This is a genomic window from Opacimonas viscosa (genome assembly GCF_024199005.1).
Classification (GTDB): Bacteria; Pseudomonadota; Gammaproteobacteria; order Enterobacterales; family Alteromonadaceae; genus Opacimonas; species Opacimonas viscosa.
Genome location: NZ_JANATA010000005.1, coordinates 57,672 through 115,342, shown reverse-complemented (window position 1 = coordinate 115,342; position 57,671 = coordinate 57,672). Strand labels below are relative to the sequence as shown.

General features: G+C 42.3%; 53 protein-coding genes and 1 tRNA gene (1 of these 54 only partly in view). 27 read left to right on the top strand and 27 right to left on the bottom strand.

Going from position 1 to position 57,671, the window contains the following annotated elements:
• Together NLF92_RS04640 and uvrD are read left to right on the top strand one after the other, a co-directional pair.
• A protein-coding gene (locus tag NLF92_RS04640) for an HAD-IA family hydrolase (protein ID WP_254099346.1) crosses the window boundary here: on the top strand, positions 1-63 show its 3' end. Its footprint begins 654 nt before the window's first position; only the last 63 of its 717 coding nucleotides appear in the window; the start codon falls outside the window, past its left edge; the stop codon is at positions 61-63.
• Between the two features lie 97 nt (positions 64-160).
• Complete coding sequence (uvrD, locus tag NLF92_RS04635) at positions 161-2,329, top strand: DNA helicase II (RefSeq protein WP_254099344.1); 2,169 nt, start codon at positions 161-163, stop codon at positions 2,327-2,329.
• Here uvrD and rarD read toward each other — a convergent pair whose 3' ends face one another.
• On the bottom strand, positions 2,330-3,250 hold the full coding sequence (gene rarD, locus NLF92_RS04630; protein ID WP_432420206.1) for an EamA family transporter RarD: 921 nt from the start codon (positions 3,248-3,250) through the stop codon (positions 2,330-2,332).
• 257 nt (positions 3,251-3,507) lie between these two features.
• On the opposite strand from rarD, the gene recQ reads away from it, so the two are divergent.
• Positions 3,508-5,343: a DNA helicase RecQ gene (gene recQ, locus NLF92_RS04625; RefSeq protein ID WP_432420205.1), complete on the top strand. Its 1,836-nt coding sequence runs from the start codon at positions 3,508-3,510 to the stop codon at positions 5,341-5,343.
• Positions 5,344-5,353: 10 nt separating this feature from the next.
• On the opposite strand, the gene NLF92_RS04620 is transcribed toward recQ, so the two are convergent.
• Positions 5,354-6,094, bottom strand: a complete 741-nt coding sequence (locus NLF92_RS04620) for a glutathione S-transferase N-terminal domain-containing protein (RefSeq protein WP_254099342.1) — start codon at positions 6,092-6,094, stop codon at positions 5,354-5,356.
• A 119-nt stretch (positions 6,095-6,213) separates the two neighbouring features.
• On the opposite strand from NLF92_RS04620, the gene NLF92_RS04615 reads away from it, so the two are divergent.
• From NLF92_RS04615 to ribA, 3 genes are all read left to right on the top strand, one after another.
• A complete protein-coding gene (locus tag NLF92_RS04615; RefSeq protein WP_254099341.1) occupies positions 6,214-6,441 on the top strand; it encodes a hypothetical protein in 228 nt (75 codons plus the stop codon).
• A complete protein-coding gene (locus NLF92_RS04610) occupies positions 6,417-7,829 on the top strand; it encodes a protein adenylyltransferase SelO (RefSeq protein WP_254099340.1) in 1,413 nt (470 codons plus the stop codon). The genes NLF92_RS04615 and NLF92_RS04610 overlap by 25 nt, the downstream gene beginning before the upstream one ends.
• 84 nt (positions 7,830-7,913) lie before the next feature.
• Positions 7,914-8,519 carry a GTP cyclohydrolase II gene (gene ribA, locus NLF92_RS04605; RefSeq protein ID WP_254099339.1) on the top strand — a complete coding sequence of 202 codons (606 nt, stop codon included), beginning with the start codon at positions 7,914-7,916 and terminating at the stop codon, positions 8,517-8,519.
• Here the strand turns inward: ribA and NLF92_RS04600 are convergent.
• Complete coding sequence (locus tag NLF92_RS04600; protein ID WP_349293219.1) at positions 8,504-9,466, bottom strand: ATP-grasp domain-containing protein; 963 nt, start codon at positions 9,464-9,466, stop codon at positions 8,504-8,506. The two genes, ribA and NLF92_RS04600, sit on opposite strands and share 16 nt — an antisense overlap.
• Positions 9,467-9,683: 217 nt before the next feature.
• Between NLF92_RS04600 and NLF92_RS04595 the strand changes: the two genes are divergently transcribed.
• Positions 9,684-10,898, top strand: coding sequence for an ammonium transporter (locus tag NLF92_RS04595; protein ID WP_254099338.1), 1,215 nt, complete (start codon positions 9,684-9,686; stop codon positions 10,896-10,898).
• Positions 10,899-11,176: 278 nt separating this feature from the next.
• Positions 11,177-12,067, top strand: a complete 891-nt coding sequence (locus NLF92_RS04590) for a response regulator (protein WP_254099337.1) — start codon at positions 11,177-11,179, stop codon at positions 12,065-12,067.
• Positions 12,068-12,115: 48 nt separating this feature from the next.
• Here NLF92_RS04590 and mobA read toward each other — a convergent pair whose 3' ends face one another.
• Positions 12,116-12,682 (bottom strand): molybdenum cofactor guanylyltransferase, encoded by a 567-nt coding sequence (gene mobA, locus NLF92_RS04585; RefSeq protein ID WP_254099336.1) that lies wholly within the window; start codon positions 12,680-12,682, stop codon positions 12,116-12,118.
• A gap of 48 nt (positions 12,683-12,730) precedes the next feature.
• Entirely contained in the window at positions 12,731-13,702 is a 972-nt protein-coding gene (gene moaA, locus NLF92_RS04580; RefSeq protein ID WP_254099335.1) for a GTP 3',8-cyclase MoaA, read from the bottom strand.
• 321 nt (positions 13,703-14,023) lie between these two features.
• Here moaA and NLF92_RS04575 point away from each other — a divergent pair, with 321 nt between their 5' ends.
• From NLF92_RS04575 to NLF92_RS04565, 3 genes are read left to right on the top strand one after another with little or no spacing between them, the layout of a single operon-like run.
• Positions 14,024-14,674, top strand: coding sequence for an ANTAR domain-containing response regulator (locus tag NLF92_RS04575; protein ID WP_254099333.1), 651 nt, complete (start codon positions 14,024-14,026; stop codon positions 14,672-14,674).
• Positions 14,671-17,430 (top strand): nitrate reductase, encoded by a 2,760-nt coding sequence (locus tag NLF92_RS04570; protein WP_254099331.1) that lies wholly within the window; start codon positions 14,671-14,673, stop codon positions 17,428-17,430. Before NLF92_RS04575 ends, NLF92_RS04570 begins: the two co-directional genes overlap by 4 nt.
• 3 nt (positions 17,431-17,433) lie before the next feature.
• The gene (locus NLF92_RS04565) at positions 17,434-18,447 is read left to right on the top strand and encodes a glycosyl transferase family protein (protein ID WP_254099329.1); all 1,014 of its coding nucleotides are present in this window, start codon (positions 17,434-17,436) and stop codon (positions 18,445-18,447) included.
• Between the two features lie 17 nt (positions 18,448-18,464).
• On the opposite strand, the gene NLF92_RS04560 is transcribed toward NLF92_RS04565, so the two are convergent.
• The 13 genes from NLF92_RS04560 to NLF92_RS04500 all read right to left on the bottom strand — a co-directional run bounded on the left by NLF92_RS04560 (position 18,465) and on the right by NLF92_RS04500 (position 30,961).
• Entirely contained in the window at positions 18,465-18,872 is a 408-nt protein-coding gene (locus NLF92_RS04560) for a molybdenum cofactor biosynthesis protein MoaE (RefSeq protein WP_432420207.1), read from the bottom strand.
• A 13-nt stretch (positions 18,873-18,885) separates the two neighbouring features.
• Positions 18,886-19,134, bottom strand: coding sequence for a MoaD/ThiS family protein (locus NLF92_RS04555; protein ID WP_254099326.1), 249 nt, complete (start codon positions 19,132-19,134; stop codon positions 18,886-18,888).
• Positions 19,135-19,151: 17 nt separating this feature from the next.
• Entirely contained in the window at positions 19,152-19,634 is a 483-nt protein-coding gene (gene moaC / locus NLF92_RS04550; protein WP_254099323.1) for a cyclic pyranopterin monophosphate synthase MoaC, read from the bottom strand.
• Between the two features lie 3 nt (positions 19,635-19,637).
• A complete protein-coding gene (moaB, locus tag NLF92_RS04545) occupies positions 19,638-20,180 on the bottom strand; it encodes a molybdenum cofactor biosynthesis protein B (protein WP_254099321.1) in 543 nt (180 codons plus the stop codon).
• A 24-nt stretch (positions 20,181-20,204) separates the two neighbouring features.
• Positions 20,205-21,290, bottom strand: a complete 1,086-nt coding sequence (locus NLF92_RS04540; protein ID WP_254099319.1) for an ATP-binding cassette domain-containing protein — start codon at positions 21,288-21,290, stop codon at positions 20,205-20,207.
• A gap of 9 nt (positions 21,291-21,299) precedes the next feature.
• Complete coding sequence (gene modB / locus NLF92_RS04535; protein WP_254099400.1) at positions 21,300-21,977, bottom strand: molybdate ABC transporter permease subunit; 678 nt, start codon at positions 21,975-21,977, stop codon at positions 21,300-21,302.
• A gap of 6 nt (positions 21,978-21,983) precedes the next feature.
• Complete coding sequence (gene modA, locus NLF92_RS04530) at positions 21,984-22,718, bottom strand: molybdate ABC transporter substrate-binding protein (protein WP_284700359.1); 735 nt, start codon at positions 22,716-22,718, stop codon at positions 21,984-21,986.
• Positions 22,699-23,511, bottom strand: a complete 813-nt coding sequence (locus NLF92_RS04525; protein ID WP_254099398.1) for an ABC transporter ATP-binding protein — start codon at positions 23,509-23,511, stop codon at positions 22,699-22,701. Before NLF92_RS04525 ends, modA begins: the two co-directional genes overlap by 20 nt.
• A 46-nt stretch (positions 23,512-23,557) precedes the next feature.
• Positions 23,558-24,496 (bottom strand): ABC transporter permease, encoded by a 939-nt coding sequence (locus NLF92_RS04520; protein ID WP_254099396.1) that lies wholly within the window; start codon positions 24,494-24,496, stop codon positions 23,558-23,560.
• 138 nt (positions 24,497-24,634) lie between these two features.
• Positions 24,635-26,023 (bottom strand): CmpA/NrtA family ABC transporter substrate-binding protein, encoded by a 1,389-nt coding sequence (locus tag NLF92_RS04515; protein WP_254099315.1) that lies wholly within the window; start codon positions 26,021-26,023, stop codon positions 24,635-24,637.
• Positions 26,024-26,391: 368 nt separating this feature from the next.
• Positions 26,392-26,736 carry a nitrite reductase small subunit NirD gene (gene nirD / locus NLF92_RS04510; protein WP_254099314.1) on the bottom strand — a complete coding sequence of 115 codons (345 nt, stop codon included), beginning with the start codon at positions 26,734-26,736 and terminating at the stop codon, positions 26,392-26,394.
• 23 nt (positions 26,737-26,759) lie between these two features.
• A complete protein-coding gene (nirB, locus tag NLF92_RS04505; protein ID WP_254099313.1) occupies positions 26,760-29,321 on the bottom strand; it encodes a nitrite reductase large subunit NirB in 2,562 nt (853 codons plus the stop codon).
• A gap of 452 nt (positions 29,322-29,773) precedes the next feature.
• Positions 29,774-30,961, bottom strand: coding sequence for an alginate export family protein (locus tag NLF92_RS04500; protein ID WP_254099312.1), 1,188 nt, complete (start codon positions 30,959-30,961; stop codon positions 29,774-29,776).
• A 397-nt stretch (positions 30,962-31,358) separates the two neighbouring features.
• On the opposite strand from NLF92_RS04500, the gene moeA reads away from it, so the two are divergent.
• Positions 31,359-32,606, top strand: coding sequence for a molybdopterin molybdotransferase MoeA (moeA, locus tag NLF92_RS04495; protein WP_254099311.1), 1,248 nt, complete (start codon positions 31,359-31,361; stop codon positions 32,604-32,606).
• 12 nt (positions 32,607-32,618) lie between these two features.
• Positions 32,619-33,326: a HesA/MoeB/ThiF family protein gene (locus NLF92_RS04490; RefSeq protein ID WP_254099310.1), complete on the top strand. Its 708-nt coding sequence runs from the start codon at positions 32,619-32,621 to the stop codon at positions 33,324-33,326.
• Between the two features lie 32 nt (positions 33,327-33,358).
• Here the strand turns inward: NLF92_RS04490 and NLF92_RS04485 are convergent, their stop codons facing one another.
• The 5 genes from NLF92_RS04485 to trmB form a co-directional block, all read right to left on the bottom strand.
• Complete coding sequence (locus tag NLF92_RS04485) at positions 33,359-34,540, bottom strand: BaiN/RdsA family NAD(P)/FAD-dependent oxidoreductase (RefSeq protein ID WP_254099309.1); 1,182 nt, start codon at positions 34,538-34,540, stop codon at positions 33,359-33,361.
• 73 nt (positions 34,541-34,613) lie between these two features.
• Positions 34,614-35,321 carry a two-component system response regulator ArcA gene (gene arcA / locus NLF92_RS04480; protein ID WP_254099307.1) on the bottom strand — a complete coding sequence of 236 codons (708 nt, stop codon included), beginning with the start codon at positions 35,319-35,321 and terminating at the stop codon, positions 34,614-34,616.
• 104 nt (positions 35,322-35,425) lie between these two features.
• On the bottom strand, positions 35,426-36,862 hold the full coding sequence (gene glgA / locus NLF92_RS04475) for a glycogen synthase GlgA (protein ID WP_254099305.1): 1,437 nt from the start codon (positions 36,860-36,862) through the stop codon (positions 35,426-35,428).
• Positions 36,863-36,889: 27 nt separating this feature from the next.
• Positions 36,890-37,906 (bottom strand): methyltransferase, encoded by a 1,017-nt coding sequence (locus NLF92_RS04470; protein WP_254099303.1) that lies wholly within the window; start codon positions 37,904-37,906, stop codon positions 36,890-36,892.
• The gene (gene trmB / locus NLF92_RS04465; protein ID WP_254099300.1) at positions 37,903-38,625 is read right to left on the bottom strand and encodes a tRNA (guanosine(46)-N7)-methyltransferase TrmB; all 723 of its coding nucleotides are present in this window, start codon (positions 38,623-38,625) and stop codon (positions 37,903-37,905) included. The genes NLF92_RS04470 and trmB overlap by 4 nt, the downstream gene beginning before the upstream one ends.
• A 167-nt stretch (positions 38,626-38,792) precedes the next feature.
• On the opposite strand from trmB, the gene mutY reads away from it, so the two are divergent.
• The 4 genes from mutY (at position 38,793) to NLF92_RS04445 (ending at position 41,077) form a co-directional block, all read left to right on the top strand.
• Positions 38,793-39,965, top strand: coding sequence for an A/G-specific adenine glycosylase (mutY, locus tag NLF92_RS04460; protein ID WP_254099298.1), 1,173 nt, complete (start codon positions 38,793-38,795; stop codon positions 39,963-39,965).
• A gap of 12 nt (positions 39,966-39,977) precedes the next feature.
• Positions 39,978-40,250, top strand: a complete 273-nt coding sequence (locus NLF92_RS04455; protein ID WP_254099296.1) for an oxidative damage protection protein — start codon at positions 39,978-39,980, stop codon at positions 40,248-40,250.
• A gap of 152 nt (positions 40,251-40,402) precedes the next feature.
• A tRNA-Phe gene (locus NLF92_RS04450) sits at positions 40,403-40,478 on the top strand.
• 257 nt (positions 40,479-40,735) lie between these two features.
• Positions 40,736-41,077, top strand: a complete 342-nt coding sequence (locus NLF92_RS04445; RefSeq protein ID WP_254099295.1) for a hypothetical protein — start codon at positions 40,736-40,738, stop codon at positions 41,075-41,077.
• 137 nt (positions 41,078-41,214) lie between these two features.
• On the opposite strand, the gene NLF92_RS04440 is transcribed toward NLF92_RS04445, so the two are convergent.
• Positions 41,215-45,177 (bottom strand): hybrid sensor histidine kinase/response regulator transcription factor, encoded by a 3,963-nt coding sequence (locus tag NLF92_RS04440; RefSeq protein ID WP_254099293.1) that lies wholly within the window; start codon positions 45,175-45,177, stop codon positions 41,215-41,217.
• A gap of 601 nt (positions 45,178-45,778) precedes the next feature.
• Between NLF92_RS04440 and NLF92_RS04435 the strand changes: the two genes are divergently transcribed.
• From NLF92_RS04435 to dnaB, 8 genes are all read left to right on the top strand, one after another.
• Entirely contained in the window at positions 45,779-48,097 is a 2,319-nt protein-coding gene (locus tag NLF92_RS04435) for a carbohydrate binding family 9 domain-containing protein (RefSeq protein ID WP_254099291.1), read from the top strand.
• 118 nt (positions 48,098-48,215) lie between these two features.
• Positions 48,216-48,611: a 30S ribosomal protein S6 gene (rpsF, locus tag NLF92_RS04430; RefSeq protein ID WP_254099289.1), complete on the top strand. Its 396-nt coding sequence runs from the start codon at positions 48,216-48,218 to the stop codon at positions 48,609-48,611.
• Between the two features lie 11 nt (positions 48,612-48,622).
• Positions 48,623-48,850: a 30S ribosomal protein S18 gene (rpsR, locus tag NLF92_RS04425; protein ID WP_254099287.1), complete on the top strand. Its 228-nt coding sequence runs from the start codon at positions 48,623-48,625 to the stop codon at positions 48,848-48,850.
• Between the two features lie 14 nt (positions 48,851-48,864).
• Complete coding sequence (rplI, locus tag NLF92_RS04420; protein WP_254099285.1) at positions 48,865-49,317, top strand: 50S ribosomal protein L9; 453 nt, start codon at positions 48,865-48,867, stop codon at positions 49,315-49,317.
• Between the two features lie 142 nt (positions 49,318-49,459).
• Complete coding sequence (locus NLF92_RS04415) at positions 49,460-50,017, top strand: RNA polymerase sigma factor (protein ID WP_254099283.1); 558 nt, start codon at positions 49,460-49,462, stop codon at positions 50,015-50,017.
• Positions 50,004-50,531: a hypothetical protein gene (locus NLF92_RS04410; protein WP_254099281.1), complete on the top strand. Its 528-nt coding sequence runs from the start codon at positions 50,004-50,006 to the stop codon at positions 50,529-50,531. Before NLF92_RS04415 ends, NLF92_RS04410 begins: the two co-directional genes overlap by 14 nt.
• Positions 50,516-51,526 carry a DUF4097 family beta strand repeat-containing protein gene (locus NLF92_RS04405; RefSeq protein WP_254099279.1) on the top strand — a complete coding sequence of 337 codons (1,011 nt, stop codon included), beginning with the start codon at positions 50,516-50,518 and terminating at the stop codon, positions 51,524-51,526. The genes NLF92_RS04410 and NLF92_RS04405 overlap by 16 nt, the downstream gene beginning before the upstream one ends.
• A gap of 111 nt (positions 51,527-51,637) precedes the next feature.
• Positions 51,638-53,050 carry a replicative DNA helicase gene (dnaB, locus tag NLF92_RS04400; RefSeq protein ID WP_254099394.1) on the top strand — a complete coding sequence of 471 codons (1,413 nt, stop codon included), beginning with the start codon at positions 51,638-51,640 and terminating at the stop codon, positions 53,048-53,050.
• Between the two features lie 166 nt (positions 53,051-53,216).
• On the opposite strand, the gene NLF92_RS04395 is transcribed toward dnaB, so the two are convergent.
• The 3 genes from NLF92_RS04395 to NLF92_RS04385 all read right to left on the bottom strand — a co-directional run bounded on the left by NLF92_RS04395 (position 53,217) and on the right by NLF92_RS04385 (position 55,465).
• The gene (locus tag NLF92_RS04395) at positions 53,217-54,422 is read right to left on the bottom strand and encodes an OmpA family protein (protein ID WP_254099277.1); all 1,206 of its coding nucleotides are present in this window, start codon (positions 54,420-54,422) and stop codon (positions 53,217-53,219) included.
• Between the two features lie 123 nt (positions 54,423-54,545).
• Complete coding sequence (locus tag NLF92_RS04390; RefSeq protein WP_254099276.1) at positions 54,546-55,010, bottom strand: chemotaxis protein CheX; 465 nt, start codon at positions 55,008-55,010, stop codon at positions 54,546-54,548.
• A 29-nt stretch (positions 55,011-55,039) separates the two neighbouring features.
• The gene (locus NLF92_RS04385) at positions 55,040-55,465 is read right to left on the bottom strand and encodes a transcriptional repressor (RefSeq protein ID WP_254099274.1); all 426 of its coding nucleotides are present in this window, start codon (positions 55,463-55,465) and stop codon (positions 55,040-55,042) included.
• A 158-nt stretch (positions 55,466-55,623) separates the two neighbouring features.
• Between NLF92_RS04385 and nudC the strand changes: the two genes are divergently transcribed.
• Both nudC and hemE read left to right on the top strand, forming a co-directional pair.
• A complete protein-coding gene (gene nudC, locus NLF92_RS04380) occupies positions 55,624-56,445 on the top strand; it encodes an NAD(+) diphosphatase (RefSeq protein ID WP_254099272.1) in 822 nt (273 codons plus the stop codon).
• A 154-nt stretch (positions 56,446-56,599) separates the two neighbouring features.
• Positions 56,600-57,664, top strand: coding sequence for a uroporphyrinogen decarboxylase (gene hemE / locus NLF92_RS04375; protein WP_254099270.1), 1,065 nt, complete (start codon positions 56,600-56,602; stop codon positions 57,662-57,664).
• Positions 57,665-57,671 lie beyond the last annotated feature (7 nt).

Here is a 57,671-nt window from a genome sequence, read left to right as displayed (position 1 = left end):
AAGTTCAGAGTTTTACCTTCTGTCCAATTAACGAATTTACATGAGTTAGTCGATTTAATATAAGTATCTAAGGTGTATCACTATCTGATTTTATACTGTATATATTCACAGCTTACGTTATAATTCCAAAAAAATATCAATGTACAAGGTCAGCACAACGATGGATGTTTCTCAATTACTCGATGGTTTAAATGATAAGCAAAGAGATGCAGTAGCGGCACCTGCCCAAGATTGTCTCGTGCTTGCGGGTGCTGGGAGTGGTAAAACACGCGTCCTTATTCATCGTATATCATGGTTAATGGCTGTAGAGAATATCGCGCCGTTTTCTATCTTAGCAGTGACCTTCACCAATAAAGCGGCTCGAGAAATGCGTGGTCGTTTGGAGCATTTACAAGGTCGTTCGTTACATTCTATGTGGATTGGGACCTTTCATGGTTTAGCCCATCGTTTATTGAGAGCTCATTATAGTGAGGCAAACCTACCAGAGCAATTTACGATTCTCGATTCAGATGATCAGCATCGCCTGATTCGTCGCATTATCAAGTCGATGAACTTAGATGAAAAACATTGGCCAGCAAAATCTATCCAGTGGTATATAAATGGCAATAAGGATGAAGGCTTACGACCTAATGATATAGAAACACATGGGGATGCTAATCAACAAAAAATGCGTGAGATTTATCATGCTTATCAACAAACCTGTGACCGTTCTGGGTTAGTCGATTTTGCTGAATTATTACTTCGTGCATATGAGTTGTGGCGTGATAATCCAAGGGTACTAAAGCATTATCAAGACCGCTTCCGTGCAGTGTTGGTCGACGAGTTCCAAGACACGAATAATATTCAATATGCATGGCTTAAACTGCTGTCTGCAGATCACAATAACATGATGATTGTGGGTGACGACGATCAGTCAATTTATGGTTGGCGTGGTGCTAACGTTGAAAATATCTCCCATTTCCTAAAAGATTTTCCAGGTTCAAAAACGATTCGTTTAGAACAAAATTACCGTTCAACGGGTAACATTCTAAAATCGGCAAATGCAGTTATTGATAATAATCAAGGTCGTTTAGGTAAAGAGCTGTGGACCCAAGATGCCGAAGGCGAAAAGATTGGAATTTATGCAGGATTTAATGAATTAGATGAAGCTCGTTTCATTGTAGGTCGTATCAAAGAATGGCTGGATGGTGGCAATGCCTTGAGTGATTGCGCTATTTTGTACCGCAACAACGCCCAGTCACGAGTCTTGGAAGAAGCTTTGTTGCATGAAGCGTTACCGTACCGTATTTACGGCGGGTTACGTTTTTTCGAACGCCAAGAAATCAAAGATGCGTTGAGCTATCTCCGCTTGATTAATCATCATCAGGATGACGCTGCATTTGAGCGGATTGTTAATACACCGACGCGCGGTATGGGTGATAAAACCCTACAAAATATTCGTGAGTTTGCGCGAGATCATGAATTATCCATGTGGGCAGCCTCTGTGTTAATGCTCAAAGAAAAAAGGCTGTCAGGTCGTGCGGGGAATGCATTACAAGCCTTTGTCGATTTGGTACAACAACTCTCTGCCGATATCGCAGAAAATGCATTGGAGCAACAAGCCGATCACGTGATTAAGCATTCCGGTTTGTTAGCCATGTATCAAGCGGAAAAAGGTGAAAAAGCGAAGGCTCGGGTTGAAAACTTAGAAGAGTTAGTCACCGCTTGCAAACAATTTGAGGTGCCAGAAGAGGCCGATGATATGACGCCATTGTCAGCGTTTTTAGCTCATGCGTCTTTGGAGTCTGGCGAAAATCAGGCCGACGCACATCAAGATGCGGTACAAATGATGACAATCCATACAGCAAAAGGGTTGGAATACCCATTAGTTTTTATGGGCGGGGTTGAGGAAGGCATGTTCCCTTCGGCGATGAGTAATGACGAACCAGGTCGTTTAGAGGAAGAGCGTCGTTTGTGTTATGTTGGTATGACGCGAGCGATGCAAAAACTCTATATGACTTATGCAGAATGTCGTCGGGTCTATGGCCAAGATAAGTTTCATACCGCCTCTCGTTTTATTCGTGAAATTCCTGCTGAGTGTATGGAGGAAATCCGTTTACGTCAGACCGTTTCACAGCCTGTGCATAATCGTTTTAGTCCTACCACGTCACATGAAGCATTTAATGAGAGTGGATTTAATCTAGGTATGCGTGTGGAACATGCTAAGTTTGGTGAAGGCACCGTACTAAATTATGAAGGGTCGGGTGAAAGTGCTCGAGTGCAAGTTCAGTTTGATGACTTTGGTGCCAAATGGCTGGTGCTCGCTTATGCGAAATTACAGCCGCTTTAATCAAAGCTTGTTTTTCTTATGGTGCTGATAAGCATCAAAAGTGAAAATAGCTAAACCCGCCCAAACAAAGCCAAAGGTGATTAAACGCTCTAGTGTAAAGGGTTCTTTGTATAGCAATACAGCCAAGACAAACATCAGTGTTGGACCGATGTATTGAAAGAACCCGAGTGTTGAATAAAGGATCCTGCGAGCGGCAGCAGTAAAGCACAGTAGAGGTGCGGTGGTAATAATGCCTGCAAAAATTAATAGAGCATTCAGTGTGGCTGTATTGTGAGCAAAGTTACTTGTTGGGCTATCAGTCCATAACCAATACGCCAGAGCCAAAGGTAACATCATAAGTGTTTCTATTAATAAACCAGGGATAGAGTCTACCGAGACTTGTTTCCGTAATAATCCGTATAAGCTAAAACTCAATGCCAGCGTTAACGCAATCACGGGAACCTCGCCAAAGGTAATTAGCAAAATTAAAACGCCAGAAAAAGCTAAGCCTACTGCCACTTTTTGTAAACGGCGAAAACGTTCGCCTAAGAAGATAAACCCAAATAGCACATTAAATAAGGGGTTAATATAGTAACCCAAACTCGCTTCTAGCAAATGATCGTTGTTGATTGCCCAGATAAATAATAACCAATTCCCTCCTAACAAAATGCCAGAGGCCAGTAACATCAACATGACTTTGGAAGATTGCAGTGCAGCTTTGACTTTAGCTATCTGACGCAGGGCAAAAATAAGACCGACCAAAACGACTGCAGACCAAACTATCCGATGCATTAAAATTTCTACGGCAGGGATATCTTGTAACTGTTTAAAATAAATCGGGGCTAAACCCCACATAAAATAAGCAGCTATGGCTAATAAAACACCTGCTTTTTGGTCTGACATAGGTGTCGTATTTGGAGTAGCAGGAGGCATCTTGGACATGAGTTCTGTAGGAAAATTCGAGGATACAGGAATTGTTGTCTAATCATCGTCAGTTAGCAAGAGATTTATTTCTTTAAGACAGTAACCATTTAGCCAAAAACAGCGTAAAATTAAATAACTGAATTCTTTGGTTAGAGTGATGAAGCTCAGCAAAATTCGAGACTTCTTTACCTACATCACCCAATAAATTGCTTTGCACGGTAGAGTTACAAGATTAATGAACTAAGCAGTTTATGAAGCTATAAAAGAGAACATCCTTGTCAGTAGATTATACAGCCTCAGTAAATCATGTCGCAGAAGCTACAGCGCAGCATAATAAATTGACCAAGATCCTAGCAGATACTTTTGGGTATTCGACTTTCCGCGTCGGCCAAGAAATCGTCATTGAACAAGCTTTGGCCAAAAAAGATACGCTGGTGTTGATGCCAACGGGTGGCGGAAAATCGCTATGCTATCAAATTCCAGCTTTGGCCCAAGATGGTCTAGTTTTGGTGGTTTCTCCGCTTATTTCATTGATGCAAGACCAAGTAGAACAATGCCGAGCGGTTGGCATAAATGCGGGACTAGTAAACTCAGCTTTAACTCCAGAGCAAATACAAGCTGTATTCGGTCAAATGCATCGTCATGAGTTGGATATTTTATTTGTAGCACCCGAGCGTTTATTACAGCTGAATTTTATGGAGCGCCTCCAAGAACTCAATATCGGGTTGATTGCGGTAGATGAAGCGCATTGTGTTTCGCATTGGGGGCATGATTTCAGACAAGATTATCGTATGCTAGGCAAGGTACGTGAGCACTTACCATACGTACCAATAATGGCACTTACCGCCACAGCTGATCTCGCGACACGTGAGGATATTACGCATCAGTTGAGTTTGGATAATGCGTTTGTACATCTGGCTAGTTTTGACCGACCGAACATTCAATATACGGTCGCTAGTAAATACAAGCCCCTTGATCAAATTGTAGAATTTATTAAACAGCGCGATGGCAGCGGGATTATTTATTGTAATAGTCGGAAAAAAGTAGACGAGATAGCGACAAAGCTGAATCAGCGTGGTTATCGTTGTGGTGCTTATCATGCAGGTTTAACCACCGATGAAAGGGCCCAAGCTCAGCGTGATTTTCAAGTTGATAACCTTGAACTTATGGTTGCGACTGTCGCTTTTGGCATGGGCATCAACAAGTCTAATGTACGTTTCGTGATTCACCATGATTTGCCACGTAGTATTGAAGCTTATTATCAAGAGACAGGTCGAGCAGGACGTGATGGTTTACCGGCAGAAGCGTTATTATTGTTTGCCGAACGTGACGCCGCTAGGATCCAAGAATGGATTGAAACAGGTGAGGGAGCAAGGACCGAGGTTGAGTTAGAAAAGTTTGCAGCTATGCAAAAATTTGCAGAAGCCCAAACCTGTCGTCGCCAAGTTTTATTAAATTATTTTGCTCAATACAGTGATACTCAATGCGGAAATTGTGATGTTTGCTTGGATCCACCTCAGCATTTTAGTGCGCTAGAGATTGCGCAAAAAGTATTGTCTTGTGTATATCGAATGCGTCAACAAGGCACAGCTAACCAAGTAGTCGAGGTGTTGAAAGGTCGAAAGCCCGCCAAAATTATTGAGTTTGGTTTTGATAAAATCTCGACATTTGGGATTGGTAAGAATAAACCTGATGAGTATTGGTTTAATATTATTAATCAACTTGTGCACCAAGGATTCTTGCGTATTGATATTACACGGTATGGTGCGCTGAGTTTAACCGAGGCTGCCAAGGACGTTCTACGCGGTACATTTGAATTGCAACTTGCCGTGCCTCGTTTAACCGTAGTGAGTACTCGCAAAGCGACAAGTGCGGCTAAAAACTATGACAAAGCGTTGTTTGCTAAATTAAAACACCTGCGTAAACAACTTGCAGATCAGCAAGATATCCCACCTTTTGTCGTGTTTTCCGATGCCAGTTTGATGGATATGGCTGACCAATTACCACAAACCCAATATGATTTTTTACAGATCAGTGGTGTTGGTCAGGTCAAATTAGAAAAGTACGGGAATGATTTTATCGCAGCGATTACTGCACACTGTATGGCATAAACGACATCGCTTATTTAGGTCCGAAATCGTAATCCCCACCTTTTGCTAAGGCGGCTAGATAGGCTTTGCGAGATTGCATTGCAGAAACATATTTGTGAATAACAGCATCGATCTTCTTACCTTGGGTAGCCACTAAAGCCTCCAATGGAAACAGCATCATAATATCAACAGCACTCAGTGCTTTTCCAACAAAGAAAGGCGAGCCGTTGGCTTGTTGCTGAGCAAGATGGCTCTTCACAAACTCTAAGTTAGCTTCGTGATTTGGAGTGTAGTATGCATCTAAAATAGCGTCGATGACTTTATTAGCAATAGTGCTTACAAAAATGGGTTTTTTCTTCGCTTTTGCTTTACCTAAAACTAGATTAGCAATAAGTGGGGGCATCATCGTCCCTTCGGCAAAATGATACCAAAAGGAATATTGTTGGAATAAGGGGGCACTCGGGGGAATAATCAAGGACTGTTCTAAATGAGTCGCCTGGGCAGAGTATTTGTGGGCAAGATACTCTACTATTGCACCACTCTCCGATAAAACAATAGGCGTGTTGTCATGACTCTCGTCTGCATTATTCTGTGTAGATATTGTTACGACGGGAAATCTACCAAGAGGAAATATATCCCGCATGGACTGAGGCGCTAGTCCCGTTTTAGCATCACGGTGATGCGCTTGGGTGGTATATTCCAAACCCAGTTCTTCGAGCAACCAGAGAATGCGCTGAGAGCGTGAATTGTTTAAATGATGCAAAGTAATCATGTGTTGTACCTTTTTTTATTATTCTTTTAATACCATCGTAGCGATGATTCGGATTACAGCAAACTCTTAAAAGTTATGCGCATTGTATGATTAAATGCACACTTTTTAAACGCATTACAATGACGTTAAAACAAAATAGACATCCTGATGTTAATATTTTATCCGTCGAGGCTAAACTTAACTGTTGGTTAAACCGTAAAATAGCGATATCTTACGATTTATATAGCAAAGAAAACTGGAGCTCGTCATTTCTTCTAACGGCCAATCGCTACCCCAAAAAACAACCACACGTTGTGGCTTTACGTATAGCTATGCAAATGAGTTGGCAGAGTGTGCTACCCAAATAATACCAACACCTTTGTATTCACCCAAACTAGTCACGGTCAATCATGAATTATGGCAAGGGCTTGGTTTGCCTGAAGCCTGGTTAGACGAGGATAACTTAGTCAGACAGTTATTTTCTGCTGACACGCCATTAACCAAATTATCGATTGCTCAAAAATACGGTGGACATCAATTCGGCCAATGGAACCCGATGCTCGGGGATGGTCGAGGTTTGTTACTGGCAGAAGTGATTGGAGCTGATGGCGCGAAACACGACTTGCATTTAAAGGGGGCAGGGCCAACACCTTATTCCCGCCATGCTGACGGACGTGCGGTATTGCGATCTACCATCAGGGAGTATTTAGCGAGTGAGGCGATGCATCATTTAGGCATTCCAACATCCAGAGCATTATGTTTGTTTACAACAGACGAGCCAGTATATCGAGAACAACAAGAACGAGCGGCAATGATGATCAGGACAGCACCGAGTCATCTAAGGTTTGGTCATTTTGAATATTATCACCACAGTAATGAACCAGAAAAATTAGATAAGTTGTTTGCTTATGCCTTTAAGCATCATTTTCCGCAAGCGCGCCAAGCAGAAAATCCACACTTAGCGATGTTACAAGAAATTACATCATCTACGGCAAAGATGATCGCTAAATGGCAAGCTTATGGTTTCAATCACGGTGTCATGAATACCGATAATATGTCAATTCACGGTATTACGTTTGATTATGGGCCATATGCATTTTTAGATGATTTTGAACCACATTACATTTGTAATCGCAGTGATCACCAGGGACGTTATCGTTTTTCAGCCCAACCCAGCATTGGTCTGTGGAATTTGAACGCATTGGGTCAAGCGTTTAGACGTTACGCAGATATCCCAAGTATCACTGGGGTATTAGAAAGTTTTGAGGAGACGTTGATTGCTCATTATCATGAACTGATGTTACGACGTTTGGGGTTTTCCGAAAAAACCACAGAAGCTTTGGCGTGTATTACTGAGTTTACCTTGTTACTACAAACGACCAAACATGATTATCATTTGGCTTTTCGAGAGTTATGCGGTCATCAATCGTGGGCACAGATGCATGAGGTACGTGACTTACATCTTGATATTGAAAGCTTTGATAAATGGTTTACAAACTACCAATCGGCTATTAACGCACAAAACATTTCGTTTGTTGATTTACAATCACGTTTGACTAAAGAAAACCCTGCGGTAGTGTTGCGTAATCATCATGCGCAAAACGTCATAGAAGCAGCTGAAGCAGGTGATTTTGAGCCATTTAATGCCTATTTGGCAGCATTATCGACGCCTTTTTCCGAACCTGTTAGTGCCCCACGCTTTGCCACAGCACCAGACGCTGACGTTAAAGGAATTGCATTGTCATGTTCAAGTTAGCTCTAACGACTAAATCTTACTGCTTGAAATCGAAAAAAACGTTACAATATATTGCTTATATAAAATCAAAGGCCTTCTCCAATCATGTCTAGATACGAATTTGTTAGTGCTGCTAAATTACCAACTCGATTTGGTGAGTTTACCATTCACGGTTTTGTAGATGTTACCACTAACCAAGAGCATGTTGCGCTAACCTTTGGCAAATGGCAGCGCGAAGATACTGTGCCGATTCGTATACACTCTGAGTGTTTAACGGGTGACTCGTTGTTCTCAACACGGTGTGACTGTGGTTTTCAGCTAGAAAAAGCATTACAAAACATTACGGAGAATAAGGTTGGGGTGTTGTTGTATTTGCGCCAGGAAGGACGGGGGATTGGTTTATTAAATAAAATCCGTGCTTATGCCTTGCAAGATACAGGTATGGACACGGTAGAAGCGAATGAGCATTTAGGGTTCGACGCAGATTTACGTGAGTATGATATTTGTCAATTTATGCTGGGGCACCTTGGTGTACAAAATGTCAGTTTAATGACTAACAACCCGAAAAAAATCGCAGCACTTACTGAGATGGGGATAAATGTCGTTTCTAGAAAACCCATTGATCATGGCATGACAGCCGATAACAAAGGTTATCTTAAAACGAAAACAGAAAAACTTGGACACGAGTTCGACCCTCACTTGTTCAAATAATCCAAGCTCGCGGCGACAAATTTAGCAGGTGAATGTTTATCCATATTAAAGTACAACGATGGCTCTATGAGTTCGACTTCCATGAGTTGCCATTGTTGTTCATTAAATACCAAATCGACTCTTGCATAGAGAGCTTCTTCTGGTAGTTTCGCTAATACTTTCTTCGCAGCAATCATCTGTTCCATATCTGGGGTAATGGTGTAAAGCTGCCCACCATGCTCTTCTTGAACTCTGAAATCCCCCTGTTTAGGAACCTTTTTGATAGCGTGTGAGTATTGCCCATTAAAATAGAAGAGTGAGTACTCACCATCGGTAATGATGCTTTTTAGAAAGGGTTGTACCATGCAGTCTAATTCATTGAAAACAGTATTTAATGTGTCAGCTTGGGCTACCAATGATTCTGGAGTGAGTCTAAATGTATTGTCTGAGTTGGCACTGATTAAAGGCTTAATTACTATTTCTGCAGAAGCAAACTCTTGGAAATGTAAGGCTATTTCTTCAGTATTTATTCCTTTGTAAAATCGGGACGGAATAATAGTTACCCCATCACTGGCTAAGTCTTGTAGGTACCACTTAGAAATATTCCACTGCATCAGTGCGTAGGGATTGGCAAGTACTGTTGCACTGGCTTCTATTCTGGCGAGTACTGCAGTAAAAGCCTTGGGATCATCCTGATAATCCCAGGTACTGCGGACAATGACTAATTCATAATTAGACCAATCTACATCAGGTGCATGCCAAGATATAACATCGACTGTGTAACCTTTAGCCGCAAAATGAGGGATTAATAAATCATCCCAAACATAAAAGTCTTCAAGATTATCAGTAGAGAGAAAACAGATTTTTTGCATATGGGTGCGATTATTTGATGTTATATAATATAAATTATCACTGATACTCAGTGGAATAGCCATTTTTTTGTTTAACCCGCTGCGGTAAAACTGCATAGGGTTTCATTACTATCAATATAACTGCACTGTGTCTGTGCGAAACGCCCCAGAATAATGCATTGGACTATACGGAATACGACCAATATTGCCTCAATTTACGATGAAACCTTGTCAATCAAGCACTATAAATTAGTGGAATGTTCTTTGCTACTAAGCTTTACTTGTAAAACAGATGCCTCATTTTGAGGCAAATCAATCAAAGTGTGAGAGTCTAATGGATACAGTGAATAGTGCAGTAGAAACATTACTGCAAAGTGCGAATACGTTATTTGTATTGCTTGGTGCCGTGATGGTGTTTGCGATGCATGCCGGTTTTGCTTTTTTAGAAGTAGGGACTGTGCGTCATAAAAACCAAGTGAATGCTTTAGTAAAAATCATGACTGATTTTGGTGTATCTTGTGTTTGTTATTTCTTTATTGGTTATTTTATTGCATATGACACAACTTTCTTGGCCTCTGCAGCAGATTTAAGTGCAAATAGCGGCTATGAACTGGTCAAGTTCTTCTTCTTGATGACATTTGCCGCAGCTATTCCCGCGATAGTATCTGGTGGTATAGCTGAACGCGCCCAATTTTATCCTTTCCTAATAGCATCTGGCTTAATTGTTGGTTTTGTATATCCTTTCTTTGAAGGCATCATTTGGAATGGTAATTACGGTTTCCAAGCTTGGCTAGAAGCGTCTTTTGGTGCAAGTTTTCATGATTTTGCCGGCTCAGTCGTAGTACATGGTGTTGGTGGTTGGTTAGCTTTAGTTGCCGTTATATTGCTAGGTTCGCGTAATGGACGCTATAAAAATGGTAAGCTAAATGCATTTGCACCTTCTAATATCCCATTTTTAGCCTTGGGTGCTTGGATACTTTGTATCGGTTGGTTTGGTTTTAATGTGATGTCAGCGCAAGCGCTAGATGGCATTAGTGGATTGGTCGCTGTGAACTCTCTTATGGCGATGGTTGGTGGTATTTTAACTACAATGTGGTTTGGTAAAAACGACCCTGGTTTTATTCATAACGGTCCATTAGCAGGATTAGTTGCGGTTTGTGCTGGTTCTGATGTCATGCATCCAGTGGGGTCTTTATTTGTTGGTGGTGTTGCTGGCTGGTTGTTTGTATGGTTATTTACCATTATGCAAAACAAAATCAAAGTAGATGATGTTTTAGGTGTCTGGCCTTTACACGGTGTGTGTGGAGCGTGGGGTGGTATTGCTGCTGGTATTTTTGGTTTAGAAGCTTTAGGCGGTCTAGGTGGTGTAGCGTTTATGTCACAAGTGGTTGGTACTATTGCTGGTATTTCGGTTGCACTTATTGGTGGATTAATTGTTTACGGTGGTGTGAAGCAATTAATGGGCTTGCGTTTATCGGAAGAAGACGAGTACAAAGGTGCTGATTTAGCCATTCATCGCATCGGTTCGACTAATTCAGATAATGGATAAACGTTCATTAAATACAGAATGAACGTTTAGTAGTAATGTAAAAAAAGGGTCTATATAATTTATAGCTCTTTTTTTGTGCCCAGTTGTGCAGTATGTGGTCTGTCATTTTCTTAAAGTAAGCACTAGAATGTTTACTTTGAATCACGTCAATAGAAAATATTTTTCTGGTATATTTGAGATTTAGATGTATAGTAACAGAGAGCTAGCATAAGGATTTACTGGTTAAACTTTTTGCTTGTTTATCAATCGTAGGACGATGATAGGCATGGTGTAGTCTAGTGAACTTTAATAAACCTAAAATACTGGTTATCGATGCTAATATGCACTTTGCTGAAGTATTGCCTGAGACATATAAATACTTTGATATTGAAGTTGTACAAAAACCAAGTGAAGGTTTGCAAGTCGCTTACCAAGGTGATGTTGACGTCATTCTCCTGGATCTAGACACCGAGCTTCACAACCCTTTTGAACTTAGCATGCAGTTCAAGCAATCCATGATTACCCGTGATATCCCAATTATTGTCATATCGAATGATGAATCACTTCAAATGAGGATTAACACGTTCAGGTTTGGTGGTGTGGATTACCTCAGCAAAGACAGCTCCACTGCTCAATTTGTTAGTAAAATTACACATCATGTGAATGCTTACAAGCGCGCCAAAGACTATCAGTATTTAGACGCCCAAAAAAATATTACCCCCGAATACCAATTGGATCTGCGTTTAAAAAAATTGAAACGTCGCAATGTTGAAAATGAGCAACTTAGTTTATTATTATTTGATGTTGATACCTCACAAGTGACTATTTCTCTTGCTGATGCCTGTGATATTTCTAAAGAAATGTGTAGTGAGACGCTGCAGAGTATCATAAACCGTATTATTAAACGCGAAAACGACTCAGTGGTTAAACTATCTGATACTAAGTTTGCAGTTGTTTTACCAAATACAGATTTACAAGGCGCGTTAAGTGTTGCCGACCGGATTAATGAGACTTTCTTTTTTACGACAAACAGCCCAACATCTAAAATAAATTTTCCTAGTAATGCTCTCAAAGTAGGGATCACTACAGTCAATCATTTATTCAATAACTCTCATCAAAGCATTCTGGAAAGTGCGGAAGCTGCACTAGAAGAAGCCAAACGTTCAAATGAGTTCTTTTGTATCAACTGAGTATCTTGTTTCAGGTACATAGAAGGTATGTCAGCACTTTGTTAGCCTTTAACCACTAATTTTTTCTAAAGCTCGTTCCCATTGGTCGGGAGTATTGGTGTTGGTCCATGCATCATCTACATCTAGCGTGATTAGATCAGCGCCATGTGCTTGCACAAATTGTTGAACACCGAGTCCTTGCGCAGAGGTAACACGTTCAGTGAGATCCATAAAAATGGAGTCTGTACATGGGACAAAGAGCGGTAGAGGGTGATTGGCTACGTGGACAAAACGGCGAGTTCGCTTACCCTGATTGAGTAAATTTTGTAACCATTGTACTTGCATGCATGGCATATCAATAGGCATACACAATAGTGCATCGGTTTGACCGATATATGTGTGCATAGCAGCATGGATCCCAGCAAGCGGTCCACAATCAGGATGGATATCGGCAATACGCTGGTAATGTAATGGATGTGGTTGATTAGTGTTAATGACAACTCGGTCGATGCCGGTTGCTGTAAGCAATGCGACAGTAAAATCTAGCATGGATTGGTCAAAGCGTTGTAAGTATGCTTTGTTTTGCCCCATACGCTGACTTTTCCCACCGGCTAAGACAACTCCTGTGATATGCATCATTTCTCCATTTTCTCATGTTTAACAACAAGCATAACAAACCAAGCACTACCCGCCTAACATGGCTAAGTGCGAGGTGCTACCAGAGTTGGCTTGGTGTAACCCATGTGTTGCTGTTTTATGTTGCAACTGCCCTTGTAACCAAGTCTCAAGTTGTGGAATGTCTGAATCGTTTTGTAATAGGTGTCTTAAAGACTGCCCTTCTTCGGCAAATAAACAGGCGTGTAGCGCACCACGTGCGGTGATCCGAAGACGGTTACAACTAGCACAAAAATCATCGCTATAAGGTAAGATAAAGCCAAGGTTACCTTGGTATTCTGGATGAGCTAGCTCTAGTGCTGGGCCTGCGGTTGCACTGCGTGGACTAAGTTGCCAACCACGTTTTTGTAGATGTCCTAAAAATTGCTCTCCGCGGACGTGATTATCAGCAAAGAAAGTAGCATTATCACCTGTTTGCATTAACTCAATGAAACGCAGACTGATAGGCGTGTCTTTGACCCAAGCCAAAAATTGATACCACTGATGCAGGTTGTATTGTTTCAGTAATACAGTATTGACTTTGGTGGGGAGTCCTCGTGCCAGTGCTCGATAAATACCATCGAGAATCGCTTGGTGTTTATTGCTGCCTGTAATCAGTGCAAATTGGTTGGGATCTAAACTGTCAATAGAGACATTAAGTTGTGTGAGGCCGGCTGCATGCCAAGCGTCGATATTTTGCAGTAAATTAAAACCATTGGTTGTTAATGCAACCTCTTCAATACCTGGGGTTTGGGCGACGAGGCTGATGATCTCAGTGAGGTCTTTGCGCAGTGCTGGTTCACCACCGGTAATACGAATTTTGCGAACCCCAGCCTGAGCCAGTCCACGAGCAAGACGGGAAATTTCTGAGAGAGAAAGAAAATTATGTGATTGTGTTTTGCGATACCCGTTAGGCAAGCAATAATTGCACTTGAAATTACACGCATCGGTGATGGATAACCGTACATAAAAGAACGCACGTTCGTGAGTATCGACTAGCATAAGGGGTTCACTAAATCACAATAGGATAAATAATACATTGTGATTACAAGGTTTGTGCCAACTATATAAGTCAATAAAAACAATAAGTTAAAGAATTTTGTTCATTATTCTTGATGTGCTATTCGGGAAAACTCACGATTGCAGTGCAGAAATTGATAGATATGCACTGAAATGAAACAAAACGATGTATAAGCACTTGGGGTAAATGTTAACAGATTGTTTTTAATGATATTTTATATAATTCTTACAATGAGTTAGCAAAACTGGTACGAAAGTTGTTGTAGTAAGCATATGAATATAGCTTTGCACCATGGCACAACGATGTCCCACGCTTCTACCTCTTCTCAACCTACATTATCGCACGTTTTGCTCGTCACTGACTCTAATGTTGCCCAGCGTAGTCTGGTTTTGCAGGAAGTTCTCCATACCGGTCCTTATGAGATCACTCAAGTCAATTTTACTGATGTAACTATTCTTAAAGCTGCTGAAGACGTTCAGCCAGATGTCATTGTGATAGATACCTGTGCACCTAATGACACTATGTTAGCCGCATTGACTCAACTCTCACAGATTAATCCAAAACCGGTGATTGTATTGTCCGAACACGATGATGTGGCGTTGATGCAGGCTTCATTGAATGCTGGAGTGAGTGCATATATTTCAGGAAGCGATGAAGTCACACGCATCGGCCAAATAATCGCTGTAGCAAATACACGTTTCAATATCACACAAGCGTTAAAAGCTGAGCTTGCTGAAGCTAAATCAGAATTATCAAGCCGTAAATGGGTAGATCAAGCAAAAGCTATTTTGATAGAAAAACAGGGTATGAGTGAAGCTCAGGCGTATCAAAGTATCCGTAAAATGGCGATGAACAACGGCCAAAAAATGTCAGATGTAGCCAAAAATATTATAGCTATGGCTCCCATGTTAGACACGCAGACTGGCAAGCCATCAACTGGAGACGCTGGATGAGTCAGGAACAATTTACACAGCACACTCAATGCACCACTTGCCCTTACTGTGGAGTGGGCTGTGGGGTAGACATCACGGTTACTAATGGAGAGGTCAGTGGGGTTAAAGGATCATCCGAGCATCCTGCTAATTTGGGTAAGCTATGCGTAAAAGGGACTCATCTTGCTGATACTACTCTCCCGCAAGACCGTGTGCTTACCGCCTCGGTAGCTGGTACTGACGTCAGTGTTGATGAAGCGTTGGATGAAGTCGCAAGTCGTTTTGCTAATATTATTGCAGAACATGGACCTGATGCGGTGGCTTTTTATGTCTCTGGACAGATCCTCACCGAAGATTATTACGTGGCTAATAAGCTAATGAAAGGTTTTATTGGTTCAGCTAATATTGATACGAATTCTCGCCTGTGTATGTCATCAGCCGTGGCTGGTTACAAACGTGCATTTGGGAGTGACACGGTACCGTGTTGTTATGAAGATTTATCAGAAGCTAAATTACTCGTGCTAGTCGGTTCAAATGCCGCTTGGACACATCCAATTTTGTATCAGCGAATGCAAGCCGCCAAACAAGCCGATCCAAGTGTTCAAGTAATCGTAATCGACCCGCGACAAAATGCCACATGCGATCTGGCCGATATACATTTACCCATCAAAGCCGGTACGGATATTGCGCTGTTCAACGGCTTGTTGTGTTATTTAGCTGAGCAAGAATATCTTGATCACGATTATATTGCTCAGCGCACTGAACAATTTACGACTGCATTACAAGCTGCTACTGAGTATGATGTGGATAGTGTTGCACATACTTGTGGCGTGACCGCTACCGCTATTCGAGATTTTTATGAACGCTTTGCAGTAACGCCAAAAACCGTGACATTTTACTCACAAGGTGTGAACCAATCTTCTCAAGGTGTAGATAAATGCAATGCCATTATCAATTGCCATCTTGCAACAGGACGCCTGGGACAGCCTGGCATGGGGCCATTTTCGATTACGGGCCAACCCAATGCAATGGGAGGCCGCGAGGTCGGAGGGTTAGCAAATATGCTCGCGGCACATATGGACATTGATAATGCTCAGCACCGACAGTGGGTCCAAACATTTTGGGACGCACCCACTATACCAACCAAAATGGGGTTAAAAGCCGTTGATTTGTTTGCCAATATTGCAACAGGTAAGGTGAAAGCAGTATGGGTTATGGCCACTAATCCAGTAGTGAGCTTACCTAACCGCAATCAAATAGAAGAGGCTCTAGCGGCTTGTGACTGTGTTGTTGTATCGGAATGTTACACTCGAAATGACACACTGGCCTTTGCTGATATTGTGTTACCCGCAACAACTTGGTCAGAAAAAAATGGCACAGTGACGAATTCTGAACGTTGTATTTCACGCCAACGTGGTGTGGTTGTACCGCCTGGACAGACACGTCATGATTGGGAGTTAATATGCGGAGTTGCTCAGCGTATGGGCTATGCCGATGCTTTTGCATACACAAATGTTGCACAAATCTTTGCGGAACATGCGGCGTTATCTGGCTATCATAATGGGGGAGATGATCCGTTACGAGATTTTGATATCTCTGGGTTGTCTGATTTGAGCGAAACGCAGTATGATCAACTATCACCGATCCGCTGGCCGGTAAATACAACGCATCCTTATGGTACTCAGCGTATGTTTGCCGATGGGCGTTTTTTTACACCATCTGGGAAGGCTCAGTTTGTACCTGTGGCGCACAAAGCGCTCGTTGAGCCACCACAAAATGATTACCCATTTATTTTGAATTCTGGCCGCCTACGAGATCAGTGGCATACGATGACGCGAACCTCACGTAGTGCAACGTTGGCCAATCATCAGCAAGCACCAAATGTAGCGTTGAACCCCCAAGATATTAAAGACCTTAATCTAACATCGAGCGATTGGGTAATTATACGTAGTCGCTATGGTCACATTACGGTTCCATTTACTGCTGATCCTGGGATCCGTCCAGGTAGCTGCTTTGTCCCCATTCACTGGACGCAGCAGACCGCACCGAGTGCTAATGTCAGTCGTTGCTATAGTTCGCGCGTCGATCCTATATCAGGACAACCAGAGAGTAAATTTGTCAGTGTCAAGCTCACTCCATTACCGATGCAGCAAGCTCTGCAGATCGTTTATCGCCCATCAGCGCAACCACAACTTACTTTGGGTGAGTATTGGGCGCGCTTTGGCTTGATGCATGGCGAAGCATTAAGTGTGTCACTTTCTCAACCAATATCGCTAAGTGAGTGTCAAAATCAGTGGCAAGAAGGAGCAGGGAATTGGGTCAGTATCCAAGGTGCAGCTACCTCTGAGTTTACTGCAATACTTCTCAAAGATGGGCATATTCAAGCCATGTGTATCAGTCAATCATGTCAACCAACCCTCACGAACAGCGACCTGCCTTGGGCATGGCTTGATGAGTTACTGGGTGCAGGTAACGTAGCACCTGCCACCTATGGCGCGCTCCTAAGTCGTGATATTCCCGACGTGCATCGTCAAGGGCGCTTAGTTTGTAGCTGTTTTAGAGTGGGGGAAAATACTATTAATGCTGTGTTACAAGAGCAGCCCCATACAGTCTCGAGCCTCGGAGAGAAGCTACAATGTGGCACGAACTGTGGTTCCTGTAAACCAGAATTACAACAACTGATTGAGCAGTCTGCAGGTTCGGCACGGACTTTACCTAATGTGTTGCCAGATACCGATATGACAGTCATCCCAGTTAAACAAATAGAGGACAAGTAAGCGATGCAAGACTTTGCAGATTATCTCAAAATTATTGGTCGTGGCCAGCGTGCAGGACGTTATCTCACCTTAGATGAGGCGCAAACTGCCTATACTATGGTGCTTAATGGGCAGGCGACACCTGCGCAAGTGGGGGCTTTTTTGATGTTATTACGGGTCCGAGAAGAAAGTCATATTGAATTAGCGGGATTTGTTAATGCCGCGCGTGCCCAAGTGACTTTTGAATGGCAAGCGCTGGGTGTCGACCTAGATTTGGGGGGGTATGCAGGTAAGCGTCGTCATCTGCCTTGGTATGTGTTAGCAGCATTGTGTTTGGCACAGCACGGTTACCGAATTTTTATGCACAGTCATGCCGAAGGTCAATCACAACGATTGTATTTAGATACGGTATTTCGTGAGCTAGGGCTACCGATTGCCACCCATGCAACTGAGGCAAAACAACAATTGGCTACACATAATCTAGTCTATGCACCACTGTATGCTGTGCTGCCCGCATTGTCACAGGTAATGGATATGCGAGCAGAGTTAGGTTTGCGCTCTAGTGCTAACACGATTGCAAGAATGCTTAATCCAGCCCAAGCGCGCGTGAGTTTTCACGGTGTGCATCATCGTCATTTTGATGAGCGCCATGCCTTAACGGCGCAAGAACTCGGTGATAGCGTTGTAGCATGTATTCGTGGTGAAGGGGGAGAGCCGGAGATGAACCCCGAGCGAGATTGTCAGTTGTTTCGGTGTGTCGAAGGCAACATTATCCAAGAACTGGTTCCTGCACAGCTACCTCAATGGCAAATTAAACCACGAGAAATGCATTGTAACGATCTGCGCCTGTGCTGGGAAGGCAATTATCGAAGTGACTATGCTGATGCCGCCATCATCGGTTCAATGACTCAGTATTTGATTGTGCTGGAAAATATTAGCTATGAGCAAGCCTCTGTTAGAGCGCGTTATTTATGGGATCAACGAGACCCATCAAATATGCTAAAAACTACAAGTACAAGTATAGATGTGGCCTCGTAGGCCATGTGTCCTTTGTGTCAGCCACTGACCCACCGTGTACCTTGGGTAGTGGATTCTTTTTTCCAAAAAGGCGCACGTGATTTTAGTTCATCCATCAGCCACATGCATGCCGCAAAGGCATCTTGACGGTGTGCCGAGGTGACACCGACGAACACAATTTGGTCAGATAAACGTAAATGACCGACACGATGTACAATACTCACACGATTGATGGTAAATTGCTTCTGAGCCTGTTGAGCCAACTCATGCAACGCTTTTTCAGTCATGCCTGGGTAGTGTTCTAAAAACATATCAGCAATTTGCTGACCTTGATTAAACTCTCTGACACGGCCGACAAAGGTCACCACTGCTCCATCTGCCGAATTAGCCTCAACTAAAGATTGATAGAGAAGATGGACATCAAAATCTGCTGTTTGCACCGCAATATGAACCACTGAATTAGCCGCCTGTGACGGGAGGAAATATTGCTACTTCGTCACCATCGACAATCGGATGTTCTGGAGTGACTAGTGTGTGGTTCACTGCCATCATCAGCTGTTCAGTGTTGAGAGCCTTTGACCATTTGGGGTCACGTTCGCGTAAAATATCCAACAAGTCATACACATTGGCAGCACTACTGGCTGGCATAGAGAGATTACGACAATCCAACATATCAGCCAGTTGACCAAAAAATAAGACTTTAAACATGATGTATTCCTCGTTATTTATGAAGCATCAGGATGATGCCATGTACCTGTTTTACCACCGATTTTTTGTAATACTCTGATCCCGCGCATGGTCATGGCTGGGTCAACAGCTTTGGTCATATCAAATAGCGTCAAAAGTGCAATTTGTACGGCGGTCAGGGCCTCCATTTCGACTCCAGTTACGCCAGTGAGTTTGCACATACTCGTCACATGGATACATGAACTTTCTGGTAAACAGCTAATATTCACTTCAACCTTACTCAATGCCAGTGGGTGGCATAGTGGGATTAGATTCGCGCATTGTTTAGCGCCTTGGATCCCAGCAATTTTGGCAATAGTCAGTACATCGCCCTTTTTGTTATTTGCTTGCATGACTTGTGCAAGGGCAGCTGGAGAAAGATCTAAATATCCTTCGGCATATGCGCTTCTAACGGTAGGAGACTTATCCGTTACATCCACCATGTTGACTTGTGCATTCGCATCAATATGAGTCAGTGTCATAGTTTACCCTCGACTATCACAAGCCTGTACAGGCAATAGATGCGCGACAAAATTGCATGGACGATGAGAGGCGTCAAGCTGTGGCTGGATAATTTGCCAGCCCGTGCGACAGGCCCCTGTACTGCCAGGCAAACAAAAAATCACTGTGTGGTTAGCTAAGCCTGCCAATGCTCGAGATTGGATAGTACTCGTGCCTATTTCTGTAAATGAAGTAGCACGGAACAACTCGCCAAAGCCTTCGATCGTTTTGTCAAAAAGCACCGACATGGCTTCTGGCGTAGAATCACGTCCAGCGAAACCAGTGCCGCCGGTGGAGATAATGGCATGAATATTTGGATCGGCAATCCAGCCAGATACCGTAGCACGGATTTGGTAAATATCGTCTTTGACAATTTGGTGCGCAGTACAATGATGACCTGCTTCTTGCGCTAATTCCACCAAGGCATGACCTGAGGTGTCATTCTCCAATGTACGTGTGTCAGAAACGGTTAAAACTGCAATATTTAACGGTCTACTTACGCGGGTTTCTGGATTGATGTTGTGCATAATTTTCCTGTGTGGCAATGGATATCACAGCGAAGCAAAGTGAGCATACAACGGTGTGTCGTAGCGTTTGCCACCAGCAATGGTATCCGATGTTGCTTGGTTGATAGTGGTTGACTGCAAATTTAATGCCTGAAATTCTGCCAGTGACATCTGGGCCAATAAACGTTGTTTGCTATGTAATAAATGTAGGGTAACTGTGCTATCAGCTTCGTGATGCACGCGCAGTAGCTTGCAGGAAAGTACATTGGTAAATAAGGCGTGATGCGGTTCGGTGTGGACGGTTACGTTGTTAGCTTGGAGTAATGCAATAAGCGCTGTTTCTCCTTCAGTTGAAGGCAGAGTATGCGCTTGAATCAGTGTATTAGGGTGTCCCTCAAGATGCCAAAGGTGTGCTTTTGTGTCAGGTTTGAGCACTAAACGACTAAAATAACCCTCAGCACTTTGTTGTTGTATATCGTGGAGGACTTTCTCAATAATACCAAATTGTACAATATGCTGATCTTCAATCGCCAGAATTTGTCCACAGCATAAAGTGATGTCCTGTAAGTTATGACTAACCAACACAAAGTGTATGGCATATTTTGCGTGGAGCAACATCAACAAACGCAAGCAATACTGGCGCGAAGCAAAATCCAGTGCACTAAAAGGTTCATCAAGCAATATAACGGGTTTGCCGCTGAGCAACGCCCGGGCAAATGAGACCAATTGAAGTTCACCCCCTGAGAGCATAGCGGGTGTTTTGCCCAGTAATGGTGCAAGCTTGCACAGCTGTATGACATCATCCCAAGCAATACGCGAAGACCACAGACTGTGCCGACGAACCATTTGCAGGTTTTGTGTCACCGTTAACGCTGGGACTAAACTAGGGTGTTGTGAGACATATACACATGGGTTATGCGAGGGTCCTGTAGTGAGTAACTTGCCATTTACGGTGATCCTAGAGTTCCGTTCTGCCCGAGGATGACCTAGACCTGCAAGGTGTTTAAGTAAGGTACTTTTACCCGCTCCAGTGGGCCCGTATACGCCGATGTTACCCTCTTTAAAATCCCAAGCAAGCGAATACCCTTCGCTGTGGTTGGTTTGAATTCTCGCTTCTATAACTAATGACATCGCGACATCCTAAACTTTGAGGATTTGGTGCTTGGGGCTGAGCCAATAGAGTAGCAACAGGCTAATGGCACTAAACCCAAGAAGTAACAGAGCGCTTTGATGTGCACTAGCATAATCTAAGAGCATAATTTGATTGTACAGCTCAACGGATAACACACGTGTTTCACCAGGAATATTACCGCCAATCAACAAAATCAAGCCAAATTCGCCCAAAGTATGGGCAAAGCCCAATGTACTGGCAGTAATAAGGCTGCCTCGACAGACCGGTAAGACCAATAAAAAGAACGCACGCCAGCGAGGCACGCCCAGGGTTTCAAATAGTTGTTGATAGGTTTTACCAACCTGTTGGAATTCGTTGATCAGCGGCTGCATCACAAAAGGTAGGGAATAAATCAATGAACCGAGCAAGATACCGCTAAAACTAAATGCAAGATTAGTCCCAGTGAGTGATTGCCACAGTTGTCCAAGAGGCGCGTTTGGGGCAAATGCCAGCAATAAATAAAACCCTAAAACGGTGGGTGGTAACACCAGCGGAAGCGTTATTAGCGTTTGCCAAAATGGTTTTGCTTTGCCCTGATAGTGAGCAAGCCACCATGCAGTAGGGATACAAATCACTAATAAAATTAAAACGGTTAATGTGGCCAATGACATACTTACGGTCAAGGCCAACAAGGTGCTGCTAGTAATCATTTGTTATAAAGCCGTGTAACCCATTTGTTGAAGATAGCGCTGTTGCGCAGGTGCTTGGATAAACTTAAGAAATTTTCGTGCCAGCTTGCCTTCATCCGTGGTTGCTACAATCGTCGCACCTTGGAGCAACGTCGGCTGAGAAGGCAACGGGACACGGCTGAAATGGGAGTACTTGGGTAAATCGAAACGTATCTGGGCATAACGTAAATGACTTAAACTGATTAGTCCTACAGGAGCATGGCCTGTATCAATGAGGGTAAATGCATGGTTGATATTGGTTGCCAGGATAACTTGTCCGAGTTCTGGCGCGATGTCTTGTAATACCTTTTGCGCTGCTTTCCCGTAAGGGGCTACTTGTGGGTCGGCAATTACGACCTTGGAGATTCTGGTCGGTAGTGTTGTTTGCTCGGGATGCCACCAGACCAGTAAACCTTGTACATATGGTTCAGGTCGAAGTGCAAGTTGTTGGGTAAATAGCAGCTGTGGATAAGCCATGTCCGCAGCTAAAAAAATATCAAAAGGTGCACCTTGTTGGATCTGGGTGGTAAGTACACCCGAAGCGCCAGCAATTAGCTCAACGTCAACTCCATGCAATTCACTAAATTTTGTCGCTAGGTGTTGAGCTGGCAAGTGGAAATTGCTTGCGACCGCCACCGTTAGTGAACGGCCGCAAGCTTCCCCTGCCAAACTGGTTGCCAAGCCCAAAAGGGTTAGGCATTTAAGCAGTGCTTTTAACATCTGTTTTGATAGCTGAATCTTTGGTCTTGGTACTGATCGGCTCTACTTTACGCTGCTTTTCGTACAAGAAAGTCAATACTTCAGAGCGATAATGGTTGTACTGCGGATCAGCGGCCAACGCCAAGCGTTCACGAGGCCGAGGCAAATCTACATGAAGGATTTCACCGACGGTTGCAGCCGGACCGTTGGTCATCATGACAATGCGATCGGATAACAACACAGCTTCATCTACATCATGGGTGATCATGATTACAGTGTTGTTTAATTCTTCTTGGATCTCCATTAACGAATCTTGCATGTGTGCACGGGTAAGCGCATCCAGTGCACCAAATGGTTCATCCATCAAAAGTACCTCAGGCTGCATGGCTAATGCACGAGCAATACCCACCCGTTGTTTCATCCCTCCAGATATTTCATCGGGACGCTTGTGCATAGCGTGATCCATATGTACCAGCTTAAGATTATATTCAATCCATTCTTTCTTCTCTGCTGGAGATTTGTTTTTAGCAAAAACTTGGTCGACGGCTAATTCGACGTTTTGATAAGCAGTTAGCCAAGGTAATAGTGAATGGTTTTGAAAGACTACGGCACGTTCTGGACCCGGCTCTAAAACTTCTCGGTCGTTCAGTAGGACACCGCCTTGGGTCGGGTTGTATAATCCAGCGACTACGTTTAGTACCGTTGATTTACCGCACCCAGAGTGACCAATCAGTGAAATAAACTCACCTTTTTGAATTTGTAGGTCTACGTCTTTTAGGGCTGTAAAGTCCCCTTTCGGCGTTGGGAAGACCATGTCGATTTTGCTGATATTTAATAGTGGTTCCACGATAGTTTTCCTCTTAGCGCACTTGAGTGGATTTGTCCCATGACAACCAACGTTGTAATAGGAGCATAGAACGGTCTAACATAAAGCCAATTAGGCCAATGACTAACACTGCGGTCATAATTCGGCTCAGGGACGATGAGCTACCGTTTTGGAATTCATCCCAGACAAATTTTCCTAAACCTGGGTTTTGCGCCAGCATTTCAGCAGCGATTAATACCATCCATGCAATCCCTAGTGATAGACGCATACCGGTAAAAATCGCTGGGACGGATGCTGGCAGTACAATTTTGCGAATGTGTGTCAGTGTCGGCAAGCGCAAGACGCGTGAAACATTCGTCCAGTCTGAATTAAGAGAAGCGACTCCCACTGACGTGTTCATGACCATTGGCCAGAGGCAACACAAGGTTACGGTAATCAGTGAAACGATGTATGACTTGGCAAACATGGGGTCGCTGCTGACGTATAGTGCACTAACAACCATAGTGACCAAAGGCAACCATGCTAGTGGCGATACTGGTTTGAAAATCTGAATAATGGGATTGATAGCGGTGTTAAGTGATTTGCTTAAGCCAATAGCAATACCCAACGGAATAGCGATGATAGCTGCTAGAATAAAACCGCTTAGGACAGTCATAAGACTAGTACCAATTTGGTCAACAAAGGTTTCTTTGCCTGTAAATGTGCGGGTTTTGGGGATATAAGTAGGATCTTTGGCGATGCGAGCTGCGTTACGCTGTTCTTGTCGCTCATAGAACGCTAATTCTTTTTCGCGTGATGCTTGGTGTTCATTATAGAGGTTGACTACTTGTTCGGCGACAGCACCAGGACCTGGGAATTTGCCTAATGAGGTGTCGATCTTACTGGCACTAAAGGACCATAGTAAAGTGAATACGAGAACGCCAAGCATGGGTAAGATAAGTGCGCGAAGAAATGCACTTATGGCTGGCGGCATTTTGGTTTGAAAACCAACGTCATAGCGACCGGTGGTAAAATCTGAAACTAAGTTTGGCATGGGGACTCCTTTATACTTAGTGCTTTCTTAAAAAATCAGCAGTGAGCTTGGGGAAGCTCACCGCCGATATGGTGAAACTTATAGTTGTTGTTGGGCTTTAAGGCCAATGCTGAATTGATCGATATAAGCATTAGGCGCTTTACCATCAAACACGATGTCATCAATAAAATGTGTTTGTGGGGCGCGGAAGCCATCGACGCTTTCAAGGCTATCAAACAAAGTGGCTGGAACTATTTTTTCAGCAATTAATGATTCAACAGCCTGCATGTAGATATCTGGGCGATAGACTTTTTTAGCCGTTTCCAAATACCACTCGTCTGACTTACCTTCCGCAATTTGACCCCAGCGACGCATTTGCGTCAGGTACCAAATCGCATCAGAATAGTATGGGTAAGTTGCGTTGTAACGGAAGAACACGTTAAAGTCTGGCACTTCGCGTTTATCACCTTTCTCATATTCAAAGGTACCGGTCATGGAGTTTGCAATGACTTCATAATCCGCGCCAACATACTCAGATTTGGCTAGAATTTTTACCGCTTCTTTGCGGTTAGCATTGTTGTTTTCATCCAACCATATGGCTGCGCGGATCAACGCACGGGTCAGACGAATCGTCGTATTGGGATATTTTTCGGCAAATTCCTTGGTGATCCCAAATACTTTTTCCGGATTGTTTTTCCAAATTTCGTAGTCCGTTACGACCGGCACACCAATGCCTTTAAAGACAGCTTGTTGGTTCCATGGTTCACCTACGCAGTAACCATAAATAGTGCCAGCTTCCAAGGTGGCAGGCATTTGTGGTGGTGGGGTAACAGATAACAGAGCTTGGGCATCAATTTTACCTGAAGTATCACCTTTGTGTGGGGCGTAAAATCCAGGGTGAATACCACCCGCTGCTAACCAATAGCGTAGCTCGTAGTTATGAGTAGACACTGGAAATACCATACCCATGTTAAATGGTTTGCCTGAATCGATGTATTTCTCTACCACTGGTTTTAAAGCATCTGCTTTGATTGGGTGGACCGGACGGCCGTCGGCCATTTTCGGTATATTAGGCTTCATTTCTGCCCAGATTTCATTGGATACCGTGATGGCGTTACCATTGAGATCCATTGAAAACGGCGTAATGATTTCTGCTTGAGTACCATAGCCAATCGTCGCGGCAATAGGTTGACCAGCCAGCATATGCGCACCATCCAAACGGCCATCAATAACGCCGTCTAACAATACCTTCCAGTTTGCCTGTGCTTCAATGGTGACGTACAAGCCTTCATCTTCGAAATAACCATTTTCATAGGCCACTGCGATAGGTGCCATGTCGGTCAGTTTGATAAAACCAAAGGTTAGTTCTTCTTTTTCAGGATAACCAAGTTCGGCATGTGAGCTGAAAGATATTGCGGTTGCGACAATGGCCGCTCCGGCTATCAGCTTTTTAGAAAAGCCAGAAAGACTGGTCAAGGTAGATTGCATATTATGTTCTCCAAAATTACAAATAAATCATTTTTCCGGCACAAAAAAAGCCACCCACGCCAAGCGGCATGTGGTGACTTCTTTGTCGGATACACTGTCATAGTGTGATTGCTAGTATAGAAATAGCACAGACAGTGCCAACTATGTAAAATGTTGATTTAGTTAGTTTATTTTTAAATGGATGAGAGTAAGTAACAGTACCTGCACAGTTTTGGATAGTGGTTTGCACAATCTCAGGGAGGACATGTTGGTTAGTGATTAGGTGCGGTTTCGACTATCTTTATTAGTCTGCTGTCGTGGGAAAGTAAAAGGCCCAATAAAAAAGGCGCCAACTTTGTTGACGCCTTTTGCAAAACAGATAGATGTACTTAATTCAGTATCTGCACAGAACCATCATGAACGCGTACAGCATAAGTGGTTAACGTCGTTTCTGGATCTTCTAAGCATTCCCCTGTCGCCAAATCATATTGCTGCTTGTACAGTGGGCTTGCTACGACGATTCGTTCACCGACTGTACCCACAATACCACGTGAAAGAATACTTGCTTGACCAAATGGGCAGTAGTTTTGTATGGCATAAAGCTTATCGTCACTGACGCGAAAAATAGCAATATGAATCTCGCCAACGAGCGCACATACACCAGTAAATGGGGTGATATCGTCTAGTTGGCAAACCGTTTCCCAATCTGTTTGGATCTGAGTTTCAGCTAACATAAAGTTCTCCTTGGTTAGTCCCGTTATTTGGCTATAGTGACAGGAATGCGTTCTGCATCTGTAGGTGGCGCCATGGATTTACTCGCAATTCGCGCCTTGTTTTGACCACGGTCAGGCTCATAGGCTAGACTGTCATCGGTCGCATCGGAGTTAATGAAGTGCGCAAAGCGTTTGAGTCGTTCTGGTGATTGTAAGGTTTTTTTCCATTCGCATTCATAAGTATCTATGACACGGGCCATATCTGCTTCTAAATCCTCACCAATATTGAGTTTGTCATCGATGACAACGCTTTTCAGATAAGCCAAACCACCTTCCATGTTGTCCATCCATGTGGAAGTGCGCTGCAAACGGTCAGCAGTGCGGCAATAGAACATCAAAATACGGTCGATGTATTGTAAAAGTGTTGCATCGTCTAGGTCTGTTGCGAACAAATCGGCGTGACGTGGCTTCATGCCGCCGTTACCACAAACGTAAAGGTTCCATCCTTTGTCAGTAGCGATGACGCCAATGTCTTTGCCTTGTGCTTCGGCGCACTCTCGAGTACAGCCAGATACAGCCATTTTGAGTTTATGCGGTGAGCGTAAACCTTTGTACCGCATCTCTAACAGCACGGCCATCGACACAGAATCGAGCATACCATAGCGGCACCAAGTACTGCCGACGCAGGATTTGACGGTGCGCAAAGATTTGCCATAAGCGTGTCCTGTTTCAAAGCCGGCTTCGGTTAGTTCTTGCCAAATCAATGGCAGTTCATGAAGTTGTGCACCAAAAAAGTCAATACGCTGACCACCCGTTATCTTCGTGTAGAGGTCGTATTTTTTGCCAATTTCGCCTAAGGTAATCAAACCTTGTGGAGTGATCTCACCTGCAGCAATACGAGGTACGACTGAATATGTACCATCTTTTTGCATATTGGCTAGGAAAATATCATTAGTGTCCTGCAAGTGAATGTGCTTATCTGATAAAACATATTCATTCCAATAGGTTGCGAGCATAGAGCCTACAGCCGGTTTACAGGTCATACAGCCCATGCCGCTTCCGTATTGGTCAATGAGATCAGCAAACGTTTTGATTTGTTTAGTACGGATAATGTCAAATAGCTCCTGACGTGAGTAAGCAAAATGCTCACATAAGTGGTCATTGACTTCGACGCCCATTTTTTCTAATTCGCTGTTAAGTACTTGCCCCATCATGGTGACACAGCCACCACAACCAGTACCGGCTTTAGTGCAGGATTTGAGGCTTGCTACATCACACGCACCATCAGCAACGGCCGCAGCGATATCACCTTTGGATACATCGTGGCAGGAACACACTTGCGCTGAATCAGGTAATGCAGCAACACCTAAGGCGTTATCAGCTCCTTCAACTGCGGGTAAAATTAATACCTCAGGCTGTTCTGGGAGCGGCATTTTTTCCAGCATCATGGGCAAAAGAGTACCATAATCAGAAGTATCGCCAATGAGAACAGCGCCCAATAGTGTTTGTTGATCACTGCTAACCACTAAACGTTTGTACACGCCTTCAGGTTGGTTAAAATATGTATAGGTAAGTGCACCTTCTGTACGTGCATGAGTATCACCGATACTCCCAACATCAACGCCCATAAGTTTCAGTTTGGTGCTCATGTCGGCACCTTGGAATGTGACATCGCCACCGGTAATATGAGCAACAGCAGCTTTAGCCATGCTATAACCCGGTGCGACTAGCCCGTAAATTTTATTGTCCCAAAGAGCACACTCACCGATGGCGTAAATGCTAGGATCGGATGTTTGACAATGGTCATTAATGACGATACCACCACGCTCTCCTAAGGTTAGGTTGAACTCGCGTGCGAGGGCATCTTGTGGGCGTATCCCAGCAGAAAATACAATCATGTCAGTTTCAAGATGCGAACCGTCTGCAAAATTCATTCGATAGCGACGTTCCGTCCCTGCCACTATCTCAGAAGTGTTTTTACCAGTATGGACGCTAACACCTAAGGCTTCGATTTTTTGTCGTAACAGTGCACCACCACCTTCGTCAATTTGTACCGCCATTAATTGTGGTGCAAACTCAACTACATGTGAGGTGAGTTTGAGGTTGTGTAGCGCATTGGCACACTCTAAACCAAGTAAACCACCCCCGACGACGACACCGACTTCACTTTCTGCAGCTGATGCCGTGATTGCTTCAAGATCTTCAATGGTGCGATAAACTAAACAATGATCTTGGTCTTTACCTGGGATTGGGGGGACAAAAGGAAAAGAACCTGTGGCCAAAATCAAAGTGTCATAAGGTTCAACTAAACCTGATGAAGTGGTGATAGTTTTGGCATCTTTATCAATACCAATGACTTTTTCGTTAACTAGATACCGTACACCGTGCTCATCATAATAACTGGGTGTGGTTAACATTAAGTCATCGACAGTGCTACCAGAAAAATAGGCCGAGAGTTGCACGCGGTCATAAGCTAAGCGTGGTTCCTCTGAAAAAGTCGTAATGCTGTATTGTGAAGCATCTTCATGCGTCACTAGCGATTCGATAAATTTGTGGCCGACCATACCGTTGCCGACTACGATGATTTTTTGTTTGGATTGCGCCATGCAAACATCCTCTATCAATCAGTGATAAATGTACTGAAGGCTCTTAACTTGTGAGGGCTCGCCGTTGAGTCCACTGGCGTTTTTGTGGGAACAAAAACGTTCACCGCCGTTGGTGACTGCACCTGTTGAAATTTGTGGGGCAGGTAGCAAGAAGCTTGTTATAAATAAAAACTAGTAACAGCAAGTTTGATACCAGAATTAAAGTCATTGTTATTATTATGTTTTTTTAAAATTTACGTTAGAAAATATACAAATTCGCACTGTTGAGGATGCTATTGCACCAAAATGAGTGCATGGTAAATGAGGTGTCTAAGAGAATGAAGCAAGGGGAGCAATACGCTATCACACAGGGCGTATCCTCGTGTATCGAGTTTATCCTTGGGGATTGGTTCGCTAGTCGGCGGGGAAACCGCTAGCGATTTTTTGTGCTGGATTCATCAGAATCTATCGGGTTAAAAACTCACGTTAGCCCATACCCAGAGTTTATCCGTGTCGAATTTGATATCACCTGCTTCATAATTTGCATATTTAACACCAATCTTGGTAGTGTTTGACACCTTTTTCACATACTGAACATTGAGTTCTGTACCCAAGTCATCAACGGTGCTAGTTGCTTCATCTGCGCTAAAATCATGGTATTTGAGCAACCAATTACCACCTAATACTTTGCCAGCAACAACTGCGTAAACATCCATCAGACCTTCTGCTGGAGTACCCAAAAATTGATCACTCCAACCGTTAAACTTGTGTAATGTTGCTAGTGGTGATGCAAATGCGCCTGCCCCATCATCTGAACCAAGCAGTTCATAACCGACCTTGGCGGTGATCCCATTGACGTTATAACCTAGTTCTACGAGTGTGTAATGACTCTCTATATTGGTTTCACCGGAGGTATTTTTTTGTTGAGCGAACTCAAGCTGATACATAAATGTATTCTCGCCATGAGCTTGTTTACCAGCCAATCTTACCCCAGTAGTGTCAATGCCATTGGTCGTCGAGGTAGCGGTTTTTAACATATAGCGATACGCACTTAGATTACCGACTGTAGTAGGGTAGGAGAGATGAAATAAATGGTCTTCACTATCAATATCTGCAGCTTCAGCGAAAATACGATTACGCTGGTCGATGAACTGATACTGAGCTTTAAGACCCGATTCAGCCTGGAAAACGACGCTTGCGCCATCAAAGGTTTGTCGATCGTGACGCCAGCCAACATGACCAATATGACGCTGGCCATCATGGACAATGACTTGGCGACCTAGCTTAAATGTGATGGCGTCTCCTGTGTATTGTATAAATCCTTGATCTAGTTCGGTGTGCTCTGGATCTGCGATGACGGAATGGACTCCGGTCTGATAACCAGTAGGAGGCACAGAGTAATCTCCTTGGCCAAGCACAATGCGGTTATCTTCCATTTCAACAAGGGCTGACCACCCTTCGTATGCACCTGTCTTGAATGCGATCCTGGTGCGCACAGTGAAAGCGTTCGCATCATCGAGTGCATTGTCTTGCGCGACATTTTCATAGCGTAAATCGACATTGCCCGACACCGTACCGTCTTTTAGTATTGTGGAGAGTGGATCTGCTAAAGCCGAGCTCGATACTCCTAAAGCAAGTGCAAGTGTAGTAAGTCTGAACATTGTGTTTCCTTAAGATCTTTTTTTGTGATGGGTTGTCATGAGTGACAATAAAAATTAACAGGCACAAAAAAAGCCCAACTATCGCAAGATAATTGGGCTTCATCGCCATTGGACTTCACTGCATGGAAGGCCTGTTACGATCTAAATAGCATAGATAGTGCCAATTAATAAATTGCCTTAATTTCAATGGCTTAACTTGTTGTGTTGCATTCTGCAGAGTGGATATTGAGTTGCTATGGTGCAAATAGCTCACTAAAATTGTGCTATTGCACTAGCGTGTTAGTGGACCACAAAGGACAAAGTGGGAGATAGGTATGACATAGTCTACGTCATAGATAAAAAAAGTTGGAACAACCTTTGCTGAGTAATATATAAAATCAGTAAATGAGAAAATCTTATGACAATATGCGATGTAGGGACTGGGATGTTGCCCTATAATAGTGCGAAACAACAGGTATTGGAGCAAATTACTCCTTGTACGACGAGTGAAACTCTGCCTTTATCCCAAGCGCATGGTCGTGTGCTTGCCTGTGATATTGTCTCGCCAATGCATGTTCCACCACACGATAATTCTGCGATGGATGGGTATGCACTTGGTCCTACTTCGAACTCTCTTGTTCCACTAGAATACACCGTTGTAGAGACAGTCTTGGCCGGGCAAACCCCACAAAAACAGCTCAACAGTGGGGAGTGTACGCGCATTATGACTGGTGCTTTGTTACCACAGAACACTTATGCAGTGGTCATGCAGGAGCAGGTGGAACGCAATGCAGATATTATCCGCATTGCAAATCTACCCCGTGCAGGGAGTAACATCCGTCAGCGCGGTGAAGATATAGCTAAAGATAAGGTCATTGTTAGCAAGGGCTGCGCTCTATCAGCAGTAAATATTGGTGTGTTGGCATCAATTGGGATCGCTACTGTCGAGGTGTTCCGCCCGATTAAGGTTGCACTGCTGACAACGGGAGATGAATTACAAGAAGTTGGTCAGTCGTTACAAGAGGGCCAAATCTACGATACTAATTCTTATGTATTACATAGCGCTCTACAAAAACTAAATTGTGAAGTCCTTAATTACGGGATCATTAAAGATGATTTGGACGTCATTACAGACACGTTAACCGAAGCTATGACACAAGCGGATATTATTATTAGCTCCGGTGGCGTCTCTGTAGGAGATGCCGACTTTGTTAAAACTGCTTTAGCACAGCTCGGAGATGTGGCTTTTTGGAAAGTCGCAATGAAACCAGGCAAACCGTTTGCATTTGGCAAACTTGCAGATACGGTGTTTTTTGGTTTACCTGGTAACCCTGTGTCATCGGTGGTTACCTTTCAACAGCTAGTCATACCGGCAATTGAAACGATGCAAGGGCAAACACCACAGTCGCTCCCGACCTTTTGGGCGATTGCCAAAGAACGCATCCGTAAACGCCCTGGACGCCAAGATTTTCAACGAGCCGTTTATCATACAGATCACAATGGGCAGCTGATGGTTCGTGCTCTTTCTGCCCAAGGCTCTGGTATGTTAACAAGTATTCAGAAGGCAAATTGTTTGGCGTTACTTGATGCACCTCGAGAAGATGTCCTGCCAGGTGAAAAGATCCAAATCAGCTTGTTTCACCCTGCCTTGCAGGCAAGTTCTTAAGTAGAGTATTTCATGCGTGAACTTTCTTACCCACAAATGCTTCAACATGCGCGTCATATTATGTTGCCGAATATGGATATCGAAGGCCAAGAACGACTCTACAATAGCCATGTATTGCTTGTTGGAGTTGGTGGCTTAGGATGCGCAGCTGCGCAATATTTGGTCGCGAGTGGTATTGGCAAGGTCACGCTAATGGATGATGATACGGTAGATAACAGTAATCTGTCACGACAAGTGCTTTATCGAGCTGTCGATCTTGACCGCAGTAAAGTCGAGTGTGCACGAACCCAGTTGCATATTTTGAATCCTGACTGCCAGATTGAAGCAAGCCCCAGCCGATTTGATGTGGATACGCCGGTGGACAAATACGACTGTGTGCTAGATTGTAGTGATAACAAAGTGACACGTTTAGCAATTGATCAAGCTTGTTCCGCTGCAGGAGTTCCCTCCGTAGTCGGTGCTGCTGTGCGCATGGAAGGACAGCTAGGTGTGTTTCATACTGCACAGTCGCGAACAGGATATTGCGATGTGGCGCGTTTGTTTGGGGAATCTAAGCTAAGCTGCAGCGAAGCAGGGGTTTTGTCGCCTGTGGTAGGGATTATTGGGTCGATGCAGGCAACAGAAACGCTCAAGCTACTGAGCGGTTGTGCCCCAACGTTGTGTGATCAGTGGTTATTGCTGGATGCCGCCACAATGCACATGCAAACGTTTGCGATCTGACGTAATTAAATACGATTTATTACGTGTTTAGACTAAACAGACATACCAGCCACATAACCTGAGCTCCAGGCCCACTGAAAGTTATATCCGCCTAACCAGCCTGTAACATCTAGTACTTCGCCAATAAAGAATAGCCCCGGATGCGCTTTGGCTTCCATTGTTTTAGATGAAAAATAATCGGTATCGGCTCCGCCAAGTGTTACCTCAGCAGTTCGATATCCTTCTGTACCATTTGGTTGTAGATCCCAAGCATGAAACTGCTGAGCGACGTTATCGAGTTGTTTTCCTTGATATTGTTTTAGAGGTTTATTCTCGATTTTAAAATACGTCAAAAGGGTTTGTACCATTCGTTTCGCATAAAACTCTGATAATACAGTGGATAACAACGTATTAGGTTGTTCTGTTTGAGCTTGGTGCAGATAAGCCAGCATATCGTGTTGTGGCAATAAGTTGATAGCTACCCGTTGGCCTGCTTGCCAGTATGAAGAGATTTGTAATACAGCAGGCCCGCTCATGCCACGGTGTGTGAATAAAATCCCTTCGTTGAAAATGGTATTGTTGCATTCTGCGGATGCTTGGACGCTGACACCTGAGAGCTCTGCGAGTAATACTTTGTCGTGCTCGTGCAGTGTAAACGGGACCAAAGCTGCTCTAGTAGGGGTCACAGGGATCCCAAATTGTTCCGCGATTTGATAGCCAAAAGGGGTAGCGCCAAGTTTTGGCATGGATAAACCACCTGTAGCAATCACTAAGCTGGTACACGTGTATTCACCTTGGCTAGTCTTTAGGTGATAGCCTGTCGATGATTTAGTGACGGTCAAGATCTCGCAATTAGTTTTTACTTGCGCGGAAACTGCTGCACACTCATCCATCAGTAATTTTACAATTTGTTTGGCCGAATCGTCACAAAACAACTGGCCAAGTGTTTTCTCGTGGTAAGCAATATTGTGGCGGTTTACTAAGTCAATAAAGTCCCATTGGGTATATTGGCTAAGTGCTGATTTTACAAAATGTGGATTGTTACAGATGAAGTTTTCATGGGAGGTATACATGTTAGTGAAGTTGCAGCGTCCGCCTCCTGACATCAGGATTTTGCGGCCGACCTTTTTGGCATGGTCAAGCACTAATACCTCTTTGCCTCGCTGTCCTGCAGTGGCGGCACAGAATAAACCTGCAGCGCCAGCACCAATGATGATTACGTCTTTGTGTTGCATTTTGTTCTCATATAAACCGAGCAATAAAAAAGGCCAGTAAAAACTGGCCCTATAAGTATTTTGACAGGTGGTATTAAGCGTCTACACTGCCACAAAAACGATAGCCTTCACCGTGGATAGTCACGATTAGTTCAATCTCACCTGGCTCTGACTCAAAGTGTTTACGGATACGACGGATAGTTACGTCAACTGTTCTATCGTTCGGACGTAACTCACGACCGGTCATTTCCATAATTAACTGTTCACGAGTTAAGATTTTACCAGGATTAGACAGGAACAGGTGCAATGCACGGAATTCACTTCGCGGTAAACGGAATTCGTTACCTGCTGGAGAGATGAGACTTCTGCTATCACCATCTAATGTCCAACCGTTAAATTTCACGCGACTCGGTAAGTCATCATCGTCAGAATTATTATTCGTACGAGTTAATAAATTGCGCGCACGGATAGTAAGTTCGCGAGGATTAAACGGTTTTGTGAGGTAGTCATCAGCACCAATTTCTAGGCCCAAGATACGGTCTACATCGTTATCGCGACCCGTTAGAAAAATGAGTCCAACATTTTTTCTGTCACGTACTTCACGAGCCAAGATCAAACCGTTTTTACCTGGTAAGTTAATGTCCATGATCACTAAATTGATGTTGTTATTTTGGAAGAAGTCATGCATTTGTTCACCGTCTTCGGCTTCATATACATTGTAGCCTTCAGCTTCAAACAAGCTTTTAAGTGTAGTTCTTGTGACGACTTCGTCTTCGACAATTAAGATGTTTGGAGTTTGCATGGTTTTTACACTTTCTTAAAAATAAATCATAATCTGTTTGAGATTTTAACAGAAAAAACAATAAAAAACGAAACTTTGTCACATTTCCCACTAAAGTATTTGGTTTACCGTAAAGCAACCTCATACAAGTGAACAAATTCCTCTGCTGCTTTCGTCCATGTGAACTTTGTGCGCATAGCTCGCTCTTGCATTAGACGATAGGTTTCTGGTTGTTCTAAATACAACAAAATAGCCCGACGAATACAGGTTAACAACGCATCTGGATAGGGTTTGTCAAAAGAAAATCCCGTTGCTTTTAATGCGTTTGTATCAATACCCACAACAGTATCTTTGAGTCCACCAACTTCCCGAACAATGGGTAAAGTACCATAAGCCAAAGAATACATTTGATTCAAGCCACAAGGTTCAAACTCTGATGGCATAAGGAAAAAATCAGAACCAGCTTCGACTAGATGTGCCAGTTCGGGTTTAAATCCTTCTAAAAACGCAAACTTTTCGGGATGAATTTGGGCAAAGTCACGAAGTTGCTGACAGACGAATGGCTCACCGGTACCGACAATGACAATTTGGATATTGTGTTGCATCAGTTGGCCCAGGATCGGTACGATATAGCCAAATCCCTTTTGCTGAGTCAAACGGCACACCATACCAAATATTGGCACGTTCGGTGAGGTTGGCAGATTGAACTCTTCCTGTAAGGCTTTTTTACAAACGTCTTTTCCAGACATATCTGCGATAGAAAAATGTGCAGGAATATGCTCATCAGTTTCAGGATTCCACTGCGTGTAATCACAACCGTTGAGAATCCCCTGTAAATCGATTGAACGGTTTTGTAATGCCAAATGCAAACCATGACTACCCAAATCTGTCAGCAGCTCTTGGGCATATGTCGGGCTGACTGAGGTGATTTTATCAGCATAGTGAATACCCACTTTGAGCATATTTACTTCACCCAAGTGATCCAGTAGTACCGCATGATGGAATGGATTTAACTCGGCGATTTCACTGGCTCTAAATATGCCTTGGAATGCGGCATTATGTATGGTGAGAATCGTTTTGGTATTGGCAAATAATGCTGGGATTTGAGCTGTGTGAGCGGCCATTGTATGCTGCTTGATAAAAAACGGCGTCAGCGCGGTGTGCCAATCATTGCAATGGACGATATCTGGAATAAAATCTACCGCTTGTAAAACTTCGGTAATACTATGGCTGAAAAATGCAAAGCGCTGACCATTGTCTTCATAGGCGACATTATTTTCAGCATATAAATCCTTTCGGTCAAAATAAGCATGACCAACTAAATACACCGGCACATCTTGTAGGTTAGTTTTAAATAACTTAAACGCTGAATGGGTTTGCGTTGTTGTCGCAATATTTTCCAGGGGAGCTTGGCTGGCCAGGACTTTTTGGTAGCCTGGCATAATAATACATACCTCATGTCCCATTGCTTGTAGAGCAAGAGGAAGTGCTTTAGCTACGTCGGCTAAACCACCTGTTTTTATAATATCTTCAACTTCTGAAACAACAAACGCGATTTTCATGGTGAGTATCTTTTATTCCTTTAAAAGTTATTTGGCTTTGACGCTAGTATAAATGACAAATTTATTATTCTTTGCCACAGTATGAACGTTAGTAAAGTGATTCTCAATAGCTTGGGCATAGTTTAAAAAGCTGTTGGCGACAATGAGTAATCGCCCTTGATTCACTAAGTGTGAGTTCGCTTGGGCTAGGAATTCAGCTACAATCCCATAGTCTGTTCTGATACCTGTATGGAACGGTGGATTGGTGATGATATGGGTAAAGTTACCAGCAACATTACTCAAACCATTACTAGCAACTACCTCACCAGATATATTGTTCGCAGCTAATGTTTTTTGTGCGCTGTACAAAGCTAGTGAACTCACATCAGATAAAACTAAACGGACATTTGGATGGCGCATTCCGACAAACGCAGCAATGACACCCGCACCACACGCAAAATCTAAAACATCAGAACCTACGTCTTTGGGTAAGTTTTCTAATAGGAGTTTGGTGCCAGGATCTAAAGCGTCTTGGCTAAACACACTCGGTAATCCACAGACTTCCCACTGGTGTTCACCGAGTTGATAAGTTTGCTGTGTCAGATAATCATCAATATTGAAATGAGGTTTTGTTGCATTGACGGTCCCAACAAATAAACCACAATGTTTTGCAGAATCTACTTTGTTGATATTTTCACAAACTGTTTCTAATTGTTTGGCACAGCTTTTAATACCGGATTTGTTGTGTCCAACTATAAATATTTGTCCGCCTGGTTTTAATACATGTGCTAAGTTTTCTAAAAGCATAAGCAAATGCTTTTTCACTTTCGGCATATATATTATCGCACCATTAAAACTGGTATCCGTAATATGAGTATTAAATTCATGACGAGTGAAATCGGCAGCATAAGCCTCTTCATAAATATCATAAAATTGGTGAAAGCCTTTAATGTTCTCGTCTAATTCATAGAATATCGCGCTATCCATTGGGTTGACTATTACCCAATTGCCTTCGGTAAAATACTCTTTGTTACGCAATAAAACTAAACTTTCAGATGTCATCATAATGATTTGGCCGCAAAAATAATATCCCAAACACCGTGACCTAGTTTCTGTCCGCGTACTTCGAATTTTGTGATAGGTCGATAATCTGGACGAGGCACGTACAAACCATCGGTCGCTGTATTTATAAAGTTGTCTTGGTTTTGCATGACTTCAATCATGTGTTCGGCATAAGGCTCCCAATCTGTAGCCATGTGGAAATGCCCACCTTCGACGAGTTTTTTATGTACGTTTTGGACGAACTCATTTTGGACAATACGGCGTTTGTGGTGACGCTTTTTATGCCAAGGATCAGGGAAATATAGTTGTAAGCGATGCAGGCTTTTATCTGGAATACATTGGGCTAAGACTTCGACTGCGTCATGATCAAATACGCGTAGATTGGTGACACCTGCTTCTTCTGCTTCTGCTAAACATGCACCCACACCAGGTTTGTGTACTTCTATGCCAATGAAGTTCAGTTCTGGAGCGTTTTGCGCCATTTCAACCAAAGATTTGCCCATGCCAAAACCGATTTCTACCACCACGGGATTGGCATTGCCAAATACGGCGGTAAAGTCTAACATCCCCATGTCTGTAGTTAAGCCCATCGTGGCCCAGTTATTTTCAATGGCACGGGTTTGGGCATTCGTTAGACGTCCTTCGCGTTTAACGAAACTTTTTACTTTGGAAATGTAGACGCCAGCGGCGATTGCCTCTTCTTGGCTTTCAAAACGGTTCATGTAAATGCTCTTATTCTCTCAATGGTGCGTATTATCCTGTGTAAAGTGTAGAATGTAAAATAAGAAGTGCGCTAACTAAAAAAAATAATACATCGGGAGTGATCGCCACCTCCCACCGATATTGCTCAGTTGGTTAACCCAAAATATAAAAAGAGAAATGAAAAAAGATGGCTTTTGATTTCGCCCAAGCAGTTTTAACTTGGTTTGATGAACATGGACGCAAAGACTTACCTTGGCAGAAAAATATTAGTAAATATTCGGTATGGATATCGGAAATTATGTTGCAACAAACTCAAGTAAAAACGGTTATCCCTTTTTATGAGAGGTTTATGCTCAGTTTTCCGGATGTAGTTGCACTGGCCAATGCTCCCCAAGAAGATGTGTTACATCATTGGACTGGCTTAGGATACTATGCCAGAGCCCGTAACCTGCACAAAGCCGCGCAACAGATCAGAGATAACCACAAGGGAGTTTTCCCCAGTGAGTTTGCTGATGTACTAGCGCTGCCGGGAATTGGGCGTTCAACAGCAAGTGCTATTTTATCTATTGCACAGCAGCAACGTCTAGCCATTTTAGATGGCAATGTAAAACGGGTTTTGGCACGTTTTTTTGCGGTAGAAGGATGGCCTGGTAATAAAAAAGTAGAAGATGAAATGTGGTTGTTAGCGGAGAGCTTACTGCCCAAAGAACGGATTAATGATTACACTCAGGTTATGATGGATTTGGGGGCAACCTTGTGTACTCGCAGTCGTCCAGCATGTGAGCTGTGTCCAGTTCACACTCACTGCTTGGCTTATGCCCAAGGTAGACAAACAGAACTCCCTCATAAAAAACCTAAAAAAGAGGTACCGCATAAATACGTTACTGTCTTAATTCCTTATTATGCTGGACGTGCCTGGATGAAAAAACGGCTTGGTGAAGGCATATGGGGGGGATTATGGTGGTTTGAAGATGCCCGTTGTTTACAGTTAGAAGCAGAAACTGATAGAGATAAACCTGATGCATCTGAGCCTCTGGCAAATGAATTTTCGCCAGCACCACATCCTTTGAGTGAGGCGGCTAGTGATTTGGGACAAATGACTACAGAATATGGCTCTAGCATAATGCGTTGGATAGCGCAGTGGGGAGCGCAAAGCTTTAAGTGTCATGAGATCGCGACGTTCAAACATACCTTTTCCCATTTTCATTTGCATATAAGCCCTGTCATCATCGAACTAGATACGTTAAAATCTGTGGCAGAAAATACATCTCAAGCTCGTTGGGTAGATATATCTCATCCTGATGCTTTGGGGTATTCGGCACCCGCCAAAATTATTTTGCAACACATGCAAGACTTATAAAAGGAAACACTCATGGCAAGAACAGTCCAATGTGTCAGGTTGAACAAAGAAGCAGATGGTCTTGATTTTCAATTATATCCAGGTGAGTTAGGCAAGCGTATTTTTGATTCTATCTCCAAAGAAGCGTTTGCAGAATGGCAAAAGAAACAAACCATGCTGATCAATGAACACAAACTAAATATGATGGAACCAACAGCTAGAAAATTTTTAGAAGAACAAATGGAAGCATATTTGTTCGAAGGTAAAGAGCCTGATATTGAAGGTTATACTCCTCCAGCAAAATAATTTACTGGCGCAAAGCCCCATAAAACGGCACAAAAAGGCCGTTTTTGTGCATTAACTGACCGAACGACAAATTAATGCATAAAAACGGTTGACACAAATCTCAAAAAAACGTTTAATACGCACCCTCGAAACACAAGTTTCGAATGCCTTTTGCCTCGATAGCTCAGTTGGTAGAGCAGCGGATTGAAAATCCGCGTGTCGGTGGTTCGATCCCGCCTCGAGGCACCATTCTCTTTTAGATTGGTTGCAAAATATTAGTCTAACAAATATTTTTATCAGCTATATATTCAAACAACACCAATATCCTGTTTTACGGAGCCATTCACTGTAGTTTGTTGTCATCCAAAACGTCCTAGTTCGATTCTTAATTTTCAAGTCAAAATTAATGCGTTCCTTTTGCAAAGTAAAAGGCTAGATTTTTATATTAAATGGATTAAGATATTAAAGATTAACAAAAAAGATACCTTGCATAGACGGAGCTGATTATGTTTTTAAAATTATCCATGATAGTCGTAGCAGTTATTACACTAGCTGGATGTGGCTCTACGCTCGAAAGAATTGCGAGTAATGTCTATGACGAGAAAGTTGAACAAAATAAAGTTGCCGAAACTAATGTAGGGATGTATCGCAAAGATGACCATATTATTCTCGGTGCTATTTTAGGGGCAACCATTCAAAATACAGGAGAACTCATTGCATCAGGGGTGCAGAGTGTTTCTAAAGCAAAGCCTGCGTCTTGTGATACTAAAATGTATGGAGAAACTAAAGAAGGTTTTGTTTACTGTTTAAGTCATGCCGAAGCAGAGGCCTTGAAAAAAAGTCAGTAATACTGCTTTCCCTTCTAACAAATCTCTAATGACTAGGTTCTGATTACTAACCAGAACCATTTCACTATAACTAAAACGCTATTAGTCCAAAGTAATGGGCGAATTAAGGTAGATGATTTGCTTTGGCTATAAAACCTTTAATCATCATGCATAAGTTGATTACTTTGTTTTTGGACATATTGCTTGGGTGTTTCACCATATAGTTTTTTGAAGCAAGTACTGAAGTAACTGGGCGATGTGAAACCTGTGTCATAAGCGACGTACGAGATACTTTTATCTTCTTTGAGCAATATAGCTGCTTTACGCAGTCTAAAGTTGCGTAAAAACTCATTGGGTGACAACCCTATCTCTGATTTCAAACGACGTAACAGTTGACGGTCACCGATCCCCACACACTCTGAGAGTTCCTTAACTGAATAATCGGCGTTCATATAGTTTTCTTCTAAAATATCACACAAGCGGTTTATGAAATCAGATGTCTCTACCTCTTTTTCATCAACCAACTCAGGTGAGCTCAAAGCCTTTTGTTTAGATGCCAAACGTTGTTTGCGAGAACTAATGATGTTCAACGCCTTTAAACGAAGTTCTTCATTGTTAAAAGGTTTGCGGATATAGTCAGCAGTCTCTAGCTTCAACCCTTCTACAATATCTTCATGATCTGTTTTGGCGGAGAGTAAGATAATAGGAATATGACTTAACAATGGTTCTTTTTTGAAATTTTTAGTCAGTGTTATACCATCGATTTCTGGCATCATTATGTCTGTGATAATCAGATCAGGATCCAACTCTTGAGCTGTCAAGATCGCATCAGTAGGAGATGATAACAACGTGACCTGAAACGACTTTTTCATTACTAATTCAATATATGTCAAGATCTCTGGGTTATCGTCAATCACCAATACTTTGGGTTTATCATTTTGATCATGTGTGATCGGGATCAGATGTTGTTTCTTTAAATTCGGAAAACTTAGAGTAAAACAACTACCTTCACCAGGACTTGAAACAACAGATATATCCGCATCTATTTTTTTCAGCATCTCAGAGACCATGAACAGGCCAAGCCCTGCACCATCTTTAAACATGTTTTGCGCTTGTTCGGAGCGGTAAAAACGGTCAAAAATCTTGTTAATGTTTGCATGTTCAATACCGATACCAGTGTCTCGAATATGCAGCTTAATCAGATAGCTATCTACTTCTACAGATAAATCAATCCGCCCATTTTTCGGCGTATATTGCAAAGCATTGAGCAATAGATTGGAAATAATAGACTGGATTTCATACAAGCTCGCTTTGACTTCCAAAGTCTCAAATTGGGGGCCTGTGAGCGTAATATTTTTATTTTGTGCAAACGGAATAAACGTTTCCATTTGACTATTTATGGCAAATGACAAGTCTGAGAATGTATCTTCTTTTCCCCTATACCCCAATTGTGTGGAGAGAGATAATTCAAAGATTTTATTGACTAAGAAATTCAACTTTTTGGCATTGCGTGCGACGATTTTTAAGTTCTGTTGTAGTTCTTCTGGAGACACATCGGACTGGCTGAGTTGGTTTATTGGACCAAGAATCAACGTTAGAGGTGTTCTCAACTCATGGGATACCGTTTCGAAAATACTATTTTTTTCTTTTATGGTATGGCTGAGTTTGTTGGCTTGCTCTTGCGCTAATTGGTTTTGTCTATGTAGTTCGGCTGTACGCTGCTTTACAACTTCCTCAAGAGCGGTTTTTTTACCTTGAATACTTTTGGTATTTAACTTGTAGACAAAACTTAAAAGCAACAACACCAACAAAAACACTGCAATGAGGAATCCCGTATCAGAATAGAAAGGGTATGGATTAGTAAAAGTAAATGTATTGCCGTTAGCAAAAGTATTGTCATAACCGCCATCGTTGAAAAACGCAATCGTATTTAAGCCAGCTTTAGGAGTAAAGGTTAATGAAAATCCATCCAAGCGATTAATAGCGCCGTTATTATCCAACGAAATTGACGTGTTAGTATTATTTATAAACGCAGTATCACCAAAGGTAAACTCGATAGAGTTAATAGGCTTTTCAAATTCGATGTTATCGAAATTGTTACGAATAAACGTCTTTTCAGTGCCATCGTTGAATGTGATAAAAAGCTTACTCAAAACAATATTTGCATCAGGCTTGTCGTATTCTTTTGGATAGAGTACGGAAATACCATTTAGACCACTAAATACGTAAGCACCTCTGGAGTTTAAATAGGCAACACCTTGGTTGAAATAATTTCCTTGTAAACCATCTTCTTCAGTAAACCAGGTTACTTTGTCCAGGTGTAAACGATATCGAAAAAGGCCTTGTTTCGTTGTTGACCAATAAGTACCATCTCCCGTAACCAAAGTAGCTTGTATATTAGTGGTTTGAATCGTTTCAGGAACACCGATATTGGTAGTGACTTTGTTGAGTGGATTGAACTGATACACCCCCTGATTTGTTGACAGGATTAAATTACCTTCAGAATTCTCAGTAATATGGTTAACTTTATTAAAAACATCCCCTTGTGAATAGCGATAGTAAGTAAAGACATGTTTGATGGAATCATAAGCATGAATCCCCATAGTTGAGGCTATCCAAACAAATCTTTCTTGACGATAAGCAGTAAAAAAGTTGTTCGTGTGCAAAGGAGCATTGGTCGTTTGATAGTTCGAAAATGTCTGCGTGGATTTATCAAAAATGCTAATGCCATAATTTTGATGGCTTATCAGTGCTTTGTTGTTGCCTAACTCTATCCATTTAACTGTGTCATTAGCGACTAAGCTGGAGTTATTGACGGTAAATGTTTTTTCGACTTTTAGGCTATCGACATTAATTTTGGAAATACCATTTTCATTCAAAACCCATGCGTGCTGGTTATCAATAACCATATCTATCACTTTTATGCCTGCAAGCTCAGGGTTGATTAATATACTTTTCCTGGTATCAGGGTTGTATACTGAAATTCCGTCAGAGTACGCAGCTAGCCAACCTCGGTTGTATTTATCCACTGCAATGGCGGTAACGTCATTACCACTGATGGGGGAGGTGGCTTTTAAAGAGTGTTTTAAATGGTAAATGTTTTTGGTGTAGTCGCGATAATGAGCTAAACCACCTCGATTAGTGCCAATCCAAACATCGTTGTTATGTGATTTAAAAATAACGTTTATTGCATTTGATTGGATTGAGTGTGGATCTGAATTATCAAATTTTAAACGTTTTACCACTTGCTCGTTAGCGATAACATCGATTCCATCTGAGTAATACCCAATCCACAACTGCTCGTCAATAACAGAAATGTCTTTGACTTTGTTGCTAGATAATTTAGATGGCGATTGGGTATTCAAAAATCGTGTTTGGGAAAGGTTTTTATCAAGTTCAAATACACCATTATTTTGGGTACCCACATAGAGTTTTTCGTCCAAGACCGCAAGTGATGTCACAGTGAAATCAAGATTACGGTTGAGTGCTGATTTCTCAACACGAAGAGGGACGATTTCAGTGTTTTGAGAAATTTGCTTGGATAGTACCTTGGAGGCAAAGTAATACAGGCCTTTTTCGCAGCCCAGTAAGATATTTCCTTGATACTCCGAAATGGTGGTAATGGTTTTGAGCTCGAGATCAACAAAATGCGCATTCAGCGTTGCGATATCTATAGTCAGTAACTGATTACCAAGGTTTATAAGTAACGTTTGGGTAGATGTCTCGAACATATTACTAAACGGCAAAGAGTACGCTTTTTTAGGCTCTGGAAAACTAATAAAGCGCCGAAAAACTTGCTTCCTAGGTTCTAATAAGAAAACTTGTTTTTGGCCTAACACCCAAATATTACCTGCAGAATCACTTTGTAAACTACTTATCACTAAGTTTTCAGGAATGCCAAATTGACTGCCAATCGACATAAAATGTTGGCCATCAAAGCGGTACAAACCTTCTTCGGTGAGTAGCCAAAGAAAGTTATCATCATCTTGGGCAATATCAGTGATCGTCGAATCCGCTAGGCCATCAGCAATGGAATAGTTGGAAAAGTGGAGAGAATCTATACTGTGCGCATGGATCCAGGCTGTATTTAAGAACAGCAAAACATATAATAAATACTTCATAGAGGGGCATGTTAGACAATCCCCATGCTATGGTCAATATAGAACAAATCAGTGGCATAGTGCTGAAAAAAAGGTGTTTTTCTTCAAATGTCCAAATTTTACAAAAAGGTCGGATATTTAAAGGGGTGTAGGGCTACCAAATCTGAAACTGAATAGTGAGCTTCAAACTGATGTCGTTTTTTTATAAGTATTTGTCCGATTAGTGAAAGTATTAAAATGAGTATGCAGTATAGTAAATACCGTACTTTCATGTATTTGAATTTACACTCTAACACACGTAAAGGATTGAGCTGAGACAAGGATGTTTCGAACAAGGATTTAGAAAAAGGATTTTCTGTTACAAGGATGTTTTTTTTTACTTTCTCCCTCATTTTCTGACTTGACCTAAGACCAGAGCGAATAAAGTAATCAACTGTAAACCTCTTAGATTTTCATCACGATATAATTTAAAGCAAAAGCGATTATACAGTTCATCAAGATAGTATTCATTTACGAAGTGATACAGAATGCTTAAATTCATGTAATAATACACATAGTTAACAATCTATAATAGAATTGCGAAAAAATGTACGTCAATTCTACATTATTGAGCTGTGTATAAATGCTAAAAATAAAAACATCTCTCCTGGTACTATCAACGCTATGTATATTTCTACATGCATCTACATTAGCGGCTCAACCACGTCCATCTGCACAATACTTGAACCAAGATAAACTGATTATTCCGAACATACAAACTACCGTAGAAATCGATGGTGTACTGGATGAGCCTGTTTGGCAAAAAGCGGGTAAGACTGTTTTAGACAATGTCATGAAACCTTTCAATAATATTCCTGCACCTGATCTCGCTGATGTCTATTATTTTGAAAATGATGACACTTTGTTTGTTGGGTTTGTTGTAGCAGACAAACACCCTGAAAAAATTCGCGCGTCTTATGTCGATCGCGATCAAATTTGGGGGGATGATCTAGTGGGGATAAAGCTCGATACCTTCAATGACGCAAAGCTCGCTTACCAGTTTTTTATCAACCCTTTGGGGATCCAATCTGACGGGATCCAAAACGAGATGACTGGCAACGAAAGTGACAGTTGGAACACAATTTGGGAATCCAAAGGCCAAATCACAGCGAGCGGCTATACTGTAGAAGTAGCTATACCATTAAGTACAATGAACTTTGATGATTCTGATGGTGAAAAGCAATGGGGAGTAGAGTTTGTACGTTTTTTGCCAAGAGAAAATGTACTGCGGATTTCACATTTAGCTTATGATCGAAATAATTCATGTGATCTGTGTCAAATGGGGCAGATAACGGGATTTGCCAATGCACAGCAGGGTAATAATTTAGATATTGTACCGACCTTGGTCGTCGCTAGAGGGGAATCTAGAGACCTCGCACCAACAACCGATTGGGTCACCCAAAATCAAAGCGAATTAGGCTTAGATGTAAAATGGGGCATTACCCCTGATATATCCTTACAAGCCACCTTCAATCCAGATTTTTCCCAAGTCGAAAGTGATGTTGCTCAGGTTTCTGTAAATAATACATTTGCATTGTTTTTCTCAGAAAAAAGACCATTTTTCGTGGAAAATAGCGACTACTTCACATCAAACTATAATCTCGTATACACCCGAAATATCAATGCACCTGATTATGGTTTAAAACTCACAGGCCGCTCTGATAAACATGCTTTAGGTGTATTTTTCGCTAATGATGATTCAACGAATTTTTTGGTTCCTGGCAATTTGGGCTCCTCAATAGCCAGCCTAGAGAGCAAGTCAAATAACTTAGCGTTGAGGTATCGCTATGATGTAACAGACGATATTTCTGTCGGTTGGATTTCTACTATTCGTGAAGCGGATGATTATCACAACTATGTTGCCGGTGTAGATGTTAAATATACTCCTACAGCCAAAGATAATTTACGTATTCAATGGGTACACTCTGATACTGAATACCCAGAATTTTTAGCCGCGGATTTTTGTGATGATACTTGCACTGAAGCTTATCTTAGAACAGATCGCGATGAGGCATTCACTGGTCAGGCATTGCGCATAAATTACAGCCATAACGCCGAAGATTATTTTATGCGAGCGAGTCATTATCGCAATGGCGCTGATTTTCGCGGAGATTTAGGATTTGTCTCTAGGGTCGATAGAAACTCTTCTGTGATTGGTGGCGGCTTGTATTGGTGGAACCAAAACAGCTGGTGGGATCGTATTCGCTTAACAGGTGATTGGGATATCCATCACAATGATGACGGTGAATTACTAGAAAAAGAAATCGAGGCCTATTTAAGTATTCGGGCAAAATACGAAACCTTTGTTGAGATAGGACGAACGAATCGAGTTCGCGTCGGTTTGCGCCAAGATCCATTGGATATTGGGATCGATGGAAACGCACAGCAATTTTCTGAATATCAAAATCGTTTCGTTATCGAAACGAAACCAACGCCTAAACTGGGTTTGTTTCAAATGTTTCGCCAAGGTGATCAGATTGATTTTACCAACAACCGAGTAGGCCAACGCTTGGTTTCAGAATCTACAATTAGTTATAAAATCGGGGCGCACTTAAATTTACGAGCTGGGTATGAATATCGTAAACTCGAGGCAGATGCTGCTGATGTATTTACCGCCAAAATAATCAATGCTCGGGCGACTTACCAGTTTGATAGTCGCCAATTTTTACGTCTGATTATGAGTTGGGCAGAAGTGGAACGCAATCCAGAAAACTACATCGATACGGTGACCGCATACCGCAAAGATTTGGGTTTACAGTTACTTTATTCATACAAAGTCAACCCGTTAACCAAGTTTTTCATTGGTTATTCTGATGCCGCTTATCAAGATGATGAGGTCTTGCGCTTACGCAAAAATGAGCGCTCACTTTTCATGAAGTTCTCTTACGCTTGGTCTCAATAAAAGTGTTGCAACTTTAAGCACTTATCTGTAATATACGCGACCCTTACAGCCACACTATTCATTCCTTGTCTCTATACAGTTGGCTGTACTGTCGAGGCTACAACCGTAAGGAATAATGATGCGTCATTACGAAATCGTATTCATGGTTCACCCTGATCAGAGTGAACAAGTTCCAGCAATGATTGAAAAATATTCTGGGATCTTAACGCAAGAAGGTGGTCAAATTCACCGTCTAGAAGACTGGGGCCGTCGTCAATTGGCATACCCAATCGAAAAATTACACAAAGCACACTACGTTCTAATCAATGCTGAAGCGACTGCTGAAGCGGTTGAAGAATTAGAAACTGCTTTCCGTTTCAACGACATTGTTCTTCGTAACATGGTTATGCGTACTAAAGGTGCGGTAACTGAGCCTTCACCAATGAAGAAAGAAGAACGTCGTGAAGAGCGTCGTGAAAAACCTGAAGCTGCTCCAGTTGAAAAAACTGACGCAGATTCTGCAGATAAAGAATAAGGGGACTGATAATGGCTCGTTTTTTTAGACGTCGTAAGTTTTGCCGTTTCTCTGCTGAAGGTGTTGCAGAAATCGATTATAAAGATACCGCTACTTTAAAGAACTACGTTACCGAAAGCGGTAAGATCGTTCCTAGCCGTATCACTGGTACTTCAGCTAAGTATCAACGTCAGTTAGCATCAGCTATTAAACGCGCGCGTTTCTTAGCATTGTTACCTTACACTGATTCACACAAGTAAGGCGGGATTAAATAATGAATATCATTTTATTAGATAAAGTCGCTAACTTAGGTGGTTTAGGTGATCAGGTTTCTGTGAAAGCTGGTTATGCTCGTAACTTCTTATTCCCACAGGGTAAAGCAGTTCCAGCAACTAAAGACAACGTTGAAAAGTTTGAAGCTCGTCGTGCTGAATTAGAAGCGAAGATTGCTGAAGCATTAAATGCTGCACAAACTCGTGCTGATCAGTTATCTGCATTAGAAACTGTAACTATCGCGGCACCAGCTGGTGACGAAGGTAAATTATTCGGTTCAGTAGGTACTCGTGACATTGCTGACGCAGTAACTGCTGCCGGTGTTGAACTAGCAAAAGCTGAAGTGAAATTACCTACTGGTACTTTACGTGAGCTGGGTGAGTTTGATATCGACGTCCAACTTCATTCTGAAGTAATGACTTCTGTTAAATTAGCGATTGTAGCTGAAGCTTAATCTCTAAATTATACGAATCTAAAAAAACACCGCATTGCGGTGTTTTTTTTTGCTTTTTTTCCGATACCATTTAAACCTTTCTCATTTTCTTTACGACTAAGTTTATAAGAATTCAACCATTAACAAATGTATGGAAACATCTATGGCGTATGTAGCAGAAGATACCTCTTTGCAGGCTCAGTTAGAAACGGAGTTGGCATTGGTGCATGCTACGCAGCAAGGTGATATTCAAGCATACCAACAACTGTATTCTATGCATGTGAACAAGGTATATAGCTTGGCATATCGTCTCACTGGTGAACATGGTATGGCGGAGGATGCGACCCAAGAAGTATTTATACAGCTGTGGCAAAAAATCGGTGGATTTGCAGGTAACAGCCGTTTTTCTACATGGTTATACAGTGTGGCAAGTAATGTGACGATTACTTATATGCGCAAGCAAAAATCTTGGTTACAACAGGTTTTTAGCCAAGAAACCGTTGTGGTCCCAGAGCCTAGCACCCAAGATAGCACAGTGAATTTAGATCAGTTAATTATTAAGTTACCAGAACAAGCCCGTATTGTGTTTGTATTGCATGCGCTTGAAGGGCGTGGGCATGAAGATATTGCAACGACATTAAACATTGCTAGTGGTACGAGCAAAGCGCAGTTTCACCGAGCGAAAACATTGTTACAGGAGTGGATGAATGATGCTGAATAACACATCCCAAAATACATCAAAAAATCCAGAAGAAGACGATAAATTAAATGAAATGGTGATTAATTTACCCGAATATGCACCAAAACGAGATTTATGGATAGGTATTGAGCAAAGCTTAGTACAGGCAGTGCCCACGCCAACTAATCAAAGAGGGTTGTATGCTATAGCCGCAAGTATTTGTTTAGTTGCGATCTTAGGTTTTTTAGCAACAACACAGCACGTGTGGTTACAAACCGATGACCACAAAGCTGGTTTAGCGTTAGTCGATGCATTGTCAGCACAGCATGCCCAGACCAAAACAACACTGCTAGTCAAATATAACGATGTGGAGCCGGTAGCGGCGAATTGGCAGGCGCAACTAAATGAGTTAGATAGTGCAGCAGAAGCTGTAAAAAAGGCATTAAAAGCAGATCCAAATAACCGAGCGTTATTAAAAATGCTCCAGTATATCTACCAACAACAGATTGACGTCATAGAGAAATCTCATGCGACGACAACATGGCAACAGATTTAACAGAGGTGAATATGAACAAGATCCAACAACTACTCAAAGTGACCATACTTGGTTTGACAGTCTTAACACTGACTCAATCTGCGTTTGCTCAAGAAAGAGTGGCACAGACCATTAGTACTTCCCAACAACCGTGGATTAAAATTACACATATCAACGGTGATATCGAAGTGAAAACTTGGGCAAACGCTGAAGTAAAAGTGACGGGAACATTAGGCGAGAATACTGAGGAGTTTATTTTTAAAGGGGATGATAAACGTGTGACTATCGAAGTTAAAGCCAAGAAAAATAAAGGTTGGTTTAATTGGGATAGAAGTTATGACGAAACAGCTAATGATGATTTGGTAATTTTGGTACCAGTAGGTAGTGAGATTAATTACGACTCTATCAATGGTAATTTAGCAGTTGCCGGGACTTCTGGTGGCGTTGATGTGGATGTAATTAACGGCAAAATTGAAGTCGAGGATGCTTCAGGACGGATGCGGATCAACACAGTAAATGGACCGATTAGGATGGATAACACGACTGGTGAGTTAGATTTAGGCACAGTGAACGGCTCCATCAAAGTCCAGCATAATTCATCTGATGATGTGAATTTAGAAACGGTTAACGGTGATATTAAACTGACTTCACAAGCCTTAGATGTCAATGTTGAAACGGTTAATGGTGATATTAAACTGGCGTTAGGAGAGGTAGAACGGTTAAATATCGACACGGTGAATAGCAAAGTCGCAGTTACCCTCGCTTTATTGGCAAACGGTAAAATAGATGCTACCAGCGTCGATGCCAATATGCATTTTACATTCACAAATGATGTGGCAGCCCGTTTTGAGTTGGAAGGACATGCTGGTGGGAAATTTAGCAATAATTTAACTGATGATCAGACTGAAAAAGCGAAATATGGACCAGGTCGTTGGTTAAATTTTACCACTCACAACGGTTCAGCTAAAGTAAGCATTGAGACGGTGAGTGGTAGAGTGACACTCGACAAACAATAAACAGTTACTCGTTTTGCGATGAAGATCGTTGATCAATATTAAAAAAAAGGGATAATGATTGTCCCTTTTTGATCAGCAGAATGACTTGAGCTACCTATGCAAAATGACGGCATGCAAAATAACAGCAAGCAGAAAAATAACAATAGGCAAAATAACGCACAAGATGAAGTTGATCGCTTAAAAATACCCCCACACTCAATAGAAGCAGAACAATCTGTCATTGGTTCTATGCTGATCGAGCCAGATACCTGGGATAAGGTAGCAGAAATCGTCATAGAGTCGGATTTTTATAATCGTTCTCACCAGGTTATTTACCGCGCCATCCTCAAATTATTAGCGCAAAATCAACCGGTAGATGTCATTACGGTTTCGGAACTCCTCGAGCAAAATGATGAATTAGGAGACGCTGGCGGTTTTGCTTATCTTGCTGACCTAGCCAAGAATACTCCTAGCGCAGCAAACGTTGTTTCGTATGCCAAAATCATCAAAGAACGGGCTATAACACGTGAATTAATTGGCGTTGCACATGATATTGCAGAAATCAGTTACTATCCTGAAGGACGTGATTCTACCGATATTTTAGATTTTGCAGAGAGCAAGGTATTTGAGATCGCAGAAAAGCGTACCGGCGAAAATGAGGGACCAAAGAACATCGAATCTGTTTTGGGGAAAACGATTGACCGTCTGGATGCATTGGTAAAAGACGGCAGGGAAGTTACTGGTGTGTCATCTGGTTTTATTGATTTAGACAAAAAGACCTCAGGCTTACAACCATCAGACTTAATTATTGTCGCAGCTCGTCCTTCTATGGGTAAAACAACGTTTGCGATGAATTTAGCTGAAAATGCGATGATGCTTGAAGAAAAACCAGTCCTGGTATTTAGCTTGGAGATGCCGGCTGAACAGATCATGATGCGTATGTTGGCTTCTTTAAGTCGTGTCGATCAAACTAAGATTAGAACCGCTCAACTAGATGACGAAGATTGGGCGCGTATTTCTAACACCATGGCTATGCTCAAAGATAAAGACAATTTGTTTGTCGATGATTCTTCTGGTTTGACACCCATGGATGTCCGTTCTCGAGCAAGAAAACTCGCTCGAGAACGCGGTGGTATCAGTATGATTATGATTGATTACCTGCAACTAATGCGTGTCCCTTCGTTAAGTGATAACCGTACTTTGGAAATTGCTGAGATATCTCGCTCCTTGAAGGCGCTAGCCAAGGAGTTACAAGTGCCCGTTATCGCACTTTCCCAGCTGAATCGTAGCTTGGAACAACGTGCCGACAAGCGTCCAGTAAACTCAGATCTACGTGAATCTGGCTCTATCGAGCAGGATGCTGATTTGATTATGTTTATTTATCGTGATGAGGTATATAACGAAAGCTCCGATGAAAAAGGTATCGCAGAAATTATTATTGGTAAGCAAAGGAACGGGCCCATAGGTACCTGTCGTTTGGCGTTCCAAGGCCAGTTTTCTCGATTTGATAATTATGCAGGCCCTGCGGTTTCAGATGAATACTAAAGGTCTCTGAACCCTTCTGAGATGCTCTATATTATTTAGCAGATATCTTATAGTGGATATTTTATAACAGAACACGCCCAACAAAAAAGGCAACCACCAATGGGTTGCCTTTTTTGTTGGTCTTTTAGGTCCGCTTTAAACAGCTAAAACGGACCTAAAAGCAGTGTTACATTTTCACTTGTACCTTAGCTGTAACACGACCTTCAATGCGACGGTTAACTTTATGCGCAGCCGCTGTATTTGCTGTATCTTTCAAGCGTGTCTCGCCATAACCTACAGCTGAAATACGGCTTGCGTCTACCCCATATTTTTCAATTAATAGGTTTTTCACGGCGATTGCACGTTTTTCAGAAAGCATCAAGTTGTAGTCAGCATCACCTACGGCAGAAGTATGACCTTCGATAACCCCTTTAGCATTGGTATAACGCTTCATGAATTCAGCAAATTCCGCGTATTTTGCATCATCTGGGTTAGCTACAACGGATGAGTTATTGGCAAATAATGCTTCTAAATCAACAGAGAACTCTTTTTGTGTCATCATGCTACAGCCAGAGGTGTTCACTTTATCGCCTTTGGGTGTATTAGGACATTTGTCAGCTCGGTTAGTTATACCGTCCATATCATCATCCTGCAATGCACAACCCATAGCATCAACCTTTGCATTACGTGCAGAATTAGGGCACTTATCTAAGCTGTTTAGCACACCGTCATTATCTGAATCATTGGCACAACCCATGCTGTCTACACTCGTTCCTCGAGGCGTACTTAGGCATTTGTCCACAGCATCCATAACACCATCACCATCGCTATCTTGCATGGTTGGAGCGGTAGCGCCGAATTTCATAACAAAACCTAGCTTCAAAGTGAAATCATCAGCGTCGTTGCTAAAATCATGGTGTGTCGCAATTTCTGTTACAAAATCAACCACTTCATTGATTTCCCAGTATTTACCAAGACCTAAGCCTACTGAGCGGTAATCTTCTTCCATATCGTACAATGGGTTAGTGTGACGAAGACCTGTAAATGCGTATGTACCATTCTCATCTAATGCATATAAAACGTCTAATGCAACGTGATTTGCTTTGATGTCATCAACTGGCGCTAAATCATATAATTCTGATTCAGTTTTCATCATGTCGATACGAGCAGACCATTTATTGTTGATAAATATACCGGCTTCTAGACCAAGTCCAAGACCTTCATCATAGAAGTTCATATCGTTAGGGCGGTCTGAGTCAGCGTTGAACTTTAAAACAGAGCCACCAACCCAATATTTGTGTTTAGGTGCATCGTGGTCATGTGCCAGAGTATTCGCGCTGAGTAATGAACTAGCAGTAATCAGTGCTAAGAGGGATTTGTTAAATGTTTTCATGTGTTAACATCCTAGTATTGTGTATTCCTGGTAGGAATTGTAGTCTATTTTTTTAAAAGCAAATATAAATTTATGTAAAACCAGTTCCAAGAGTTTTTTAACTAGGCTTGAACACTTAACTGTTTATTTGTTGAAACAGATTTCGATGTAAGCTTTGCCACTTTCGGCCTGGAATGGCATGATAATCCGAGGTCCATCAACTTGATGATTTATCGTATGATTCTTGCCAGTAATAATAGCTGGAGTGGCCATATTAAATTCATGACCTTTTTCTGAGAGGTTCTTTTTTGCTCCACCACAAATCATATTAGTGATTTCGCCGACCATATCAGCAACCTCTTCATTCAGTTCTGATACTTTTTCCCCTAACATCTTTTCCATAATATGTAGAGCGAGCTTTTCTTCAAAAGTAATAGACAAAGAACCTTGCATGGACGGACCAACCATACCGATAACCCCAGAGATATCGCCACGGGAGAATTGATCCCCTTTGAGTTGGGGTTTACCCGGTTGGAGTTCAGTTTGGGCCATCATCGAAGTCACATTTTTCAATGCAGTGATGAAAGGGTTAATAAATTCAACATTCATAACAGCGCGTTCCTTGCAGTTTTAGTATGTTAACAGCATTTGGTACAGATACCGTGTGCCTCAATTGTTTGTTGTTTTACCGTAAAGCCCAGTGTTTCCGCTTGGGCCGATAGCGCATCGTGTATCGCTGTCGATTGGATTTCTGCTACATCCCCACATGTATCACAAATCAAAAACTGTACAGGGTGAGCACAGCCAAAATGATGACAAGCAACATACATGTTGGTCGATTCCAGCTTATGAATAAGACCAAAATCGAGTAAAAAATCTAACGACCGGTAAATGGTTGCTGGCTTTGCAGAGTCATTGCTTTTGCGTAACATATCCAACAAATCATAAGCACCTACCGGCGCATCTTCTGCGACTAAAATTCGATAAACTTCTTCACGCAGAGGGGTAAATCTCGCGCCGTTGTTTTCGCAATGTGCTTTGGCTTTTTCTATTATTGTTTTCATAACACTACTAGTATATCGGCAAAACGTGCATAATTTAAAGAATAAACTACTTTTATCTTCTAGTTATAGACAAATCGTCAGCGAATTGAATATAAAATTAAAGTTCCATAAATCAAATACTACATATTGAACCAGATACCCTATCAGAAGGATTGCATATGCCGCCAAAGACAGTACCTACACATATGATCAAAAAGTGTATTGTTTTTTCACAAAATCAAGTGGTCGTGCATAACGATGACCAAGATATTTTCAAACTTCCGCAATGGCAAATGTTACAAGATCATCCTGAATTATCCGCTTATCAAGATCAAATCGTTACCATAGCTGTCGCACCTGATTATCACGTGAATATGATTGATTTACGTCAGGCCACCTTTGATGATGCAGATTATGTATCTGCAGGCTTGCGGGATATCTTAATGGGTAGCGCCGATATAAATTTTGAGTATATCGCTAAGGCTTGGCAGTATGCATTGTTTTTAAGAACACATCAGTTTTGTGGTCAATGTGGTGCCAAGATGCGTCAAGTCGGCTGGGAAATGGCTCGCCACTGTGACGTTTGTCAGCATCGTGTGTATCCGCGGGTTTCCCCTTGTATTATTGTTGCAATTCGACACGAAGATAAAATATTACTCGCCCAAGGTAACCGCCATACATCGACGAATTTGTATTCCACACTGGCTGGGTTTGTAGAAAGTGGAGAGTCCCTCGAGCAAGCAGTGCATCGAGAAGTGATGGAAGAAGTCGGGGTACAATTAAAAAATATTGAGTATTTTGATTCTCAGCCTTGGCCTTTTCCTCACTCGCTAATGATGGGATTTGTTGCCGAGTATGCTGGAGGTGACATCAAGGTCGATGGTAAGGAAATTTTAGATGCACAGTGGTTTCATTATAATGCGTTACCGAATATTCCTTCTAAGATCTCGATCGCGGGACGCTTAATCGAGCATACCCAAAAGCTAATTACAGGCAGCTAAACATGTCAAAAATGCCAACAACTTTAGTAATCAGTGCAAAAATATCTATTAAGTTTACAAGGACTTTCTAAAGTCGTAGGGGTTGTACTGTTTTACGGATGCACACTTTGTTGTTATTTGGTAACATGCGCGCACTCAACAAGGATACTCAATAATGACAGAATTAAAGAATGATCGCTATTTACGTGCGCTCGCTAAAGAACCCGTAGATGTAACACCTGTATGGATGATGCGCCAAGCTGGCCGTTATTTACCAGAATATAAAGCGACACGTGCCGAAGCTGGCGATTTCATGTCATTGTGTAAAAATGCAGAATTAGCCTGTGAAGTCACCTTACAGCCTCTACGCCGTTTTGATTTAGACGCGGCTATTTTGTTTTCTGACATTTTAACTATCCCCGACGCAATGGGCTTAGGTTTGTACTTTGAAGCAGGTGAAGGTCCACGTTTTAAAAATCCAATTACCCGCATTGAAGACGTCAAACAACTACCTCATCCCGATCCGGAAGGTGAGTTACAGTATGTGATGAATGCTGTGAGAACTATCCGCAAAGGCTTAGATGGTGCCGTACCGCTGATTGGTTTTTCTGGTAGCCCTTGGACACTGGCGACCTACATGGTCGAGGGTGGTTCGAGTAAAGCATTTACTAAAATTAAAAAAATGGCATTTGCAGAACCACAAACATTGCATTTGTTATTGGATAAAGTTGCTGATTCGGTCATTTCTTACTTAAATGCCCAGATCAAGGCTGGCGCACAATCGGTCATGATTTTTGATACTTGGGGTGGTGTATTATCACCGCGTGATTATCAATTATTCTCACTACAGTACATGCATAAAATTGTTGATGGGTTAATTCGTGAAAACGAAGGTCGCAAGGTTCCGGTCACTTTGTTCACCAAGAATGGTGGTATGTGGTTAGAGGCTATTGCTGATACAGGTTGTGATGCCGTTGGTTTAGATTGGACCATTGATATTGCAGATGCCAAAGCACGTGTCGGTGATCGAGTTGCACTACAAGGTAATATGGATCCCTCGATGCTATATGCACCAGCGCCTAGGATTGAAGAAGAAGTTCAACATATCTTAGCTGGCTTTGGTGAAGGCTCGGGTCATGTGTTTAACCTGGGACATGGTATTCATTTGGATGTACCACCAGAAAATGCTGGAGTATTTGTTGAAGCGGTACATAAATATTCCGCAAAATATCACAGATAAGCACATA

Excerpts from the sequence above, each read along its gene's own strand:
- nudC (WP_254099272.1), top strand. The coding sequence starts at position 55,624 with ATGCCGCCAAAGACAGTACCTACACATATGATCAAAAAGTGTATTGTT.
- NLF92_RS04500 (WP_254099312.1), bottom strand. The coding sequence starts at position 30,961 with ATGTTCAGACTTACTACACTTGCACTTGCTTTAGGAGTATCGAGCTCG.
- NLF92_RS04440 (WP_254099293.1), bottom strand. The coding sequence starts at position 45,177 with ATGAAGTATTTATTATATGTTTTGCTGTTCTTAAATACAGCCTGGATC.
- mobA (WP_254099336.1), bottom strand. The coding sequence starts at position 12,682 with ATGCATATCACAGGAGTTGTCTTAGCCGGTGGGAAAAGTCAGCGTATG.
- NLF92_RS04520 (WP_254099396.1), bottom strand. The coding sequence starts at position 24,496 with ATGCCGCCAGCCATAAGTGCATTTCTTCGCGCACTTATCTTACCCATG.
- NLF92_RS04470 (WP_254099303.1), bottom strand. The coding sequence starts at position 37,906 with ATGATGACATCTGAAAGTTTAGTTTTATTGCGTAACAAAGAGTATTTT.
- NLF92_RS04570 (WP_254099331.1), top strand. The coding sequence starts at position 14,671 with ATGAGTCAGGAACAATTTACACAGCACACTCAATGCACCACTTGCCCT.
- rpsF (WP_254099289.1), top strand. The coding sequence starts at position 48,216 with ATGCGTCATTACGAAATCGTATTCATGGTTCACCCTGATCAGAGTGAA.
- NLF92_RS04445 (WP_254099295.1), top strand. The coding sequence starts at position 40,736 with ATGTTTTTAAAATTATCCATGATAGTCGTAGCAGTTATTACACTAGCT.
- NLF92_RS04395 (WP_254099277.1), bottom strand. The coding sequence starts at position 54,422 with ATGAAAACATTTAACAAATCCCTCTTAGCACTGATTACTGCTAGTTCA.
- NLF92_RS04555 (WP_254099326.1), bottom strand. The coding sequence starts at position 19,134 with ATGTTTAAAGTCTTATTTTTTGGTCAACTGGCTGATATGTTGGATTGT.
- NLF92_RS04600 (WP_349293219.1), bottom strand. The coding sequence starts at position 9,466 with ATGCAGTTTTACCGCAGCGGGTTAAACAAAAAAATGGCTATTCCACTG.
- NLF92_RS04565 (WP_254099329.1), top strand. The coding sequence starts at position 17,434 with ATGCAAGACTTTGCAGATTATCTCAAAATTATTGGTCGTGGCCAGCGT.
- modA (WP_284700359.1), bottom strand. The coding sequence starts at position 22,718 with ATGTTAAAAGCACTGCTTAAATGCCTAACCCTTTTGGGCTTGGCAACC.
- NLF92_RS04490 (WP_254099310.1), top strand. The coding sequence starts at position 32,619 with ATGCGTGAACTTTCTTACCCACAAATGCTTCAACATGCGCGTCATATT.
- trmB (WP_254099300.1), bottom strand. The coding sequence starts at position 38,625 with ATGAACCGTTTTGAAAGCCAAGAAGAGGCAATCGCCGCTGGCGTCTAC.
- rpsR (WP_254099287.1), top strand. The coding sequence starts at position 48,623 with ATGGCTCGTTTTTTTAGACGTCGTAAGTTTTGCCGTTTCTCTGCTGAA.
- NLF92_RS04390 (WP_254099276.1), bottom strand. The coding sequence starts at position 55,010 with ATGAATGTTGAATTTATTAACCCTTTCATCACTGCATTGAAAAATGTG.
- glgA (WP_254099305.1), bottom strand. The coding sequence starts at position 36,862 with ATGAAAATCGCGTTTGTTGTTTCAGAAGTTGAAGATATTATAAAAACA.
- uvrD (WP_254099344.1), top strand. The coding sequence starts at position 161 with ATGGATGTTTCTCAATTACTCGATGGTTTAAATGATAAGCAAAGAGAT.
- NLF92_RS04620 (WP_254099342.1), bottom strand. The coding sequence starts at position 6,094 with ATGATTACTTTGCATCATTTAAACAATTCACGCTCTCAGCGCATTCTC.
- ribA (WP_254099339.1), top strand. The coding sequence starts at position 7,914 with ATGTCTAGATACGAATTTGTTAGTGCTGCTAAATTACCAACTCGATTT.
- NLF92_RS04595 (WP_254099338.1), top strand. The coding sequence starts at position 9,684 with ATGGATACAGTGAATAGTGCAGTAGAAACATTACTGCAAAGTGCGAAT.
- mutY (WP_254099298.1), top strand. The coding sequence starts at position 38,793 with ATGGCTTTTGATTTCGCCCAAGCAGTTTTAACTTGGTTTGATGAACAT.
- NLF92_RS04405 (WP_254099279.1), top strand. The coding sequence starts at position 50,516 with ATGGCAACAGATTTAACAGAGGTGAATATGAACAAGATCCAACAACTA.
- moaB (WP_254099321.1), bottom strand. The coding sequence starts at position 20,180 with ATGCACAACATCAATCCAGAAACCCGCGTAAGTAGACCGTTAAATATT.
- rarD (WP_432420206.1), bottom strand. The coding sequence starts at position 3,250 with ATGTCCAAGATGCCTCCTGCTACTCCAAATACGACACCTATGTCAGAC.
- rplI (WP_254099285.1), top strand. The coding sequence starts at position 48,865 with ATGAATATCATTTTATTAGATAAAGTCGCTAACTTAGGTGGTTTAGGT.
- NLF92_RS04515 (WP_254099315.1), bottom strand. The coding sequence starts at position 26,023 with ATGCAATCTACCTTGACCAGTCTTTCTGGCTTTTCTAAAAAGCTGATA.
- NLF92_RS04455 (WP_254099296.1), top strand. The coding sequence starts at position 39,978 with ATGGCAAGAACAGTCCAATGTGTCAGGTTGAACAAAGAAGCAGATGGT.
- NLF92_RS04410 (WP_254099281.1), top strand. The coding sequence starts at position 50,004 with ATGATGCTGAATAACACATCCCAAAATACATCAAAAAATCCAGAAGAA.
- moaA (WP_254099335.1), bottom strand. The coding sequence starts at position 13,702 with ATGCTAGTCGATACTCACGAACGTGCGTTCTTTTATGTACGGTTATCC.
- hemE (WP_254099270.1), top strand. The coding sequence starts at position 56,600 with ATGACAGAATTAAAGAATGATCGCTATTTACGTGCGCTCGCTAAAGAA.
- NLF92_RS04525 (WP_254099398.1), bottom strand. The coding sequence starts at position 23,511 with ATGGTCTTCCCAACGCCGAAAGGGGACTTTACAGCCCTAAAAGACGTA.
- NLF92_RS04435 (WP_254099291.1), top strand. The coding sequence starts at position 45,779 with ATGCTAAAAATAAAAACATCTCTCCTGGTACTATCAACGCTATGTATA.
- NLF92_RS04415 (WP_254099283.1), top strand. The coding sequence starts at position 49,460 with ATGGCGTATGTAGCAGAAGATACCTCTTTGCAGGCTCAGTTAGAAACG.
- moeA (WP_254099311.1), top strand. The coding sequence starts at position 31,359 with ATGACAATATGCGATGTAGGGACTGGGATGTTGCCCTATAATAGTGCG.
- nirD (WP_254099314.1), bottom strand. The coding sequence starts at position 26,736 with ATGTTAGCTGAAACTCAGATCCAAACAGATTGGGAAACGGTTTGCCAA.
- NLF92_RS04485 (WP_254099309.1), bottom strand. The coding sequence starts at position 34,540 with ATGCAACACAAAGACGTAATCATCATTGGTGCTGGCGCTGCAGGTTTA.
- NLF92_RS04615 (WP_254099341.1), top strand. The coding sequence starts at position 6,214 with ATGACGTTAAAACAAAATAGACATCCTGATGTTAATATTTTATCCGTC.
- NLF92_RS04575 (WP_254099333.1), top strand. The coding sequence starts at position 14,024 with ATGTCCCACGCTTCTACCTCTTCTCAACCTACATTATCGCACGTTTTG.
- nirB (WP_254099313.1), bottom strand. The coding sequence starts at position 29,321 with ATGGCGCAATCCAAACAAAAAATCATCGTAGTCGGCAACGGTATGGTC.
- arcA (WP_254099307.1), bottom strand. The coding sequence starts at position 35,321 with ATGCAAACTCCAAACATCTTAATTGTCGAAGACGAAGTCGTCACAAGA.
- dnaB (WP_254099394.1), top strand. The coding sequence starts at position 51,638 with ATGCAAAATAACAGCAAGCAGAAAAATAACAATAGGCAAAATAACGCA.
- NLF92_RS04540 (WP_254099319.1), bottom strand. The coding sequence starts at position 21,290 with ATGTCATTAGTTATAGAAGCGAGAATTCAAACCAACCACAGCGAAGGG.
- moaC (WP_254099323.1), bottom strand. The coding sequence starts at position 19,634 with ATGACACTGACTCATATTGATGCGAATGCACAAGTCAACATGGTGGAT.
- NLF92_RS04385 (WP_254099274.1), bottom strand. The coding sequence starts at position 55,465 with ATGAAAACAATAATAGAAAAAGCCAAAGCACATTGCGAAAACAACGGC.